Origin of the sequence: Xanthomonas maliensis (assembly GCF_009192945.1) — a bacterium.
In the GTDB taxonomy this organism is placed as follows: Bacteria; Pseudomonadota; Gammaproteobacteria; order Xanthomonadales; family Xanthomonadaceae; genus Xanthomonas; species Xanthomonas maliensis.
In genome coordinates this window covers 1-57,248 of record NZ_NSET01000036.1, presented here as the reverse complement: position 1 = coordinate 57,248, position 57,248 = coordinate 1, and the positions used below count along the sequence as shown (strand labels likewise).

The 57,248-nt window shown below is 66.3% G+C and carries 47 protein-coding genes and 1 pseudogene; 31 read left to right on the top strand and 17 right to left on the bottom strand.

What is annotated here, in order from left to right:
* Positions 1-149 precede the first annotated feature (149 nt).
* The 8 genes from CKY51_RS11915 (at position 150) to hemC (ending at position 10,497) form a co-directional block, all read left to right on the top strand.
* Positions 150-1,634: a SulP family inorganic anion transporter gene (locus CKY51_RS11915; RefSeq protein WP_022972573.1), complete on the top strand. Its 1,485-nt coding sequence runs from the start codon at positions 150-152 to the stop codon at positions 1,632-1,634.
* 200 nt (positions 1,635-1,834) lie between these two features.
* Positions 1,835-2,809, top strand: a complete 975-nt coding sequence (locus CKY51_RS11910) for a GGDEF domain-containing protein (protein WP_031339866.1) — start codon at positions 1,835-1,837, stop codon at positions 2,807-2,809.
* Between the two features lie 105 nt (positions 2,810-2,914).
* Positions 2,915-4,564, top strand: coding sequence for a M28 family metallopeptidase (locus tag CKY51_RS11905; protein WP_022972571.1), 1,650 nt, complete (start codon positions 2,915-2,917; stop codon positions 4,562-4,564).
* 442 nt (positions 4,565-5,006) lie between these two features.
* Entirely contained in the window at positions 5,007-6,944 is a 1,938-nt protein-coding gene (gene mdoH, locus CKY51_RS11900; protein WP_022972569.1) for a glucans biosynthesis glucosyltransferase MdoH, read from the top strand.
* 93 nt (positions 6,945-7,037) lie between these two features.
* A complete protein-coding gene (locus CKY51_RS11895; RefSeq protein ID WP_031339865.1) occupies positions 7,038-7,703 on the top strand; it encodes an alpha/beta hydrolase in 666 nt (221 codons plus the stop codon).
* 3 nt (positions 7,704-7,706) lie between these two features.
* Positions 7,707-8,765: a sensor histidine kinase gene (locus CKY51_RS11890; protein WP_022972567.1), complete on the top strand. Its 1,059-nt coding sequence runs from the start codon at positions 7,707-7,709 to the stop codon at positions 8,763-8,765.
* 31 nt (positions 8,766-8,796) lie between these two features.
* Positions 8,797-9,552, top strand: a complete 756-nt coding sequence (locus CKY51_RS11885) for a LytR/AlgR family response regulator transcription factor (RefSeq protein WP_022972566.1) — start codon at positions 8,797-8,799, stop codon at positions 9,550-9,552.
* Between the two features lie 30 nt (positions 9,553-9,582).
* Positions 9,583-10,497 carry a hydroxymethylbilane synthase gene (hemC, locus tag CKY51_RS11880; protein ID WP_022972565.1) on the top strand — a complete coding sequence of 305 codons (915 nt, stop codon included), beginning with the start codon at positions 9,583-9,585 and terminating at the stop codon, positions 10,495-10,497.
* Positions 10,498-10,710: 213 nt separating this feature from the next.
* Here hemC and CKY51_RS11875 read toward each other — a convergent pair whose 3' ends face one another.
* Positions 10,711-11,523 (bottom strand): DUF481 domain-containing protein, encoded by an 813-nt coding sequence (locus CKY51_RS11875; protein ID WP_022972564.1) that lies wholly within the window; start codon positions 11,521-11,523, stop codon positions 10,711-10,713.
* A gap of 274 nt (positions 11,524-11,797) precedes the next feature.
* Between CKY51_RS11875 and CKY51_RS11870 the strand changes: the two genes are divergently transcribed.
* Positions 11,798-12,763, top strand: a complete 966-nt coding sequence (locus CKY51_RS11870) for a helix-turn-helix transcriptional regulator (RefSeq protein WP_022972563.1) — start codon at positions 11,798-11,800, stop codon at positions 12,761-12,763.
* 31 nt (positions 12,764-12,794) lie between these two features.
* Here the strand turns inward: CKY51_RS11870 and CKY51_RS11865 are convergent, their stop codons facing one another.
* Positions 12,795-13,364: a lipocalin family protein gene (locus CKY51_RS11865; RefSeq protein WP_022972562.1), complete on the bottom strand. Its 570-nt coding sequence runs from the start codon at positions 13,362-13,364 to the stop codon at positions 12,795-12,797.
* A gap of 284 nt (positions 13,365-13,648) precedes the next feature.
* On the opposite strand from CKY51_RS11865, the gene CKY51_RS11860 reads away from it, so the two are divergent.
* The 3 genes from CKY51_RS11860 to CKY51_RS22705 all read left to right on the top strand — a co-directional run bounded on the left by CKY51_RS11860 (position 13,649) and on the right by CKY51_RS22705 (position 17,033).
* A complete protein-coding gene (locus tag CKY51_RS11860) occupies positions 13,649-13,963 on the top strand; it encodes a hypothetical protein (RefSeq protein WP_022972561.1) in 315 nt (104 codons plus the stop codon).
* 67 nt (positions 13,964-14,030) lie between these two features.
* The gene (locus tag CKY51_RS11855) at positions 14,031-16,124 is read left to right on the top strand and encodes a prolyl oligopeptidase family serine peptidase (protein ID WP_152249275.1); all 2,094 of its coding nucleotides are present in this window, start codon (positions 14,031-14,033) and stop codon (positions 16,122-16,124) included.
* Between the two features lie 87 nt (positions 16,125-16,211).
* Entirely contained in the window at positions 16,212-17,033 is an 822-nt protein-coding gene (locus CKY51_RS22705) for a hypothetical protein (RefSeq protein WP_022972559.1), read from the top strand.
* Positions 17,034-17,173: 140 nt separating this feature from the next.
* On the opposite strand, the gene CKY51_RS11845 is transcribed toward CKY51_RS22705, so the two are convergent.
* Positions 17,174-18,364 (bottom strand): pyridoxal phosphate-dependent aminotransferase, encoded by a 1,191-nt coding sequence (locus CKY51_RS11845; protein ID WP_022972558.1) that lies wholly within the window; start codon positions 18,362-18,364, stop codon positions 17,174-17,176.
* A 109-nt stretch (positions 18,365-18,473) separates the two neighbouring features.
* Between CKY51_RS11845 and CKY51_RS11840 the strand changes: the two genes are divergently transcribed.
* The 8 genes from CKY51_RS11840 (at position 18,474) to hslU (ending at position 26,175) form a co-directional block, all read left to right on the top strand.
* On the top strand, positions 18,474-20,588 hold the full coding sequence (locus CKY51_RS11840; protein WP_152249274.1) for a S9 family peptidase: 2,115 nt from the start codon (positions 18,474-18,476) through the stop codon (positions 20,586-20,588).
* A 246-nt stretch (positions 20,589-20,834) separates the two neighbouring features.
* Positions 20,835-21,233, top strand: coding sequence for a YbaN family protein (locus CKY51_RS11835; RefSeq protein WP_038221144.1), 399 nt, complete (start codon positions 20,835-20,837; stop codon positions 21,231-21,233).
* Positions 21,234-21,272: 39 nt separating this feature from the next.
* Complete coding sequence (gene lptM / locus CKY51_RS11830) at positions 21,273-21,551, top strand: LPS translocon maturation chaperone LptM (protein ID WP_031339859.1); 279 nt, start codon at positions 21,273-21,275, stop codon at positions 21,549-21,551.
* Positions 21,541-22,395, top strand: coding sequence for a diaminopimelate epimerase (gene dapF / locus CKY51_RS11825; RefSeq protein WP_022972553.1), 855 nt, complete (start codon positions 21,541-21,543; stop codon positions 22,393-22,395). Before lptM ends, dapF begins: the two co-directional genes overlap by 11 nt.
* The gene (locus CKY51_RS11820; protein WP_022972552.1) at positions 22,392-23,063 is read left to right on the top strand and encodes a DUF484 family protein; all 672 of its coding nucleotides are present in this window, start codon (positions 22,392-22,394) and stop codon (positions 23,061-23,063) included. Before dapF ends, CKY51_RS11820 begins: the two co-directional genes overlap by 4 nt.
* Positions 23,064-23,111: 48 nt before the next feature.
* Complete coding sequence (gene xerC / locus CKY51_RS11815; RefSeq protein ID WP_022972551.1) at positions 23,112-23,999, top strand: tyrosine recombinase XerC; 888 nt, start codon at positions 23,112-23,114, stop codon at positions 23,997-23,999.
* A gap of 160 nt (positions 24,000-24,159) precedes the next feature.
* A complete protein-coding gene (hslV, locus tag CKY51_RS11810; protein WP_022972550.1) occupies positions 24,160-24,711 on the top strand; it encodes an ATP-dependent protease subunit HslV in 552 nt (183 codons plus the stop codon).
* Between the two features lie 96 nt (positions 24,712-24,807).
* Positions 24,808-26,175: an ATP-dependent protease ATPase subunit HslU gene (gene hslU / locus CKY51_RS11805; protein ID WP_022972549.1), complete on the top strand. Its 1,368-nt coding sequence runs from the start codon at positions 24,808-24,810 to the stop codon at positions 26,173-26,175.
* Between the two features lie 83 nt (positions 26,176-26,258).
* Here the strand turns inward: hslU and CKY51_RS11800 are convergent, their stop codons facing one another.
* From CKY51_RS11800 to CKY51_RS11780, 5 genes are all read right to left on the bottom strand, one after another.
* A complete protein-coding gene (locus CKY51_RS11800; protein ID WP_152249272.1) occupies positions 26,259-26,552 on the bottom strand; it encodes a hypothetical protein in 294 nt (97 codons plus the stop codon).
* 74 nt (positions 26,553-26,626) lie between these two features.
* Positions 26,627-27,082, bottom strand: coding sequence for a nucleoside deaminase (locus CKY51_RS11795; RefSeq protein ID WP_022972547.1), 456 nt, complete (start codon positions 27,080-27,082; stop codon positions 26,627-26,629).
* Positions 27,079-27,579, bottom strand: coding sequence for a GNAT family N-acetyltransferase (locus tag CKY51_RS11790; RefSeq protein WP_022972546.1), 501 nt, complete (start codon positions 27,577-27,579; stop codon positions 27,079-27,081). Before CKY51_RS11790 ends, CKY51_RS11795 begins: the two co-directional genes overlap by 4 nt.
* Before the next feature lie 25 nt (positions 27,580-27,604).
* Positions 27,605-28,687: an HlyD family secretion protein gene (locus CKY51_RS11785; protein ID WP_022972545.1), complete on the bottom strand. Its 1,083-nt coding sequence runs from the start codon at positions 28,685-28,687 to the stop codon at positions 27,605-27,607.
* Positions 28,684-30,330, bottom strand: a complete 1,647-nt coding sequence (locus CKY51_RS11780) for an MFS transporter (protein WP_022972544.1) — start codon at positions 30,328-30,330, stop codon at positions 28,684-28,686. The genes CKY51_RS11785 and CKY51_RS11780 overlap by 4 nt, the downstream gene beginning before the upstream one ends.
* Before the next feature lie 87 nt (positions 30,331-30,417).
* On the opposite strand from CKY51_RS11780, the gene ubiE reads away from it, so the two are divergent.
* The 11 genes and pseudogenes from ubiE to CKY51_RS11720 all read left to right on the top strand — a co-directional run bounded on the left by ubiE (position 30,418) and on the right by CKY51_RS11720 (position 45,468).
* On the top strand, positions 30,418-31,179 hold the full coding sequence (ubiE, locus tag CKY51_RS11775; RefSeq protein ID WP_031339858.1) for a bifunctional demethylmenaquinone methyltransferase/2-methoxy-6-polyprenyl-1,4-benzoquinol methylase UbiE: 762 nt from the start codon (positions 30,418-30,420) through the stop codon (positions 31,177-31,179).
* 133 nt (positions 31,180-31,312) lie between these two features.
* Complete coding sequence (locus CKY51_RS11770) at positions 31,313-32,203, top strand: GGDEF domain-containing protein (RefSeq protein WP_022972543.1); 891 nt, start codon at positions 31,313-31,315, stop codon at positions 32,201-32,203.
* A 192-nt stretch (positions 32,204-32,395) separates the two neighbouring features.
* A complete protein-coding gene (locus tag CKY51_RS11760) occupies positions 32,396-34,366 on the top strand; it encodes a M1 family metallopeptidase (RefSeq protein ID WP_152249269.1) in 1,971 nt (656 codons plus the stop codon).
* A gap of 284 nt (positions 34,367-34,650) precedes the next feature.
* The gene (locus CKY51_RS11755; RefSeq protein WP_022972538.1) at positions 34,651-35,370 is read left to right on the top strand and encodes a hypothetical protein; all 720 of its coding nucleotides are present in this window, start codon (positions 34,651-34,653) and stop codon (positions 35,368-35,370) included.
* A gap of 4 nt (positions 35,371-35,374) precedes the next feature.
* Positions 35,375-36,016 carry an HAD family hydrolase gene (locus CKY51_RS11750; protein WP_031339856.1) on the top strand — a complete coding sequence of 214 codons (642 nt, stop codon included), beginning with the start codon at positions 35,375-35,377 and terminating at the stop codon, positions 36,014-36,016.
* Positions 36,017-36,465: 449 nt separating this feature from the next.
* Positions 36,466-38,499 (top strand): methanol/ethanol family PQQ-dependent dehydrogenase, encoded by a 2,034-nt coding sequence (locus CKY51_RS11745; RefSeq protein WP_022972536.1) that lies wholly within the window; start codon positions 36,466-36,468, stop codon positions 38,497-38,499.
* A complete protein-coding gene (locus CKY51_RS11740) occupies positions 38,496-40,238 on the top strand; it encodes a quinoprotein dehydrogenase-associated putative ABC transporter substrate-binding protein (RefSeq protein WP_081641391.1) in 1,743 nt (580 codons plus the stop codon). Before CKY51_RS11745 ends, CKY51_RS11740 begins: the two co-directional genes overlap by 4 nt.
* Before the next feature lie 24 nt (positions 40,239-40,262).
* Positions 40,263-40,912, top strand: a pseudogene (locus CKY51_RS22875) (c-type cytochrome).
* On the top strand, positions 40,909-41,931 hold the full coding sequence (locus tag CKY51_RS11730) for a beta-propeller fold lactonase family protein (RefSeq protein ID WP_022972533.1): 1,023 nt from the start codon (positions 40,909-40,911) through the stop codon (positions 41,929-41,931). Before CKY51_RS22875 ends, CKY51_RS11730 begins: the two are co-directional and overlap by 4 nt.
* 35 nt (positions 41,932-41,966) lie before the next feature.
* Positions 41,967-43,073: an S-(hydroxymethyl)glutathione dehydrogenase/class III alcohol dehydrogenase gene (locus tag CKY51_RS11725; protein WP_038221137.1), complete on the top strand. Its 1,107-nt coding sequence runs from the start codon at positions 41,967-41,969 to the stop codon at positions 43,071-43,073.
* A gap of 10 nt (positions 43,074-43,083) precedes the next feature.
* Positions 43,084-45,468, top strand: a complete 2,385-nt coding sequence (locus tag CKY51_RS11720; RefSeq protein ID WP_022972531.1) for a TonB-dependent receptor — start codon at positions 43,084-43,086, stop codon at positions 45,466-45,468.
* Positions 45,469-45,548: 80 nt separating this feature from the next.
* On the opposite strand, the gene CKY51_RS11715 is transcribed toward CKY51_RS11720, so the two are convergent.
* The 9 genes from CKY51_RS11715 to aepX form a co-directional block, all read right to left on the bottom strand.
* Positions 45,549-46,235 (bottom strand): class I SAM-dependent methyltransferase, encoded by a 687-nt coding sequence (locus tag CKY51_RS11715; RefSeq protein WP_152249268.1) that lies wholly within the window; start codon positions 46,233-46,235, stop codon positions 45,549-45,551.
* 211 nt (positions 46,236-46,446) lie between these two features.
* The gene (locus tag CKY51_RS22695) at positions 46,447-47,769 is read right to left on the bottom strand and encodes a hypothetical protein (protein ID WP_244952537.1); all 1,323 of its coding nucleotides are present in this window, start codon (positions 47,767-47,769) and stop codon (positions 46,447-46,449) included.
* A gap of 98 nt (positions 47,770-47,867) precedes the next feature.
* Positions 47,868-48,707, bottom strand: a complete 840-nt coding sequence (locus CKY51_RS11700) for a sulfite exporter TauE/SafE family protein (protein ID WP_022972528.1) — start codon at positions 48,705-48,707, stop codon at positions 47,868-47,870.
* Entirely contained in the window at positions 48,707-50,152 is a 1,446-nt protein-coding gene (phnY, locus tag CKY51_RS11695; protein ID WP_031339850.1) for a phosphonoacetaldehyde dehydrogenase, read from the bottom strand. The genes CKY51_RS11700 and phnY overlap by 1 nt, the downstream gene beginning before the upstream one ends.
* Before the next feature lie 28 nt (positions 50,153-50,180).
* The gene (gene asnB / locus CKY51_RS11690; RefSeq protein ID WP_152249267.1) at positions 50,181-52,199 is read right to left on the bottom strand and encodes an asparagine synthase (glutamine-hydrolyzing); all 2,019 of its coding nucleotides are present in this window, start codon (positions 52,197-52,199) and stop codon (positions 50,181-50,183) included.
* A gap of 11 nt (positions 52,200-52,210) precedes the next feature.
* Positions 52,211-52,936: a phosphocholine cytidylyltransferase family protein gene (locus tag CKY51_RS11685; protein WP_152249266.1), complete on the bottom strand. Its 726-nt coding sequence runs from the start codon at positions 52,934-52,936 to the stop codon at positions 52,211-52,213.
* Positions 52,933-53,886 carry a diiron oxygenase gene (locus CKY51_RS11680; RefSeq protein ID WP_152249265.1) on the bottom strand — a complete coding sequence of 318 codons (954 nt, stop codon included), beginning with the start codon at positions 53,884-53,886 and terminating at the stop codon, positions 52,933-52,935. The genes CKY51_RS11685 and CKY51_RS11680 overlap by 4 nt, the downstream gene beginning before the upstream one ends.
* Positions 53,883-55,100 (bottom strand): phosphonopyruvate decarboxylase, encoded by a 1,218-nt coding sequence (gene aepY / locus CKY51_RS11675; protein WP_022972523.1) that lies wholly within the window; start codon positions 55,098-55,100, stop codon positions 53,883-53,885. Before aepY ends, CKY51_RS11680 begins: the two co-directional genes overlap by 4 nt.
* On the bottom strand, positions 55,097-56,014 hold the full coding sequence (aepX, locus tag CKY51_RS11670; protein WP_425509514.1) for a phosphoenolpyruvate mutase: 918 nt from the start codon (positions 56,012-56,014) through the stop codon (positions 55,097-55,099). Before aepX ends, aepY begins: the two co-directional genes overlap by 4 nt.
* Positions 56,015-57,248 lie beyond the last annotated feature (1,234 nt).

The window sequence follows — 57,248 nt, the reverse complement described above, 5'->3', positions numbered from 1 at the left end:
GCACAATAGCGACTGCCAGGCGACGCTCGCCTGTGTCAGCCAAGCCGGCGCAACGCCGCCGTCGTTCCGCATTCGCTGACGATCCATCCATCCCTTCAAAGCGCCGCTGCGCGGTCGGCAGCGCGGGTTCTACTGCTGGAGTGTTGCCGATGTCCGTGTTACGTGCCGAATTGCTGCAATGGCGTGCCGCGCCTGCGCGCGAGCTGATGGCAGGCGCCGTCGCCACCTTCGCCTTGATCCCGGAAGTGATCGCCTTCGCCTTCGTGGCCGGCGTCGATCCGCAGGTCGGCCTGTTCGCCTCGTTCGTGATCGGGATCGTGATCGCCTTCTGCGGGGGGCGGCCGGCGATGATCTCCGCGGCGGCTGGCTCGGTCGCCTTGGTGGCTGCGCCGCTGGTGGCCGCGCATGGGCTGCCCTATCTGCTGGCCGCCGGCCTGCTCGCCGGACTGGTGCAGATCGTGTTCGGCCTGCTGCGCCTGGGCGTGCTGATGCGCTTTGTCAGCAGTTCGGTGCGCACCGGCTTCGTCAATGCACTGGCGGTATTGATCTTCGCCGCGCAGCTGCCCCACCTGCTGGGCGCCAATGCCATCAGCTGGATGTTGCTGGCGGCCGGGTTGGCGGTGATCTATGGGCTGCCGCGGCTCCGCTTGCCTGGATTGGCGGCCATCCCTTCGCCGTTGCTGTGCATCCTGCTGTTGACGGTGGCGGCATCGGCGCTGCACTTGCCGGTCAAGACCGTGGCCGACCTCGGCAAGCTGCCCACCGCCTTGCCGAGCTTGCAGTGGCCGGGCGTGCCGCTGACCTGGGAGACCTTGCGCATCATTGCGCTACCGGCGCTGGCCATTGCGATGGTCGGCTTGCTGGAGTCGATGATGACTGCACGGGTGGTCGATGAACTGACCGACACGCCCAGCGACAAGAATCGCGAGTGCACCGGCCTGGGGCTGGCCAATGCCGCGGCCAGTCTGTTCGGCGGCATCGCCGGCTGCGGCATGATCGGGCAGACCGTGGGCAACGTGAAGTACGGCGGGCGTGGCCGGCTGTCGACGCTGTTCGCCGGGGTGTTCCTGCTTGTGCTGATGGTGCTGCTCAAGCCGTGGGTGTCGCAGGTGCCGGTGGTGGCGCTGGTGGCGATCATGGTGATGGTGTCGGTGGAGACCTTCGACTGGCGCTCGTTGCGGACCGTGATCAGCCACCCGCGCACCTCCAGCGTGGTCATGTTGGCGACGGTGGCAGTGACCTTGGCCACCCACAACCTGGCCGCCGGTGTCGGCGTCGGGGTGCTGTTGAGCGGGGTCTTCTTCACCTTCAAGGTGGCGCGGCTGTTGCAGATCGAGCACGTCGACGGCGCGGACGGGGTGCGCACGTATACGGTGCGCGGACAGGTCTTCTTCGCCTCGGCCGATGTGTTCATCGATGCCTTCGACGCGCGCGAGGTACCGGGGCGGGCGGTGATCATCGATGCCAGCCGGGCGCATTTCTGGGACATCACGGCGGTGGCGGCGCTGGGCAAGGTGGTGCAGCGCCTGCGTCATCACCACTTGGACGTGCGGGTGCAGGGCCTGAATGCCGCCAGCCGGCGCCTGCAGGCGCAGGCCGGCAGCGAGGATGCGCTGGAATCCGCGTTGCCTTGAGGCGGGCCGTCATGGCCGCTTGCGGCGCCGCGGCGTGGTGGGTGCCGGCAGACTCAAGTTCGTCGTCGCAACGCCGATGACCCGGCATCAGGGGCGTCGGGGGGCGCGGCAGTGGAGTCAGTGGGGTGCAGACCTGGAGATGCGATCGTCGGTGACGGCCGTCGCGGAGTGCGCGTGGCCGACGCCGGGGGCGTGCCGCAATGAGTTCGCTCCCGATGCTGGAACGGATGGTGGACATGAGTGCCATCCGCGACGCCGATCTGCTGGATCTGAGCTTGTTGCGGACCATGCAGGCGGTCTGCGCCGCGCCGGAGCTGGCCTTGCTGCGCATCGCGGCCGATGGGCGCACGGTGGCCCAAACCTCCTTGCAGGACGATGGGCAATTGGCGACCCGGGTGGCCGATGTCGGCGCTGCGCACGCGCATGTCCTGGCCGAGCTGCATGTGCCAGGCGAAGCGGTGCGGCTGCAGCAGGACGGCAGGGAGCTGTTGGTCTATCCGATGATGGAGTCGCGTGGCGTGCGCACCTGCCTGCAGGTGAGTGGCACGCAAGCCCCTGCAGGCGCCGAGCGACTGCTGTTGCAGGGGTTTGCGCGGTTCTTCCACAACTACCGCAGCCTGCTCGACGATGCCCAGCGCGATCCGCTGACGGGCTTGCGCAACCGCAAGACCTTCGACGACATCGTGCTGCGTCTGGTCGCCGGCGGTGCCGGCACGGCCGATCAGGAGGTCTGGCTCGGAATCGTCGATATCGACCACTTCAAGCGGGTCAACGACACCTTCGGTCATTTGTACGGAGACGAGGTGTTGTTGCTGGTGGCGCAGCTGATGCAGCGAGCCTTCCGTCGCGATGATCTGCTGTTCCGGTTCGGCGGCGAGGAATTCGTCATCGTGTTGCGTGGCGTGGATCGCGAGACGGCGGTCGGTCTGTTCGAGCGATTTCGCCAGCTGGTGGCCGGTCATGTGTTTCCACAGGTCGGCACGGTGACCTTGAGCGGGGGCATGGTGGCCCTGTGTCCAGGACGGTTGATCAGTCAGCTGCTGGACGAGGCCGACAAGGCGCTGTACTGGGCCAAGCAGCATGGCCGCAACCAGATCGCGGTCTACGCCGAACTGGTCGCCAGCGGGCGCATGAGCCAGGTCACGCAGCAGACCGGTAGCGTGGATCTGTTCTGAGCTGCGGCGTGGTCACCGCAGTCGCGGCTCGGGCCCGTCGCGCTGCAAGGCAATGGAGTGGTGGCCTACACTCGCAGACTGTCTGAACAGTAGCGGGGGAATGCAATGAAGCGACACGTCGTGGCGACGTTGGTAATGGCGGTCTCGAGCGCAGCGATGGCGGCAACGCCCACCTTCGATGGCAAACGGCTGTCGCAGGACGTCAGAATCCTGGCGTCGGACGCCTACGAAGGCCGCGGCCCGGCCACCGCCGGCGAGCAGAAGACGGTCGCCTACCTCAGCGCGCAATTCGCCGCGGCAGGCTTGCAGCCGGGAGGCGATCTGCAGGAGGGCAAGCGACTGTGGACGCAGGCCGTGCCGTTGCGCCGCGCCACTATCGTCGGCGCGCCGTCCATTGCGGTGCACGCCGGTGCCAAGCAGCAGGCGCTGACGCAGGGAAAGGAGATCGCCGTGCGTGCGGCGCTGGATGGCTCGCAGCAGGTCGATATCGAAAACGCCCCGCTGGTCTTCGTCGGTTACGGCGTCAAGGCGCCGGAGCGCCAGTGGGACGACTTCAAGGGCGTGGATCTGAAGGGCAAGATCGCCGTCGTGCTGATCAATGACCCCGATTTCGACACCGGCAAGGGCGCGTTCGATGGCAAGGGCATGACGTATTACGGTCGCTGGACCTACAAGTACGAAGAGGGTGCGCGCCAGGGCGCGCTCGGTGTGCTGGTGGTGCACGAGACTGCCCCGGCATCCTATGGCTGGGACACGGTGGCCAGTTCCAATACCAACACCATGTTCGACGTGGTCCGCGACGATCCGCGTGCGGCCCATCCGACCCTGGAAGGCTGGATCCAGCGCGATCTCGCCGTGCGCCTGTTCACCCAGGCCGGGCTGGATTTCGACGCACTGAAGCGACAGGCGCAGACGCCGGCATTCCGCCCTGTCGAATTGCAGGGCCAGCGTTTGAGCGCCCGCTACAAGGTCGCGTCCGACGTCATCACCTCGCACAACGTGGTCGCGCGGCTGCCGGGCAGCACGCATCCGGAGGAGACGCTGATCTACAGCGCGCATTGGGACCATCTCGGCGTCGGCAAGCCGGATGCGCGTGGCGACACCATCTTCAATGGCGCGCTCGACAACGCCAGCGGCACCGCCGCGCTGCTGGAACTGGCGCGCGGCTTTGCCAAGGGCCCGCGTCCGCAGCGCTCGGTGGTGTTCCTGGCAGTCACCGCCGAGGAGAAGGGGCTGCTCGGGTCGGAGTTCTATGCGTCCAAGCCGCTGTACCCGCTGGAGAAGACCGTGGCGGTGATCAACATGGACGGCATGAGCCCGTTCGTGCCGTCGCGCGACTTCGGCATCTATGGCACCGCCAAGCTGGAGTTGCTCGACCAGCTCAAGACCGTCGCCGCGCAATGGACGCTGCGCTACACCCCCGACCCCAAGCCGGAGGCCGGGTATTTCTTCCGCTCGGACCACTTCTCCTTCGCCAAGCGCGGCGTGCCGGCGTTGTCGTATGCGGCCGGCCAGGACTGGGAAGTGGGCGGGGTGGCGGCCGGCAAGGCAGCCGCCGACGACTACACCGCCAAGCGCTATCACCAGCAAGGCGACGAGTGGCAGCCGGACTGGACGTTCGCCGGTGCAGCGCGCGACCTGGCGGTGTTGTACGCACTCGGCCAGCAGCTGGCCGATTCGCGGCAGTGGCCGAACTGGAGTCGCGACTCGGAATTCCGCGCCGCACGCGACGCCAGCGCGGCGACGCGCGACTAGTCCGGCGCAGCAGGAGCCGGGCGAAGGGCAGCATTGGGCACACATCCTGCATGTGGGACTGTGCGGGGCAGCGCCGGCAGCCGGGTGGGATGGGGGGCGTGCAGGGCGCTCCCCGCAAGCGGGCGCAGTGGCGTGACAGCCTGCATCGCAGCAGGCAGGCTGTTGGGGTTGCGTTCGGTTGCTGCGGCGTAGTCTGCCGCGCGGTCCTCGTCGGGAGGGACGAGGACTGCAGCGGCGGTCTTCGCTTCTTTAACGAACGATTCTTTACGATGAGCCGCGACGCGATGTCGCAGCCAGGAGAGCTTGTGCACCGGAGTGGTTCTACTGCGATATGGTCGTACACCGACGGGATGCTGCGTGCAGGGTCCCGGCCGCGCGGTCTGGCACCCACCAGTCCGTTCCCGCCCGTGCTGTCGTCGTCGTCGAACGGCGGGCAGCCCTGATGGACGGCACCGTGACCCTTTCTCCCGTAACGACCGATTCCGCCTCGCGTTCCCTGCTCGATGCCGGCCAGGCCACGTTGCCGCCCGAAGCGCCCTTGCCGATGCCCGAGCAGTCGCTGCGCGACGGCAGCCTGCAGGTTCCCAGGCAACGCACCGCGCCGCCCGGCATCGGCCTGCGCCGTTTCTATCTGCTCGGGGGCACCCTGGCCACCACCGCGGTGGCGGTGTGGGTCATGCTCAGCGTGCTGTGGCCGGATGGCATCAGTGTGCTGGAAGGCTGCTTGCTGGGCTTGTTCGTGCTGCTGTTCGCCTGGATTGCGATGTCCTTCGCCAGTGCGGTCGCCGGCTTCATCACCGTGGTGGCGCGCGCCGGACGCAAGCTGGGCATCGACCCGGATGCGCCGCTGCCGACGCTGCGCACGCGCACCGCGCTGCTGATGCCCACCTACAACGAAGATCCGCGCCGGCTGCTGGCGGGGCTGCAGGCGATCTACGAATCGGTGGCCGAGACCGGGCAGCTGGAGCATTTCGATTTCTTCGTGCTCAGCGATACCACGCGCGAGCACATCGGCCGCGCCGAAGAGCTGGTCTACAACCAGTTATGCGATCGCGTCGGCGGGCACGGCCGCATCTTCTACCGTCGGCGCGCCAGCAATGCCGCGCGCAAGGCCGGCAACATCGCCGACTGGGTGCGTCGCTTCGGCGGCAATTATCCGCAGATGCTGATACTGGACGCGGACAGCGTGATGACCGGCGACACCATCGTGCGGCTGGTCGCCGGCATGGAAAACAATCCGGACGTCGGGCTGATCCAGACCTTGCCGGCGGTGGTCAACGGGCAGACGCTGTTCGCCCGCATGCAGCAATTCGGCGGACGCGTCTACGGACCGATCATCGCCTATGGCGTGGCCTGGTGGCATGGCGCCGAAAGCAATTACTGGGGTCACAACGCGATCATCCGCACCCAGGCCTTCGCCGACCATGCCGGTCTGCCGTCGCTGCGTGGGCGCAAGCCGTTTGGCGGCCACGTGCTCAGTCATGATTTCGTCGAGGCGGCGCTGATGCGGCGCGGCGGCTGGGCGATGCACATGGTGCCTTACCTGCAGGGCAGCTACGAAGAAGGCCCGCCGACGCTGACCGACCTGCTGATCCGCGATCGCCGCTGGTGCCAGGGCAACCTGCAGCACGCCAAGATCGTCGGTGCCAAGGGGCTGCACTGGGTCAGCCGCCTGCATATGTTGATCGGCATCGGTCACTATTTCACCGCGCCGATGTGGGGCCTGCTGATGTTGGTCGGCATCGGGATTCCGCTGGCGGGCGATGGCATCAACCTTGCCGAAGGCCTGCCGTTCTCGCCGGCGCGCTATTGGCACGGCAGCAGCCAGGGCAATGCGATCTGGATCTTCGTCTGCACCATGTTCGTGCTGTTGGCGCCCAAGCTGCTCGGCTACATCGCCCTGCTGTTCGACCCGCGCGAACGCCGCGCCTGCGGCGGTGCCCTCCGCGCAGCGGTCAGCATTTTGCTGGAAACCATCCTGGCGGCGCTGATGGCACCGGTGGTGATGTACTTGCAGTCGCGTGGCGTGTTCGAAGTGCTCGCCGGCAAGGATTCGGGCTGGGATGCGCAGGTGCGCGACGATGGCAAGCTGTCGTGGCCGGCGCTGTTGCGCAGCTATGGTGGCTTGACGGTATTCGGCGTGTTCATGGGGGCCGTGGCCTATGCGGTCTCGCCGTCGCTGGCGGCATGGATGGCGCCGGTGGTGATCGGCATGGCGTTGTCGATCCCGGTGGTGGCGGTGACCTCGTTGCGCCGGACTGGCCTGGCATTGCGCCGGCTGGGGATCTTCTGCATTCCCGAAGAGCTGGCGCCGCCCAAGGTGCTGGTGCGTGCCGCCGAGCTGCGCCGCGCCGCCGCGCAGGAGCCGGCGCTGATCTGACGCGTCGCGCTCGCCTGCCCCGCGCACCTTGCCTCGATCGGCAGCGGCGCCGGGAGCGCAGGCATAATGGCCTGCCATCAGGCGGAGCAGGACATGCTGGAAACGATCGAACGCGATACCGGAGCGGATCCGCAGTGGACGGTGATCTGGCTGCACGGCCTGGGTGCCGACGGCAGCGACTTCGCGCCGCTGGTGCCGGAAGTGGTGCGGCCGCACTGGCCGGCGTTGCGCTTCGTGTTCCCGCATGCGCCGATCCGCCCGATCACGATCAACAACGGCGTGCGCATGCGCGGCTGGTACGACATCGTCGGCATGGACTTCGCCCAGCGCGCCGACAAGGCGGGCATCGCCGAGTCGGTGGCCCAGGTCGAGGCATTGATCGAGCGCGAGCAGGCGCGCGGCATCGCCCCCGAGCGCATCCTGCTGGCCGGGTTCTCGCAAGGCGGCGCGGTCACGCTGGCGGTAGGCCTGCAGCGGCGCGTGCCGCTGGCCGGGTTGATCGCGCTGTCCACCTATTTGCCCGATCCGGGCGCTGCCGCCGCGCAGGTGCAGGCCGAGGCGATGCGGCAACCGGTGTTCATGGCGCATGGCAGCGCCGATCCGGTGGTGCCTTACCAGGCCGGCAAGCAGAGCGCCGAGCTGCTGCGCGGGCTGGGCTTCGGGTTGGAGTGGCACGACTACCCGATGGGCCACCAGGTCTGCATCGAAGAGATCGAGGCGCTGCGGAACTGGATGCAGGCGCGCCTGGGCGCGGCCTGATCGATGGGCCAGGGGACGCCGCAGATCGCCTGGATGCCGGACCTGTGCCGGCTGCCGCGGCTCGGCGCGATGCTGGGCCTGGCCGAATTGGTCGTGCTGGTGGTGACCCTGGTCCCGGATACCGATGCCGGCCGCGGCCTCACGGTGTCGCGTTTCCTGTCGGCCAGCGGCCTGGCGCTGTGGCTGGCGCTGGCAGTGACCGTGCTGCTGTGCGCGCTGCGGCCCGGACTGTCGCGTCTGCCACCGCGGCTGGGCGCCTTGGCCGCGTTGTCGATCGCGGCCCTGGTCGCAGTGGCCGGTGCGGGTGTGGTGCACGGCCTGTACGCGGTCATTGGCCAGTCGCCGTTGGGGCCGCTGGTCGGCTTCTGGCGTTTTACCCTCGGCAGTGCCGCCACCGTGGTGCTGATCACCGCCCTGGCGCTGCGCTATTTCTATGTCAGCGACCGTTGGGAGGCGCAGGTGCAGGCCAATGCCCGCGCCGAGGCCGACGCCCTGCAGGCGCGCATCCGCCCGCATTTCCTCTTCAACAGCATGAACCTGATCGCCAGCCTGTTGCGGCGCGATCCGGTGGTGGCCGAGCAGGCGGTCCTGGATCTGTCGGACCTGTTCCGCGCCGCGTTGGGTGCTGGCGAGGGCGTGTCCACCTTGCGTGCCGAATGCGAACTGGCCGAGCGCTATCTGGCGATCGAATCGCTGCGCCTGGGCGAGCGCCTGCAGGTGCGCTGGCATCGCGAGGAGCCCTTGCCCTGGGACCTGCCGATGCCACGGCTGGTGCTGCAGCCGCTGGTCGAGAACGCGGTGTTGCACGGGGTCTCGCGCATGCCCGAAGGCGGCACGCTGTATTTGTCGTTACGCCAGCGCGGCGGGCAGTTGCACATCCGCATCGTCAATCCTGCCCCTGCGCCGGGGGCACCGTCGCTGCCGCTGCTGGCGGCCGGTGCCGGCCATGCCCAGGCCAGCATCTCGCACCGGCTGGCGTTTCAGTTCGGTGCCGGCGCGCGGATGGCGGCCGGCTGGGCCGAGGGCTACTATGCGTGTGAGATCACGGTGCCGCTGAAGTGAGCGGGCAATCGCAGTAGCGCGGGGGGATGCCATGACGGCCACGCAAGTGCGAGTACTGATCGCCGACGACGAACCGCTGGCGCGCGAGCGCCTGCGGCTGCTGCTGGAGGAGCATCCGGAAGTCGACGTGGTCGGCGAGGCGGAGAATGGCCAGCAAGTGCTGCAGCTCTGCGAGCAGCAGCACCCGGACCTGGTGCTGCTGGACATCGCCATGCCGGGCGTCGATGGGCTGGAAACCGCGCGCCTGCTGCGACAGTGCCAGCCGCAGCCGGCGGTGGTGTTCTGCACCGCCTACGATCAGCACGCGCTGTCGGCCTTCGACGCCGCCGCGCTCGACTACCTGATGAAGCCGGTGCGCCCGGAGCGTCTGGCCGCCGCGTTGGCGCGGGTGGCGACCTTCCTGGCCGGGCGCGCGCCCGTTGCCGCGCCGGTCGCGCCGCCGCAAGCGCAACCGCAGCGCAGTCACCTGTGCGCGCGCTTGCGCGGCAGCCTGCGGTTGATCGCCGTGCAGGACATCCACTACCTGCAGGCCGAGGAAAAGTACGTCATCGTCCATCATGCGCGCGGCGAAGACCTGATCGAGGAATCGCTGAAATCGCTGGAAGACGAGTTCGCCGATCGCCTGGTCCGCATCCATCGCAATTGTTTGGTGGCGCGTTCGGAGCTGGTCGAACTGCGCCGCAGCGGCGATGGCCAGGTGCATGCGGTGCTGCGCAACGTCCCGCGCACGCTGGAAGTGAGCCGGCGCTGCGTGGCCAGTCTGCGCGAGCAATTGCGCCAGGTATGAGTTGGAGGCCGGCTCCGCGATAATGGGGCCATGACCACCCTGCGCATCGCCACCCGTAAGAGCCCGCTCGCCCTCTGGCAGAGCGAACATGTCGCCGCCGCCTTGCGCCAGCACCATCCCGGCCTGGAGGTGGTGCTGATTCCGATGAGCACGCGCGGTGACGAGGTCCTGGACCGGTCGTTGGCGGCGATCGGCGGCAAGGGCTTGTTCCTGAAGGAACTGGAGCTGGCGATGCTGCGCGGCGAGGCCGATTGCGCGGTGCACTCGCTCAAAGACGTGCCGATGGAGTTGGACGCGCCGTTTGTGTTGCCGGCCATCCTCGAACGCGGCGATCCCGCCGATGCCCTGGTCTCCAATCTGTATGCCACCCTGCAGGCGCTGCCGCTGGGCGCGCGCGTCGGGACCTCGTCGTTGCGCCGGCAGGCGCAGCTGCGGGCCGCGCGTCCGGACCTGCAATTGATCGACCTGCGCGGCAACGTCAACACCCGCCTGGCCAAGCTCGACAACGGCGGTTACGACGCCATCGTGCTGGCCTGTGCCGGCTTGCAGCGGCTTGGCCTGGAGCAGCGCATCACCGCACGGCTGGATGCGCCCGACTGGCTGCCGGCACCGGCGCAAGGCGCCGTGGCGGTGGAATGTCGTGGCGACGATGCCCGCGTCCACGCGCTGCTGGCAGTGCTGGATGCCGACAGCACGCGCGCCTGCGTCGCTGCCGAGCGTGCAATGAACCGCGCGCTGCACGGCAGCTGCCATGTGCCGGTGGGCGCGTTCGCGCGCTGGGACGGCGACGGCCTGCTGCTGCAAGGCATGGTCGGCAGCGCCAGCGATGGCCGGCTGATCCATGCGCAGGCACGCGGCACGGCCGACGACAGCGAGGCCCTGGGCGCTCGCGTGGCCCAGGGACTGTTCGACAAGGGCGCCGGCCAGCTGCTGTCCGAACTGTAGCGACGTGCGTCGCCGTGCCTGGCAGGCGCCGGTCGCGCGATGCGCAGGACGCGCGGCGGTCGCAGCGCAAGATCGAGCATGCGATGCCGCTGCGCGTGGTTCACCGCGACCCCTGGCGGCAGGTCGCCGCCAGCGACGACATGCCCTGCATGGGCGTTGCGTGTGGGCGCACTGGTGCTGATGCCAGCGTCGCGCCCGCCGCCCAACAGCGAATCACTTGAACGTATAGACCAGGTTGACCGTGGTCAGCGTATCGGTCTTCTTGTCGTTGTCGCTGACATCGCTGTTGTGGCGCATCTGCCAGGCCGCCTTCAACGCGAAGTGCGAATTCATGCTGACCTGCACGCCAAAGTCGTTCTGCGCATAGGTGTTGTATTCGCCCGATTCCACCAGCAAGGTGTTGATGATGTCGGTGTTGTCGGTGACGGTGTACTTCAGGTCGAACAGCCCGCGTCCGATCAGGCCGGTCTCGTTGCGGTCGTCTTCGCTGTTGTGCGCGCGCCGGATACCCGGGCCGACCTGGGCATCGAGATAGAAACGATTGGCATCGATCAGCCGCGTGCCGTAGCCGATACCGATGGTGGCCAGGCGGTCGTAGGTGGCGAAATCGTCGTGTTCGTAGCGGCCGGTCGCGGTCAGCTGGCGATGCTCGCCCAGCTGCAGCGCGCTCCCGACGCTGCCGGTGTAGCGCTCGGCGGTGGTCTGGCGCTCGCGCGTGGTGGTGCCGTCGTCATTGGTATTGGTGTATTCCGAACTGGAGCGCAGGGCGGTGGCGTCCAGGCTGTGGATCCAGTCGCCATCGGTATAGCGCAGGCGGACGCGGCCGTTGAGGCTGTCGGTGGTGCTGTTGCCGTGCGCCGAGGCATACCCCAGCTCGCCGCTGCTGCCGCTCCAGGGCGAGGGCACCACGGCGGCGGCTGGATCGATCGGCGCCATGGTCGGTGCCGGTGCCATCACCTGGGCCTGGACAGCAAGCGGGACCAACAGCAGTGGCAGCAGGACGGACAACGGGGCACGGCGCGACATGGCGGACTCTCGGATGGGGGGTGGAAGCGATTTCATGATACCGGACCCAGCGGTTCCGTTAGCCCAAAGTGAAGCGTTCGCTTTAGTGGAGGTTCGGTCGCTCGTGGCGCGGCGGCATTCCAGGGCTGGGGATGGGGACGTGGACCATCGGGCCAGGGCCGCTGGCGCCTTGCAGCGAGATTGGCTTGCGTCGACCGGCAGTTTTGTGTCGTCCTGCGGTGGCGCCACCCCGCCGCACTCACCGCCGGTGCAAAGACTCGGACATAATCTGCGGATGGACCGCTACGAACGCATCAACGCCCTGCATCGCTTGCTCAAGTCGGCCCGCTACCCGGTCACGGTGGCGCGGCTGCAGGACGAGCTTGGTTGTTCCCGTGCCACTGTCTATCGCGACCTGGCGTTTCTGCGCGACGCGCTGATGGCGCCGGTGGAGGGCGATGGCGAAGCCGGCTTCCGCTACCTGTCCGGCGAAAGCGATCGCTTCGAACTGCCCGGGCTGTGGCTGAGTTCGGAAGAACTACACGCCTTGCTGGCCTCCCAGCAGCTGCTGTCGCGTACCGGTGGTGGCGTGTTGTCGTCGATGCTGGCGCCATTGCAGCAGCGGATCGAGGGGCTGCTGGCCGCCCAGGCCGGGGTGTCGCAGTGGCCGGTTGATCGGGTGCGGGTGATTCCGCACCGGGGCCGCAAGCTGGACGAAGCCAGCTTCCGCACCGTGGCCTCGGCGGTGCTGGAGCGCAAGCAGCTGAGCTTCGACTATCGCGCCCGTTCCACCGACGAATCGACCAAGCGCACGGTGTCGCCGCAGCGCATCACCCATTACCGCGACAATTGGTATCTGGACGCCTGGGACCATACCCGCGAAGGCGTCCGCAGCTTCGCCGTTGACCGCATCAACCATGCGCGCATCGTCGACACCGCCCCGCGCGACGTGCCCGACAGCGAGCTGGACGAACAGTTGGCTGCCAGCTACGGCATCTTTTCCGGTGCGCCCAAGGGCTGGGCGACGATCGTGTTCAGTGCCAAGGCGGCACGCTGGGTGGCCGACGAACACTGGCACTCCAAGCAGCAGGGGCGCTTCCTGGCCGATGGGCGTTACGAGCTGAAGGTGCCCTACAGCGTCTCGCGCGAGCTGCTGATGGACGTGCTGCACTACGGGTCGGATGCGGAGATCGTTGAGCCGACCGCATTGCGCGAGCAGGCCAAGGCGCTGCTGTCGCTGGCGCTGAGCAACTACGAGTGATCCGCGCCGCCCGCTAGCGCCAGCGCGACGCTCAGCGCTTTTCGGGCACTTCGAAGCCGAGCTTGTCCACCTGTTGAGGCAGCTGCGGCACGCGCAGCAGCTTGTCGGTGTAGATGTCGTAGTCGTCGCGCATCTTGTTCACCAGCTGGCGATACAGATCGCGGCTCATGTCCGGGGTGCGCGAGAAGATCCAGGCCAGGTCGCGGCCGGGATAGGAGAGCAGCATCCATGAGCCGTCCGGGGCCACTTCCAGGATGCGCTGCTTGGCCGGGATCACCCTGTAGAACCAGACCCGCCAGTCGCGGTTGCCGCTCTCGGCATCCACCGACGCGCGTGCGCGCACTTCTTTTTCGGGCTCGTGAAAGCCCTCGCGGTAGAGATAGCGCACGGCGACCTTGCCGTCCTCCACCAAGGTGTATTCGTCGCGGCTGGTGACGTGACCGCGCTCGACTGGATTGGGCATGCGGGCGATGACGTACCAGGTGCCCATCAACTTGGGCAGGTCGAGCGCTGGCTCGGGCGTTGGTGTGTTGTTGGCAAGCGCCGCCGGCGTGCCCAGGACGAGCAGGAAGGCGAGGGCAATCGAAACGGTCAGGCGCATCACGACGTCACACGTGGGAACGGTTGGTGATCAACACTACCGCATGCAGGGGGCAAGTTCGTGTCAACGGTCGGGTCCGGCGCAGTCCGCTACGTTTCTGGCGGCATGGCGCCGTGGCGAAGCCGGCCAGAGGGGGGCGTCTGGCGCCAGCCACGGCGGCTGGACCGGCGCGCGGGCAGCAGCACCTAGCTGCCCGTGGGGCGGGGCGCTCCTCAGGTCGCAGCCGATGAGATGGGGCGGCGGCATTCTGCTGGCCTGTCCTTCCTGCCCCGTGGAGTGCCGTCATGCTGCATCGCCCGTCTCGCCGTACCGAACGCCCTGATCCGCGCGTGCTGCGCCCGTTGCGACAGGTGGCCCTGGCCGGCCTGGCTCTGGTACTGGTCTGGCCGGCGGCGCGCGGCGTCAATGCCTGGATCGGCTGGCTGCCGCTATGGTTGGTGGGCATGCCGATGGTGGCGTGGTGGAGCCTGTACCGATTCGCCCTGCCGCAGTGGCGCTGGTCGCGGCAGCGCGGCCGTGGCGCGGCGCGGCGACGCGGGCCGCAAGCCCGTCGTCGGCACCCGACCGGGCGGCTGGCCGGGCAGGCCAAGGTGGCCTGACCTTCGGCAGGGGAGACCCGGCGAGCGCCGTGCTACGGTCAGCTGCTTGTCCGTGTCCGGAAACCCCATGTCCAAGTTCGCCTCGATCTGCCTGGTTGCCGGCTTGATCGCCGCTGGCGCCGTCTCTGCAGAGGAACCTCCTGTGTCCAACGATCCTTACGCCTGGCTGGAAGATGTCACCGGCAGCAAGCCGCTGGAGTGGGTCAAGGCGCAGAACGCCAAGACCGAGGAGCGCCTGGCCTCCACCCCGGCCTTCAAGCAGATGGAGGCGAGCATCCGCGAAGTGCTGGATTCGGATGCGAAGATCCCTGGCGTACAGAAGATCGGTGCGTACTACTACAACTTCTGGAAGGACAAACAGCACGTGCGCGGGCTCTGGCGGCGCACCACGCTGGAGGAATATCGCAAGCCAGCACCGCAGTGGGAGACGGTGCTGGACCTGGATGCGCTCAACAAGGCCGAAGGCGAGAACTGGGTCTGGCACGGCGCCGACTGCCTGCGCCCGGACTACCGCCGTTGCCTGATCGCGCTGTCGCGCGGCGGTGCCGACGCCGATGTCACGCGCGAGTTCGACTTGGTCGACAAGCACTTCGTCGCCGATGGCTTCTTCCGGCCCGAATCCAAGGGTGGCCTGGGCTGGGTCGATGCCGACACCGTCTATGTGTTCACCGATTTCGGTGCCGGCGCGATGACCAGTTCCGGCTATCCGCGCATTGCCAAGCAATGGAAGCGAGGCACTCCGCTCAGCGCGGCCACGGTGGTCTACGAAGGCAAGCCAACCGACATGTACATCGCCGCGATGCATGACGATACGCCGGGCTTCGCCCGCGATTTCGTCAGCCGCACGCTGGCCTTCTACAACGACGAGCTGTATCTGCGTCAGACCGATGGCAAGCTGGTCAAGGTCGACGTCCCCAATTCCGCCAGCAAGAGCGTCAAGCGCGAATGGTTGACGCTGGAGTTGCGCGACCCCTGGACCGTTGGCGGCAAGACCTACCCGGCCGGTGCGCTGCTGGCCACGCGCTTCGATGACTTCATGGCCGGTAAGCGCCAGTTCGACGTGCTGTTCGAGCCGACCGACCGCACCTCGCTGGCCGGCGTCGTGTGGACCCGCTCGCATCTGGTGTTGAACGTGCTGGAGGACGTCAAGAACCGTCTGAGCGTGATCACTCCGACGGCACAGGGCTGGAAGAAGAGCGCTTTCGTCGGCGCGCCGGCGTTCGGTACGGTGGATGTCAGCGCGGTGGACAGCGACGACAGCGATGCCTTGTGGCTCACCGTCACCGACTACCTGACACCCACCACGCTGTCCTGGGTGGACGTGGGCAGTGCGCCGCAGCCGTTGAAGACCATGCCGGCGTTCTTCGATGCCGGCAAGGACACCATCGAACAGCATTTCGCCACCAGCAAGGACGGCACCCGCGTGCCGTATTTCCTGGTTCGCCCCAAGAACCTGAAGCTCGATGGCAACACCCCGACCCTGCTCTACGGCTATGGCGGTTTCGAGATCTCGATGACCCCGAACTATTCCGGTGGCCTGGGACGTGCCTGGCTGGAGAAGGGCGGCGTCTACGCGGTGGCCAATATCCGTGGCGGTGGCGAGTACGGCCCGCGCTGGCATCAGGCCGCGCTCAAGCAGAACCGCCACAAGGCGTACGAGGACATGGCTGCCGTCGCGCAGGACCTGGTGACGCGCAAGATCACCACCGCCAGGCACCTGGGCGTGCAGGGCGGCAGCAATGGCGGGCTGATGACCGGCAACATGCTCACCCAGTATCCGCAGCTGTTTGGCGCGGTGGTGGTGCAGGTGCCGTTGCTGGACATGAAGCGCTATAGCCACCTGCTGGCCGGTGCCTCATGGATGGCCGAATACGGCAACCCGGACACCGACGACTGGAAGTACATCCAGACCTTCTCGCCGTACCACCTGTTCGATCCGAAGAAGACCTACCCGCCGGTGATTTTCCTGACCTCCACCCGCGACGACCGCGTGCACCCCGGGCACGCCCGCAAGATGGCGGCGAAGATGATCGATGCGGGCAAGGACGTCACCTACTACGAAAACATCGAAGGTGGGCACGGCGGCTCGGCCAACAATGCCCAGGCCGCGCACATGGCGGCGCTGGCCTACAGCTTCCTGTGGGAGCGGCTGGCCGAGTGAGTGAAAGATCCGCGTGTCGGGCAAGGATGTCCGACACGATGACGGCGCTTCCCGAAGTTCCTGTCCTTTCCTTCTCAGGTCATCGTCATGTCGCAGCTGGCCCAAGTCGCTGTTCTCGAACGCGAACGCGATGTTCGTCGTTGGTGGTCGTATTGGCTGTTCGCACTGTCCATGGCGATACTTGCGCTGGCCGCGCACGCCGCGGCCTATCTGACCCACGAATATGCGCATAGCGTGACCGCGTGGTGCCTGGGGTGGATGGCGCGTCCGTTTGGCATCGACTATGGAGCGGCCACCCTGGGCAATGTGTTGCTGCTCGGGGACGTATCGGACAATGTCGACTACGCGCCGATCTTTGCGAGCGGGCAGGGCTGGGCCGCTGCGGCCATTGCCCTGGCTGGGCCGTTCCTGGGCAATGGCGCGATGTATGGCGTGGCTGCCTGGGCGGCGCGCTGGCGGGTCGTGCGGCGATCGAGAGCGTTGCTCGGTTTCTGTCTCGCCTATGCGCTGATGTGCGCAGGGAATGTGTGGAGCTATGTGCCGTTGCGGGCGATCGCCACCCATGCCGACATCGCCTTGGCGGCGCGCGGGCTCGGGCTGTCCGTCTGGGTGCTGCTGCCTTTCCTGCTGGTTCCCTCGTTGTGGCTGATGTGGCATTTCTTTCGTCGGCTGTTTCCGGCCGCACGCGCGCCATTGACGGGCGGGTCGCAGCTGCGTGCAGCGATGCTCGCCGCGTATGTGGCGTACTGGTATTTCTGCTTTTTCAGCGGCGATGGCATCGGCGGCGATTATGGTCTCGTATCGCAGGTGCTGTGCCTGGTGTCGAGATACCTGTTGTTTCCGCTGGCGGTGATGGAACTCCTGCGCAGCGATGTCGTTGCCGCAGCGGGCGATCTGGTTGGCGGCTGAGCGTCATGCTGGGGCGCAGAAGCGGCTTGGATTGCCTGCAGCTGTGCTGTTGCAGGCGTGCTTGCCGTCAAGTTGAGGGTCTGGTCCGCACTGCAATGGCGCAGGCAAGTCGCCGCGATGCAGCGCCGTGCTAGCCCTGCTCAGGTGGGCCAACGCTCCAGCCCGCGCGCGATCCGTGTCACCGCCTCCTGTAGCCTGGGCAGGCTTTGCGTGTAGGCAATGCGCACATGGTGGTTGGCGCGGTGGTGGCCAAAGTCGATGCCCGGGGTAAACGCCACGTGTTCGGTTTCCAGGAAGTGTGCGCAGAACGCCTGCGCGTCATCGGTGAAGCCCGATACGTCGGCATAGAGATAGAACGCGCCTTGCGGCTCGACGGCGATGCGGAAACCGAGCGCGCGCAGTGCCGGCAGCAGATAGTCGCGGCGCTGCTGGAATTCGCCACGCCGCGCTTCGAAGATCGCCATGCTTTCGGCACTGAAGCAGGCCAGCGCGGCATGCTGGGCGATCGAGGAGGCGCTGATATAGAGGTTCTGCGCCAACTTCTCCAGCTCCGGCACGGCGGCCGGCGGCGCCACCAGCCAGCCCAGGCGCCAGCCGGTCATGCCGAAGTACTTGGAAAAACTATTCAGCACGAACGCGCTGTCGTCGACCTCCAGCACGCTGGTGGCCTGCGTCCCATAGGTCAGCCCGTGGTAGATCTCGTCCACCACCAGATGCCCGCCACGCGCGTGCAGGGCGGTCGCCAGCGCTGCCAGTTGGTCGCGCGTGAGCACACTGCCGGTCGGGTTGGCCGGCGAGGCCGCCAGCGCGCCCACGCTGGCGGCGTTCCAGTGCTGCTGCACCAAGGCGGGCGTGAGTTGATAGTCGCTGTCGGGGCCCACCGGCACCAACTGCGCAGCGCCTTCCACCAGGCGCAGGAAGTGGCGATTGCACGGATAGCCGGGGTCGGCCAGCAGCCAGTGCTTGTCGGGGTCGACCAGCAGGCTGCTGGCCAACAGCAGCGCGCCCGAGCCGCCCGGGGTGATCAGGATGCGCTCCGGATCGATGCTGCAGCCATGACGCTGCGCATAGAAATCGGCAATCGCCTCCCGCAGAGCGGGCAGGCCGCGCGCGGCGGTGTAGCGAGTGTGGCCAGCGGCCAGCGCGGCTTGGCCAGCGGCGACGATGGGGGCGGCGGTGGTGAAGTCCGGCTCGCCGATCTCCAGATGGATCACATCGTGGCCGGCCTGTTCCAGCGCATTGGCACGTGCCAGCAGCGCCATGACGTGAAACGGGGCAATGTCCCGACTGCGGCGGCTGTAGCCGCCCAACGGCAAAAGTGAAGCATCCATCGCAGAGATGATAGACCAGCATGACCTGGGGCACATGACGTCGTCTGGCAGCCTCTTCCAGACTCGACTGTTCCGATGGCATTGCGTTCATCCAACCGGCCCCAATCTGATGAAGCCTGTCCTGACTCTCCTGATCGCCAGCCTGATGACTGCCTCCGTTTCCCCCGCCATCGCCGCCCCGCCCACACCGCCGGACGTGGCCAAGCGCCCGCACACGGTGCAGACGCCGTTCGGTGCCACCCGCAACGACGACTACTACTGGCTGCGTGACGACACCCGCAAGGACAAGGCGATGCTGGCCTACCTCAAGGCCGAGAATGCCTACGCCGACCAGGTGCTGGCACCGCTGAAGCCGCTGGAGGACACGCTGTATCAGGAGATCGTCGGGCGCATCAAGCAGGACGATGCCAGCGTGCCGTATCGCCAGCGCGGTTACTGGTATTACACCCGCTTCGAAACCGGCAAGGATTACCCGATCCAGGCGCGTCGCAAGGGCAGCATGGAGGCGCCGGAAGAGATCCTGCTGGACGTCAACCAGATGGCCGAAGGCAAGGGCTATTTCAGCGTGGGCGAAGCGGAGGTCAGTCAAGACAACAAGATCCTGGCCTGGGCCGAGGATGCGGTCGGTCGTCGGCAATACACCATTCGCTTCAAGAACCTGGAGACCGGGCAGGTCTATGCCGACAGCATCCAGGGCGTGTCGCCCAACCTGGTGTGGGCCGACGACAACAAGACCCTGTGCTACGTCGAAAACGATCCGGAAACCCTGCTCACCGTGCGAGTGAAGAAGCACGTGCTCGGCACGCCGGCCAAGGACGATGTGCTGGTCTACGAGGAGAAGGACGACAGCTTCTATATGGGCATCGGCCGTACCCGCGACGACAAGTACATCACCATTTCCGTGGAAAGCACGGTGTCTTCGGAAACGCGCTACGCGCCGGCCGCCCAGCCCGATCGCTTCACCGTGCTGGCCCCGCGCGAGCGCGATGTGGAGTACCACCCGGACCACTTCGAAGGCCGCTGGGTGATCCGTACCAATGCCGATGGCGCCAAGAACTTCAAGCTGGTCACCGCCGCCACCGACGCGACCACGCGCGCGCAATGGCGCGACTGGGTGGCGCATGAGGACGGTGTCTACATCGAGGATTTCGCCTTGTTCGACGGCTTCACCGCGATCGAGGAGCGCTCCGGTGGTCTGCAGCGGGTGCGCCTGCTCAAGCGCGACGGCACGCAGGAGGACGTCAAGGCGGACGAGCCGGCGTATGCGATGGGACTGTCGGTCAACTCGGAGCCTGACACGCCGTGGCTGCGCTACAGCTATACCTCGTTGACCACGCCTGCGACTACCTATGAGCTCAATACGCAGACCGGCGAGCGCAAGCTGCTCAAGCGCCAGCCGGTGATCGGTTACGACCCGGCCAAGTACGTCACCGAGCGCGTTTGGGTCACTGCGCGCGATGGCGTCAAGGTGCCGGTGTCGCTGGTGTACAGGCAGGGCTTCAAGAAGGACGGCACCGCGCCGTTGTTCCAGTACGCCTACGGCAGCTATGGCATGTCGATGGATCCGGCCTTCAACCTGCCGGCAGTCAGTCTGCTGGATCGCGGCGTGGTCTATGCCATCGCGCACATCCGCGGTGGCCAGGAAATGGGCCGTGCCTGGTACGACGACGGCAAGCTGCTGCACAAGAAGAACACCTTCACCGACTTCATCGATGTCACCCGTGGCTTGGTCGCGCAAGGCTATGCGGCCAAGGATCGCGTCGCTGCGTCCGGCGGCAGCGCTGGTGGGCTGCTGATGGGCGCGGTGGCCAACATGGCGCCGGGGGACTACCGGGTGATGGTCGCGCAGGTGCCGTTCGTCGATGTAGTGACCACCATGCTCGATGCCAGCATTCCGCTGACCACCAACGAATACGACGAGTGGGGCAATCCGGAGAACGAGGAATACTACCGCTACATGCTGTCGTATTCGCCGTACGACAACGTGCGCAAGCAGGCGTATCCGGCGCTGTTCGTCGGCACCGGCCTGTGGGATTCGCAGGTGCAGTACTGGGAGCCGGCCAAGTGGGTGGCCAAGCTGCGCGACGACAACACCGGCACCCAGCCGATCCTGTTCCGGATCAATATGGAAGCCGGGCATGGTGGCAAGTCCGGGCGCTTCCGTCGCTACCGCGAACTGGCCGAGTCGTATGCGTTCGTGCTAGACCAGTTGGGGGTGAAGTAGGGCGCCGGTACGGGCCTCGCTGCAGTCCCTGCACTGCTGCAGTACGCGCAGGGCCACGGCCTGGGGACGATCCTGCGTGCCTGCGCTGGCCGGTCAGCGGGCCAGCTTACTGCCAAGGCGGCAATCAGCCCTCCGGCCGGCAGACGCTGAAGCAGCCATTCCGCAGCAGCGCGCGCGAGACGATGCGCGCCCGTGGCGGGCGTCATGGTTGCGACCGCGGCGTGTCACTGGCCGTATCATCTGCCTATGACGCGACCGACTCGTTTCCGCTGGGCGTGGTGGCTGCTGGCCTATGCCAGCCTGGCGACCGGAATCGTCGGCATCTTCGTGCCGGGCCTGCCGACCACGGTGTTCGTGTTGATTTCCGCCTGGGCCGCGTCGCGTGGCTCCGAGCGTCTGCATCGCTGGCTGCTGGGGCATCCCCGTTTCGGGCCGGCGATCGTCGAGTGGCAGACCTACCGTGCGGTCAGTCGCAAGGCCAAGTGGATGGCCAGCCTGACCATGGCCGTGTGTGCGGGCATCATGCTGTGGTGCGTCCCGGTACTGTGGGTCAAATGCCTGTCGATCGGCAGCATGGCGGTGGTGGCGTTGTGGTTGTGGTTGCGTCCGGAGCCGCCGCCGCGCGCCGCCGCCCCGCTGCCCTGAACGCACGGCGGTCAGGGTGTTCTGGCTATACTCGGGTGCATGAGCATGATGTCCCGATCCGTTGTTCGCCTCGCACTGGTCAGTGCGATCCTCGTCCTGCTTGCCGCCTGCGGCAACAAGGGCCCGCTGGTGATGCCGCAGAAGCCGGTGCCGGTGGAAGCCCAGCCTGTCCTGCAGCCACCGGACGCGCCGCAGCCAGCGGTCGACGAGGCGCAGGTGCCGGCGGTGCAGGCGTCGCCGGTCGACGCCAGCGATCCGGCGCCCGTCAAAGATCAGCCTGCCAAGGATCAGCCCGCCAGCAGCAGCAATGAGCGCTGAGCGCGACGATCGGCGCCTGCGTTTCACCAAGATGCATGGCGCCGGCAACGATTTCGTGGTGCTGGACCTGCGCCACGGCATGGCACCGCCGGATGCCGCGTTGGCGGCGCGCCTGGCCGACCGCCACTTCGGCGTCGGCTGCGATCAGATCCTGACCATCGAGCCGCCGCGCAGCAGCGAGGCGGTGGCCGCCTACCGGATCTGGAATGCCGATGGCTCGCAGTCGCAGCAGTGCGGCAACGGTGCACGCTGCGTGGCGGCCTGGTTGGTCCGCGATGGTGGCGCGCAGGGCGATGACTTCGTCATCGATAGCCCGTTCACCGCCCATCGGGTGCAGCGCCTGGACGCACAGCACTATGCCGTGGCGATGGGCGTGCCGCAGTTCGAGCCGGCGCACATCCCGTTGGCGGGTTTCGCCCGCGCGCGCGAGGAATATGCCTTGCCCTTGCAAGGCGAGACGGTACGGTTTGGCGCGGTGTCGATGGGCAATCCGCACGCCGTGCTGGAAGTCGGCCGCGTGGATGCTGCGCCAGTGGAGCGCGTCGGCCTGTTGATGCAACAGCACGCCGCGTTTCCCGAGTCGGTCAATGTCGGTTTCGCCCAGGTGGTGGACCCCGGCCATGTGCAGTTGCGGGTCTACGAGCGCGGCGTCGGCGAGACCCTGGCTTGCGGCAGCGGTGCCTGCGCCGCAGCCGTGGTGCTGATGCACCGCCGCCGGGTCGAGCACGATGTGCAGGTGACCCTGCCGGGCGGCAGCCTGCGCATCCGTTGGGATGGCGAGGGCGAGCAGGTGGTGATGTCCGGCCCGGCGGTGTTCGTCTTCGATGGAGAGTGGAACCCATGAGCGAGAACCTGGACAAGCTGGGCGCACACGATGTGGCGGCCTGGTTGCGCCGCCATCCCACCTTTCTCAAGCAATTTCCTGATCTGGCACTGACCCTGCTGGTGCCGCGCGACGACGGCCCGACCGCGTCGCTGGCGACCTATCAACTGGAAGTGCTGCGCGACAAGAACCGCGAGCTGTCGCGGCGGTTGCAGGAACTGGCGGCCAATGCGCAGGTCAACGAGCGGCTGGCCGTGCGCACCCACCAATTGACCCTGGCGCTGATGCGCCAGCGCACGCCGGCCGACACCGTGCGTGCCATGGCCGCCTCGCTGGCAGAGGACTTCAATGGCGAGCTGGTGCGGCTGGTGCTGCTGCAGCCGGTTGACGGCGTACAGGCCGATTGGTTGCAGGTGATCGCCGCGGACGATGCGCGGCTGGCGCCGTTCCGCGACTGTCTAGCCGATGGCGAGCCGATCTGCGGCCGCCTGCATGCCGACAAGCATGCCTTGCTCTATGGCGAACGTGCCGGCGAGGTGCAGTCCACCGCGTTGTTGCCGCTGCCGGGACTGGGGCTGATCGCCGTCGGCAGCAGCGATCCAAACCGGTTCTATCCCGGCATGGGCACGTTGTTCCTGCGCATGATGGGCGAATCGCTGGCAGTGGCTCTGCGGCGCTTCGATGCGTAACCGGGGCATGGCAACGCTGAGGCTGGCGCGTTCCGTCGGCGCTCGCTGATGCCCACCATCGCCGCCTTCCTGTCGCATCTGCAGGTCGAGCGCCAGATGTCGGCGCACACGCTCGATGCGTATCAGCGCGACCTGGCGGCACTGCAGGCCTGGGTCGACGAGCAGGCTGGGCTGGGTGTGCTGACGCTGGACAGCGCCCACTTGCGCCAGTTCGTGGCGGCCGAACACCGCCGCGGGCTGTCGCCGAAGAGTCTGCAGCGGCGCCTGTCGGCGTGTCGCAGCTTCTACGCCTGGTTGCTCAGGAATGGCCACATCGCCAGCAGCCCGGCCGCGGCGCTGCGCGCGCCCAAGGCGCCGCGCAAGCTGCCACAGGTCCTCGATGCCGATGAAGCCGTGCGCCTGGTCGAGGTGCCGACCGATGCGCCGCTGGGCCTGCGCGATCGGGCCTTGCTGGAACTGTTCTATTCCTCCGGCCTGCGACTCAGCGAGCTGTGCGCGCTACGCTGGCGCGCGCTGGATCTGGACAGCGCGCTGGTGCTGGTCGATGGCAAGGGCGGCAAGCAGCGGCTGGTGCCGGTGGGCCGGCATGCGGTCGCGGCACTGCGCGCCTGGCGGCAGGAACGTTCCGCTGAGGCAGACGCCCATGTCTTCCCGGGGCGGGGCGGCGGTGCGTTGTCGCAGCGCGCGGTACAGCTGCGCATCAAGCAGCTGGCCCTGCGCCAGGGCATGTTCAAGCATGTGCATCCGCATATGCTGCGGCATAGTTTCGCCAGCCATATCCTCGAATCGTCCGGCGATCTGCGCGGCGTGCAGGAACTGCTCGGTCATGCCGACATCGCCACCACGCAGATCTATACCCACCTGGATTTCCAGCACCTGGCCAAGGTCTACGACGCGGCGCATCCACGCGCGCGCCGCAAGAAGGACGCGGGCTGAGCGTCGTGCCGGTGGCCACGTTGACGTGCGCCGGTGCCGCTGCAGCACGCCATCGAGCAGCGTGCTGAACCATCGCAAGGGCACGCACCTGCGGTCGGTGGTCGCACGCGCTTGAACCGCCCAGCCGCGTCCCCACCTCTTGGGAAACCCCGGAGGACCCATGGACCCCAGCCAGAACCCCAACGTCGTTCACGCCACCACCATCGTGTCGGTCCGTCGCGATGGACATGTCGCCGTGGCCGGCGATGGACAGGTCACCCTTGGCCATACGGTCATGAAGGGCAATGCGCGCAAAGTGCGTCGGCTAGGCCGCGAGGGCCAGGTGCTGGCCGGCTTTGCCGGTGCCGCCGCCGATGCCTTTACCTTGTTCGAGTTGTTCGAGGCCAAGCTGGACAAGCACGGCCAGCTCACCCGCGCGGCGGTGGAACTGGCCAAGGACTGGCGCACCGAGCGCCGCCTCGGCAAGCTCGAGGCCTTGCTGGCCGTCGCCGACAAGGAGACCTCGCTGATCATCAGCGGCACCGGCGATGTGATCGAGCCGGAAGACGGCATCATCGCCATCGGCTCGGGTGGCTCGTATGCACTGTCGGCCGCACGCGCGCTGCTGGCGCATACCGCCCTGGATGCCCGCACGATCGCCAGCGAGGCGATCGGCATCGCCGGCGATATCTGCATCTACACCAATCGCAACGTGGTGGTCGAAGAGCTGTGATGCGCGCATCGGGTGCGGGAATGCGTTGAGCGCCCCGCATCCGTCCGCCGGACAGGTATCGATCGTTCCCTTTCGCTTTCTCTCATTCTCACTCTCATGCCCACTCCCGACACTTCCACCATGACCCCGCGCGAGATCGTGCAGGAACTGGATCGCCATATCGTCGGTCAGCACGATGCCAAGCGCGCAGTCGCCATCGCGCTGCGCAATCGCTGGCGTCGCATGCAGCTGCCTGAAGAGTTGCGCAACGAAGTCATGCCCAAGAACATCCTGATGATCGGCCCGACCGGCGTCGGCAAGACCGAGATCGCCCGGCGTCTGGCCACGCTGGCCAATGCGCCGTTCGTCAAGGTCGAAGCGACCCGCTTCACCGAGGTGGGATACGTGGGCAAGGACGTCGAGCAGATCATTCGCGACCTGGCCGATACCGCCGTCAAGCTGCATCGCGAGCAGGCCAAGGTGCGCGTGCGCACCCAGGCCGAGGAGCGTGCCGAGGACCGCATTCTGGATGCCTTGCTGCCACGCCGCAGCGGCGGCATCGGTTTCGATCCGGAGGCCGCGCGCAACGAGCCATCCGCGCAGGACAACGACACCCGCATCAAGTTCCGCCGCATGCTGCGCAACGGCGAGCTGGACGAGCGCGAGATCGAGCTCGAAGTCTCGGTCAACACCAGCATGGACATCATGACCCCGCCGGGCATGGAGGAGATGGGCCAGCAGCTGCGGCAAATGTTCTCCAACCTGGGGGGCGGCAAGTCGCAAAAGCGCAAGCTCACCATCAAGGCGGCGCGCCCGCTGCTGATCGAAGAAGAGGCCGGCAAGCTGGTCAACGAGGACGATATCCGCACCGCGGCGATCGAAGCCTGCGAGCAGCACGGCATCGTCTTCATCGACGAAATCGACAAGGTCGCAAAGCGTGGCGAAGCCGGTGCGTCCGGCGGCGATGTCAGTCGCGAGGGCGTGCAGCGCGATCTGCTGCCGCTGGTGGAAGGCTCCAACGTGTCGACCAAGTACGGTACGGTCAAGACCGACCATATCCTGTTCATCGCATCCGGCGCGTTCCATCTGGCCAAGCCCAGCGACCTGATTCCGGAACTGCAGGGTCGCTTCCCGATCCGGGTGGAACTGACCGCGCTGAGCAAGGCCGATTTCGTGCGCATCCTCACCGAGCCGAAGGCGGCGCTGATCAAGCAATACGAGGCCTTGTTGCAGACCGAAGGCGTGAGCCTGCAGTTCGGCAGCGACGCGGTCGACCGGCTGGCGGAGATCGCCGCGCAGGTCAACGAGCGGCAGGAAAACATCGGTGCCCGTCGCCTGCATACGGTGCTGGAGCGTCTGCTCGATGCGCTCAGCTACGAGGCGCCGGATCGCGATGGCCAGAGCATCACGATCGATGCGGCGTATGTAGACGCCCAGCTGGGCGAGCTGGTGAAGGATCCGGATTTGAGCCGCTACATTCTCTGACGGCGCGACGCGTTCGCATCACCGCATCCGCACCACGGCAGGCCCCCACCCGGTGGGCCTGTTGCGTATCAAGGGTGCTTTGCTTAGCGCGTCGCCGAGCGCAGGCTGGCGCTATAGCGTTGCAGCAAGGTGGTGCGCAGTTGCGCGTAGGCGGCATCGGCCGCGTGTGCGGCAGGCGTCGTGGTCGGCAGGGCCGCACCCAGCAACGCGGCCGTGGGTGTCATGCTCGCCGCGTTGCTTGCTTCGCTCGGCAGCTGCGCGACTGCGTGCAGACCCGGCTCCACTGTCGCCGCGGCCGGCAGGGCGCTGTCGCTGCGCTCGACCACGATCGACTGCACTGCGACGCCGAACGCGCCGCTCCCCCCTGTTGCTGCCATCGACACCGCTCCTCGGGCAAAGCGCGAGCGTAGCGCCGGGCATGTCAACGCTTGTTGACAGTCGGGCCGGGGGTTCAGTCCTCGCCGATGTCCTCGTTCCAGATCGCGGGGTTGGCGGCGATATAGCCGCCCAACAGGTCGATGCATTCCTGGCTGTGTAGATCGATCACGGTGACACCGTGCGCGCGCAGCCACTCGATCCCGCCCTGGAAGGTAACCGACTCGCCGACCACCACCGTGCCGATATTGAACTGGCGAACCAGGCCACTGCAGTACCAGCACGGTGCCAGCGTGGTGACCATGATGGTGTCGCGGTAGCGGCGTTGCCGGCCGGCCTTGCGGAAGGCGTCGGTCTCGCCGTGCACCGACGGGTCGTTCTCCTGCACGCGGCGATTGTGTCCACAGCCGAGCAGCCGGCCATCGGTGTGGTACAGCGCCGCGCCGATCGGAATGCCGCCTTCGGCCAGACCCTGGCGAGCTTCGGCGATGGCGGTGTCGAGCAGGGCGCGATAGTCGGGGGTGGCGATCATGCAGCAGGTTCCTCGGGTGCACGGGCGGCGGCACGCCGCATCGTGATGTGGGGGATGCCATCCTCCAGGTGCGGCGCGGAGGACGATGCGAACCCATGGGCGGCGTAGAACGTCTGCAGATGGGCCTGGGCGTCGAGTTGGATGGCAGTGTCGGGCCAGCGCGCCTGCACCTGCCGCAGGCCTTCGCACATCAGCCGGTGGCCGAGCCCGCCGCCACGCTGGCGGTTCGCGATGACCACGCGGCCGATGGCCGGCTCCGGCGCGACCAGTCCCGGCGGCAGCACCCGCAGGTAGGCGATCAGACTGCCGTCGGCGGTCGATCCGAGCAGGTGCGCCACGCCTGGCAGCGGGTCCTTGCCGTCCAGCTCGGTGTAGGCGCAGCGCTGCTCGACCACGAACACCGCGCTACGCAGCTGCAGCAGCGCATAGAGCTGGGCGGTGCTCAGCTCGGCGAAGGTCAGGCACTGCCAGTGCAGGTCGGTGGGCGTGGCGCGCATGCCTGCATGATAGCGGTTGCTCGGCTCAGTCGACCGCGGTCTCGACCGCCACCACCACCGACATGCCAGGACGCAAGCGTGCCGCCAGCGACTGGCCCGGCTCGACGCTGATCCGCACCGGGATGCGTTGGGCGATCTTGACGAAGTTGCCGGTGGCATTGTCGGCCGGCAGCACGCTGAATTCCGAGCCGGCCGCCGGCGAGATGTCCTGCACCCGCCCTTGCAGGCGCGCACCATCCAGCGCATCGACGGTAAAACTGGCACGCTGGCCGACGCGCATGTCGGCCATCTGGGTTTCCTTGAAGTTGGCGACCACCCACAGCGTGTCGGGCACCAGCGCCATCAGTTGCGTGCCGTTGGTGACGTAGGCGCCTTCGCGCACACCGAGTTGGCCGAGCTGGCCAGCGCGCGGGGCCAGGATGCGGGTGTTGTCCAGATTGATCTGCGCCAGCTGCAGCGCTGCCTGCGCACTGGCGACCGCCGCTTCCAGCGCCGCGCGGTTGACGGTCACGCTGCGCGCATTTTCCTCGGCCGCCTGCACCGCTGCCTGCGCCTGCGCGACGCCCGCATCGGCCTGCGCACGCGCCGCGAATGCGGTGTCGCGATCCTGCGCCGACACCAGGCGTTGATCGGCCAGTTGCCGGGTGCGGGTATATGCCGCATGCGTACGGTCGCGCTGCGCCTGGTTGCTCTGCAAGCTGGCGCGTTGCTGGGCAACGCTGACCTCGGCGCTATGCCGCTGCTGTTCCCAGTTGGCCAGGTTGGCTTGCGCGGTCTGCACTTGCGCCTGCGCCTGCGCCACTTGCTGGGCATAGATGCGCTGGTCGATCTGCGCCAGCACCTGGCCACGTTTGACGTGGGCGAAGTCCTGCACCGGAACGGCGGTGACATAGCCGCTGACCTGCGGCGCGATCACCGTGACCTGGCCATGCACCAGGGCATTCTCGGTCCGCTGCACGCTGCTGGTGAAGGGCGGCAGTCGCCAGGCGTACAGCACCACCGCCACGCCCAGCAGTGCGACGCCACCAAAGCCGATGGCACCGGTCAGGCGGCGCTTGCGGCGGCGGGCGTGATCGACGGTGGGGGTGGACGGCGCAGGTGTATTCATGGGCGGGCAGTGACGGGCGGCGATGACGGGGGCGACGGGCGGCGATAGCGCCGCCACAGCAGCACGGAGAGGATCCACAGCGCGGTGGCGATCGCGATCCAGCCGATCAACAGGAAGACGTCGTTATAGGCGAGCACGTTGGCCTCGCGGGTGGCGACGCTGCCCAGCGTGCGCACGCCCTGGGCCTGCCGCAGCGCCGGATCGCCGATGACACCGGCGTAGGCACCGGCATAGGCCTGGACGCGCGCAGCCACTTGCGGATCGCTCAGCACCAGGTGCTCGACCAATTGGCTGGAATGGTATTTCTCGCGTACGACCTGCACACTGCCGAGCAACGCGCTGCCGAGCAGACCGCCAAGGTTCTGCGCCATGCCGAACAGCACGATGAAGCTGATCAGGTTGCGCGGCTGGGTGATGACCCGGCCAATGCCGGCGATCATCGCCGGGCCGACGAAGAACGTGCTGCCGAACGCCAGCAGAAACTGGCTGAGATACATCTGCTCGGGACGGGTCTGGCTGGTGGCATCGGCGTCCATGAAGCAACCGATGCAGATCGCGGTGACCGCAACGATCAGATGCTCGGTGACGCGCAGCGGGTTGATCAGCGCCGCGCTGGCGGCCACACCGCAGATCGCACCCAGCAACATCAGCGCGAACAGCGTCTGCAACTGCGTGTTCGCCAGCCCCAGGGTCTGGAAGAAGCCGATCGCGCCAGTGCTCTGCTCGGACAGCACCAGCCGGATCAGCAGGATCGCCAGGCCCAGCCGCAGCATGTCGCCGCTGGCCAGCCAGCGCGTGTTGATCATCGGGTTGCGGCGGTAATGCTCGATCCAGGCGGCGGCGCACAGCAGGGCGATGGACGTTGCCAGCACCACGCCCAGCCACGGGGTGCTGGTCCACCACAGCAGTCGCCCCAGCGACAGCACAGCGGCCAGTCCGGCGGTGCCGGCACTGAACAGCACGAAGGTGACGAAGTCCAGCTTCTCGAACACCCGGTAGCGATCGCCCGGCGGCAGCTTCAGCGCCAGCACGCAGGCCAGCGCAAACACCGCCAGGCCGAATTCGAACACATACAGGCCCTGCCACTGGCCGAATTCCAGCAGGTCGGTGGAAAACACCCGTGCCAGCGGCAATGCCAGCTGGCTCAACCCCAGCCCGGCGACCACCGCCTTGAGCCGATATTTGCCCGGAAACGCCTGGATCACGTAGTACAGCCCCAGCGAGGTGAGCGCTGCGCCGACCAGGCCGTGCGCGGCGCGCACGGCGATCGCCGAGCTCAGGTTGTGCACGAACAGATGGGCGAAGGCGATCAGCGCGTACAGGGCCAGGAAGATCTCGGTGAACAGCCGCAGGCCGAACTGCTGGCGGAACTTCACCAGCAACAGATTGGCCGACACGTTGGTCATCACGTATGCGGCCGGCAGCCAGGCCATTTCGGTGGCGTAGGCCCCCAGCGCGCCCTGCAGATAAGGCAGGTTGGCGGTGACCAGCGCATTGCTCAAGCCGCCGGTCAGCGCCACCACCGCCCCGACCAGGCCGTACTGGATGCGCCGGCGGGTCGGGTGCAACGGTGTGGATGCCGAGCCCGGCAGGGTCGGCTTTTCGTGGGGTTGCCACTCACGCTGGACGTACTTGTCGCCCACCCAAAGCTCGCCGGACCGGTTGCAGAAGAGGTCGCGATTGTGGTCCGGTTGCGGTCACGGTGGCGTCAGCAGTGCGATAATCCGGCCATGAGCGAATCCCCCTATACCTCCGGCACCACCCATTTCGGCTTCCGCGACGTCGCTGCCAAGGACAAGCAGAAGCTGGTCGGCCAAGTGTTCACCTCGGTCGCGCGCAACTACGACCTGATGAACGACCTGATGAGTCTGGGCATCCACCGGGCCTGGAAGCGCTACTTCGTTGCCACCGCGCAGGTGAAGCCGGGCGATCGGGTGCTGGATCTGGCCGGCGGGACCGGCGACATCGCCGCGCTGCTGAAGGAGCGGGTGGGCAACGAAGGGGGCGTGGTGTTGGGCGATATCAATGCCGGCATGTTGTCGGTCGGCCGCGATCGCCTGACCAATCGCGGCCTGGTCGCCGGTTTCGACTACGTGCAGTGCAATGCCGAGGCGTTGCCGTTCCCGGACCAGAGTTTCGATCTGGTGACCATTTCCTTCGGTCTGCGCAACGTCACCGACAAGGACGCCGCGCTGCGCGAGATGTATCGCGTGCTCAAGGTCGGCGGGCAGGCGCGGGTGCTGGAATTTTCCGAAGTCACCGCCGACTGGTTCAAGCCGCTCTACGACTTCCATTCGTTCAAGGTGCTGCCGCGGCTGGGTCAGTTGTTCGCCCGCGACGCCGACAGCTACCAATATCTGGCCGAAAGCATCCGCAAGCATCCGCCGCAGGAGCCGCTGAAGCAGATGATGGGCGAGGCCGGGTTCGCGCGCTGCCATTACAAGAATCTGACCGGCGGCATCGTCGCCATCCATTCCGGATACAAGGTCTGAGCAACGGCGGCGCGGGCGGCGCTGTCGGCGCTGCCCGCGCCGCGCCGGCGTTCAGCCAGGTTCTGAGACCTCCATCGCGTCCGCTCCACGACGCCTCGGCGACACTACGCGCTGTTTCGTGTCGGAGACATGGATGCGTTTGTACGCTGGGCTCTCGCGCGTTTTTCCCCGCTCCTTCAGCGCCAAGCTGTTGGCGGTTACCTTCGTCGGCATCCACCTGCCTCTGCTGTTGCTGATCGCCTGGCTGGCGGCGCATCGCGAGCTGGGTGGCCGGCCCATGTGGTCGGTGGTGATCGTTGCGCTGGCGGCCACGTTGGCCGGCACGGTACTGACCTTGTCGGCGCTGTACCGTTTGCTGTCGCCGTTGCGGGTGGCAGCCGATGCGCTCGATGCCTACTACGCCGACCAGCGCCTGCCCAGCCTGCCGGAGCCCGGCGACGACGAGCTGGGGCGCCTGCTGCGCGGGATCAACCGCAGCTTGCGCGGCATCGACGCCGGCATGCGCGACCTGCGCAAGCACGCCTTGCTGGATCCGCTAACCGAAGCGCTCAACCGGCGCGGTTGCGAGCAGGCCATGCGCGACTCGGTGGCCTCGGCGCAGCGGGAGGGCTGGCCGTTCGTGTTGTTCGTGCTCGATCTGGACAACCTCAAGCCGATCAACGATCGCTTCGGTCATCTGGCCGGCGATCGCGTGCTGGTGCGGCTGGTCGAATCGGCGTTTGCGTGGCTGGGCGCACAGGACTGGATCGGTCGCTGGGGCGGGGACGAATTCCTGATCGGCGTGCATGCCAGCGAAGAAGACGCCACGCTCAAGCTCAACCAGTGGCTGTCCCTGCTCGAGTGCGAGGACGGGGTCGAGGCGCCGCTGCACGTCAGCGCCGGTTGCGCCGTGTATACGGACGGGCTGGAGGCGACCGAGCTGTATCGGCGTGCCGACGCGGCGATGTATCGAGCCAAGTTCTCCGGTGGCCGCCGGCTGGTGCGCGATGGCCACGAGAACGCGCGCGGCCATCCACTGCACTAGAGCGTGTTATGCACGTGGAGATGAGAGGCGTTGGCCGTCAGCGGTGCGGCGCACGCTCCGTGCTGCTGGCGGCCAACCCTCCTGGAAGCGCCCTGTGGTGCGCCGCGGCGACAGCGGAACCGATGCCGTCGAGCGGGCAGGGCGACGGCAAGGAGGCTAAACTGCGGCGTTTCCACGCTGCGGTGTCCCCCGATGCGCTTTTCGCTCCTGTCGCTGTCCCTGGCGGTGTCCCTGGCACTCGCCGCCTGCTCCAATGAGTCCACGCCCGCCGCCGGCACCGCCGCGCCGGCCGCCACCGCCAAGGCCCCCGTGAAAGCAGACGCCCGCAACCACGACGAAAGCTCCTACGCCCAGCCGCAGCTGGTGGTCATCAAGGACCTGGCGCTGGACCTGAAGCTGGACTTCGACAGCAAGCAGATCGGCGGCACCGCCACCTACACGCTGGACTGGAAGGACAAGGCGGCCAAGCGGCTGGTGCTGGACACCCGTGAGCTGAGCATCGCCCAGGTGCAGGCCGACGATGGCAAGGGCGGCCTGTCGCCGCTGCAATTCGCGCTGGCGCCGGCCGACAAGACCTTCGGCAGCAAGCTGACCATCGAGGCGCCGACGCAGCCGAGCAAGATCGTCATCACCTACCATACCGCGCCCACCGCCTCGGGCCTGCAGTGGCTGGACCCGGCGATGACCGAAGGCAAGCAGCTGCCTTTCATGTTCAGTCAGTCGCAGGCCATCCACGCGCGCAGCTGGGTGCCGTTGCAGGACACTCCGAGCGTGCGCTTCACCTACAGCGCGCATGTGACCTCGCGTCCGGACGTGATGGTGCTGATGAGCGCCGACAACGATCCACAGGCCGCGCGCGATGGCGACTACAGCTTCAAGATGCCCGAGCCGATCCCGTCCTACCTGCTGGCCATCGCTGCCGGCGACCTGGTGTTCAAGCCGATCTCGGCGCGCTCGGGCGTGTGGGCCGAGCCGGCGATGGCCGACAAGGCCGCCAAGGAATTCGAGGACACCGAGAAGATGATCGGAACGGCCGAGGCGTTGTACGGCCCGTACCGCTGGGGCCGTTACGACATGCTCGTGCTGCCGCCGTCGTTCCCGTTCGGTGGCATGGAGAACCCGCGCCTGACCTTCGCCACCCCGACCGTGATCGTCGGCGACAAGTCGCTGGTGTCGCTGGTCGCGCACGAGCTGGCGCATAGCTGGTCCGGCAATTTGGTGACCAATGCGAGCTGGAAGGACATCTGGCTCAACGAAGGCTTTACCACTTACGTGCAGGGCCGCATCACCGAAGCGCTGTACGGCGCCGAGATGGCCGAGATGGAGCGCGAGATCGACCAGGGCGACCTGCTGGCCGAGCTCAAGGACATGGCGCCGACCGATCAAGAGCTGGAATTGCCGCCACTGGGCGAGCGCGATCCGGATGAGGCCTTGAGCCAGGTCGCCTACGTCAAGGGCGCCTGGTTCCTGCAGTTCCTGGAGCAGCGCTTCGGCCGCGACGTGTTCGACCCGTTCCTGCGCGGCTGGTTCGACGATCACGCCTTCCAGAGCGCGACCACCGATCAGTTCGTCGCTTACCTCAAGAGCCACCTGCTGGCGAAGAATCCCAGCCTGGTCAGCGAGGCAGAGGTCGATGCCTGGTTGAGGCAGCCCGGTATCCCGGCGTTCGCCAGCAAGGCGCGGTCGCGCAATTTCGCCATCGTCGATACCGCGCGCATCGCCTGGAGCGGCAGCGGCAGCCTGCCGAACAAGCAGGTGACCGATGCCTGGGGCACCCAGGAGTGGGTGCATTTCCTCAGCGGCATGGGCGCCACCCTCACGCCGGAACAGCTCAAGCAACTGGACGCCGCCTACCACTTCACCGGTACGCCCAATGGCGAGATCGCCATGCGCTGGTATCCGTTGGCGCTGCGTAGCGGATATACCGATGCGCGTCCTGCCGCCGGTGCTTTTATCGAGCGCGTCGGCCGCCGCAAGCTGATCCTGCCGATCTACGCCGAACTGCTGAAGACGCCCGACGGCATCGCCTTCGCCGAGCAGGCGTTCGAGAAAGCCAAGCCCAGCTACCATCCGATCACCACCGCCTCGGTGGCCGAGATGCTGGCCAAGGCCAAGGCAGCAACGCCGGCACCGGCAGCGACGCCAGCCCCTCCGCAGCGGTAAGCCGCGCGCGGTACGCACCGGGCGGGCAACATGCCTGGTGTTCCGGTGCTTGCCGCTGCCATGCCTGCAGCGGCGGTTGCTGCGCAGGCGCGCAGGCCGTGCTGGCCGCCTGGCGATCTCCGGCTCGTCGGTCGTGGTGACGGCGTGCCGTGCAAGCGGTGCGGGCGCCACCCCCGGCGGTATGCGCCACTGGCAGGACGGCAAAACGGGCGCACGCGCCGTGCATGTGCCGGCCATCGGCCGGCTGCTATGGTGACCGGCCCGTCCCCTCCCGGAGTCGAACGATGAAGATGCTGTTGTGTGCGGTGCTGAGTGTGGCCGTCCTGACTGCCTGCGGTGATCGCCAGGCGCAGCAGCAGGCCCAGCAGGCCGCGCAAACGCAAGCCAGGGAGCACGCAGCCGACGCCCTGGCCAAGCAATACGACAGCGCCGTGCAGGCCGGCAACTGGGACATGGCGCGCGCGCATGGCGCCGCCTTGCTGGAAGGCTATGCCGGCACGGCGGCCGCACAGCGGGTGGAGCCGGGCTATGCCGAGATCAAGGCCAAGGGCGACCAAGCGCGCGACCTGCGCCGCATGCAGGCACTGTGGCAATACTCGCAGGTACCGGCCAAGGGCGGCACGCAACGCTCGGCGATGATCGATGCCAGCCAGCGGGTGGACGTGGATGGCAGCGGCCCCAAGCCGGTCAGCCTGGTGTTCCGCGACCATCCACAATGGAAGCGACACAGCTATCTGGTGTTGAAGGCCGGCGATTTCGACTGCTATCGCGGCTGCAAGGTGCAGGTCGCCGCCGACGGCGGCAAGCCGCGCGCGATGGCTGCGCATCGGCCCGATACCGACGAAGCGATCGCCATGTTCATCGACGACGACAAGGCGCTATGGGGCAGCGTGCGCCATGCCAAGCGCATCAGCATCACCTTCCCGGTCAAAGCCGGCGGGACCCGCACCGCCGAGTTCGAGGTCGGTGGACTGGATACCACGCAGATGCCGGGCTGGAAATAGCGCGATGGACGGGACCTCCGCTATCGCTGGGCTGTCGCCGTTGGCTGACTGCCGCCACTGGGTGTTCGACATGGACGGCACACTGACCGAACCGGCGCACGATTTCGCGTTGATCCGTCGCGCGCTGGACATCCCGCCGGACGCGGATATCCTGCATCACCTGGCGGCCTTGCCAGCGGCGCAGGCGCGTGGCAAGCACGCCTGGCTGCTCGCCCACGAACGCACGCTGGCCGAGACCGCGCGGCCGGCGGTGGGCGCGGTCGCGCTCGTGCGGGCGTTGCAGGCCAGCGGTTGCCGGCTCGGCCTGCTGACCCGCAACGCGCGCGAGCTGGCGACGCTGACGCTGCGTGCGATCGGCCTGGACGACGCTTTCGCCTGGGAGGGCATCGTCGGCCGCGACGAAGCGGCGCCCAAGCCGGCGGCGGCCGGCCTGCAGTATTTCCAGCGGCGTTGGCAGAGCACGCCGGCGGCGATGCTGATGGTGGGCGACCATTACAACGATCTGGCCTGTGGCCGCGCCGCCGGCGTGCGCACGGTGCTGGTCAACACACCAGGCGACCCCTGGCCGGGCATGGCCGACTGGCGTCTGCGCGACTGCGGCCACTTGCTGGACTGTCTGCAACGGCAGCCGATCACCGCAGGCTGAACCTGCGCGCGGGGCGCACGCGCCGCCGCGTCATCAGGCCTTTCATCTGACGAGCATTACGCGCGGTGCGCGTGTGGCAGACCTTGCGTGCGCGCCGCCGACGCGCCCTGCGAACCGACGCCGCCAAGCTGCGGCCATCTCCCGGGGCTGCGTACGCAAGCCTTTGCAACGGCGCGCGTGCGGCGTGCATCGATCCGCCGCCGTCGACGACTGTGCCGCGGTGTCACAGCGCGTGCGGCGCAAAGTGTGCCAAATCCGAGACAGCGCGCGCAGGCCCGCCGTTGCTGCAAAGCCGAACCGCCAATGACTGCGAGGTGCTGCAGCGCAGCGTCCAGTTGGCATGGTGCCTGCTCTTCCCCTGCCGAGGTTCGTGCCCGCTGCGCTCCCCGCGGCACGCGAGCCGGCGCTTCCATCGTTTGGATCCTCCATACCGAGAGGGGTAGACGCATATGCAACGTGCTTCCTGTCGCAGCGCTTCGGCCGGCGTCGTGCTGGTCTTGGCGCTGAGCGCGGTCTTGTCCAGCTGCAAGCAGGACACTCCTGCCGCATCCACGCCGCCGGCCACCACTGCCGCACCCGCGCCGACGCCACCGCCGGCCACCGCGGTCGACACCGACGCCGAGTTCGCGACGACGGCGGCTAACCCCGACAACTGGGGCGGCGTCGGTCGCGACCTGGCGCTCACTCGTCACAGCCCGCTGGCCGAGATCAATCGCGACAACGTCAAGAATCTGAAGATGTCGTGGGAGATGAAGACCGATGCCACGCGTGGCCACGAGGGTCAGCCGCTGGTGATCGGCAACGTCATGTACATGGTCAGCGCGTATCCGAACAACGTCTTTGCGATCGATCTGGCAGCGCAGGACGACGGTGGCAAGGTGCTGTGGAAATACACCCCGCAGCAGGACGAACGTGCGGTGGCCGTCGCCTGCTGCGACACCGTCAACCGCGGCGCGTCCTATGCCGACGGCAAGCTGGTGTTCGGCAGCCTGAGCGGCGATGTGATCGCCCTCGATGCCAAGACCGGCAAGGAAGTGTGGAAGCAGAAGCTCGCCCATCCGGACCAGGGCGAAACGATCACGATGGCGCCGATCATCGCCAACGGCAAGGTGATCGCCGGCATCAGCGGCAACGAGTTCGGCGTGCGTGGCCGCGTGGCTGCCTACGCGCTGGCCGACGGCAAGCAGGTGTGGTCGTGCGAGGCCACCGGCACCGACAAGGACATCTGCCTGGGTGCGGATTTCAACAAGGCCAATCCGCAACATGGCCAACTCGGCGATCTCGGCGTGAAGACCTTCCCGGAGGACGGTTGGAAACGCGGTGGCGGCGCGGCCTGGGGTTGGTACAGCTACGATCCCAAGCTCAAGCTGCTCTACTACGGCACTGGTAACCCGGGGCTGTGGAGCCCGTCCTACCGCTGCGGCAAGACCACGCAGGAGGAGTGCAACAACGGCGACTACGACAACAAGTGGTCGATGACACTGTTCGCGCGCAAGATCGACACCGGCGAGGCGGTGTGGGGCTATCAGAAGACGCCGTTCGACCAATGGGACTACGACGGCATCAACGAGCCGATCCTGGTGGACCTGACCATCGACGGCAAGCAGGTGCCTTCGGTGGTGCAGTTCGACCGCAATGGTTTTGCGTATGTACTGGATCGGCGCGATGGCACCTTGTTGCGCGCCAACAAGTTCGTCCCGGCCAACTGGGCCGAGCGCATCGACATGAAGACCGGTCGTCCGGTCAAGGTGGCTGCGCATTCGCCGCTGGAGCGCGGCAAGAAAGTGGAAGCCTTCCCCTCGGCGATGGGCGGCAAGGACCAGCAACCCTGCTCGGTGGATCCGGCCAACAGCGCGGTGTTCTTCTGCGGCACCAACAACTGGCACATGGAGCTGGAGCCGCAGGAGCGTGGCAACACGATGATGGGGCTGCCCTACGTGTTCGCCAACGTGATGATGAAGCCCAATGAGCCGGGCGCGCTGGGCATCGTCAAGGCCTTCGATGTCGTCGAAGGCAAGACCAAGTGGGAAATCAAGGAGAAGTTCCCGGTGTGGAGCGGGACGCTGGTCACCGATGGCGGACTGGTGTTCTACGGCACGCTCGATGGTTGGTTCCGCGCGGTCGACAAGGACACCGGCAAGAAGCTGTGGGAGACCAAGCTGCCGTCGGGGATCATCGGTAATCCGATCGCCTACAAGGCCAATGGTCACCAATACATCGCCGTGTTCTCCGGCATCGGCGGCTGGATCGGTCTGCCGGTTGCCGGCGGGCTCGACCCCGGCGATCCCTACGGTGCGCTCGGTGCGGCCGGCCTGGCCTTCAGCAACGGCTTCGAGAAGATCCCGCTGGGTGGCATGGTGCATACCTTCCGCCTCGATGGTGCCGGCAAGACCGTCACCGCCAGCGCGACGCCTGCGACCACTGCCGCTGCCGCCGCTGCTGCAGGTGGCGCCGGCAACGCTGCGGCGAAGAGCGCACGATGAGCGTTGCGGTCGGCACCGATCGCGTCCGCCGGCCATGGGCCGGTGGGCGCGGCATGACACGGCACCTGCGCAGGGTGCTGATGGTTTGCAGCCTCGGACTCGTCGCCGCCGGCTGCACTCGCGAGCCGCCCTCCGCGGCGGCTCGCACTTCTTCCGCCGCACCGGCAGCGCCGCGCGCCGCTGCGCCAACAGCGATGGCGACGACAACGTCCGCTCTGCCGCCGCTGCGCGTCTGTGCCGATCCCGGCAATATGCCGCTGTCCAATAAAGCTGGCGAAGGATTCCAGAACAAGATCGCGCAGGTCGTCGCTGCGACGATGGGGCGGCCGCTGGTCTACGAATGGCGCACCTATTACCAGCGCGGGTTGGCACGTAGCACGATCAACGCCGGCCGCTGCGATGTATTGATGGATCTCACCAGCGATGCCGACATGGGCCTGACCACACGGCCGCTGTATCGCTCGACCTACGTGCTGGTCACCCGCAAGGGGCTGCAGCTGGCGCCGCGCACGCTGGACGATCCGGCGTTGAAATCGCTGAAGCTGGGGGTGTTCCAGAGCTCGCCGGCGCGCGAGGCGTTGTACGAGCACGGTATCTCTGGCGAAGTGCAGTACCTGTTCTACGATTCGGCCGCCGCGCCACAGGAACACCCCGGCAAACTGGTCGAACGGGTGGCGGCCGGCGAGCTGGATGCGGCCGAATCGTGGGGCCCGGTGGCCGGTTACTACGCCGCACGCAACGGTCTGGGGATGGTGGCGCTCAACACCATCGACGATACGGTGCTGGAGTATTCGATGGCGTGGGTGGTGTCGCGTAAGAACGCGGACCTGCGCGACGATCTCAACGCGGCGCTGGCACGTAGCGCGCCGCAGATCGATGCGATCCTGCGCGACTATCACGTTCCACTGGTGCGTTGTGCCGACTGCGTGGTGACGGGCAACCTGCTCGCGCATGGTCCCTATACGCCCCCCACGCCAGTGGCGCACACAGCGTCGGTCGGCGCGTCGTCGCAGGAGTTGGCGCAACTGCAGCTGCGCATTGCCGCGGGCGCCGATGCACAACACGAGCTGGCGCATGCGCTCGATGCCGGCGACGCGGTGCGGGTGGCCTGGCTGCTGCGACACGGTGCCGATGCCAATCGTCCCAACCTGCTGGGTGAGCCGCCGTTGCACCAGGCGATCCGCAACCAGGAGCCGGAGCTGCTGAGCCTGTTGCTGGAGGCCGGTGCCCATCCGGATGCGCGCGATAGCAAAGGGTTCACCGCGCTGATGCGGGCTGCCTGGACCAACCAGCGCGACAGCGTCCAGCGGTTGCTGCAACGGCATGCGCCGGTGGATACCGTGTCGTCCGATGGTTGGAGCGCGCTGGAGCTGGCCGTGGCCTATGCCGACCTCGATGTCGTGCAGACGCTGCTGGCGGCCGGCGCCAACGCCCGGCGCGCCAATGCGGCCGGTTTCACCCCGGTGATGTTCGCGGTGGCACGCGACGACCCGGCGATCCTCGACGCAGTACTGGCGCACGGCGCCGACGTCGGCCATGCCAACCATGCTGGGGTCACGCCGCTGATGTTGGCTGCCGCGTCAGGCCGCGATGCAGTCGCCAAGCGTCTGCTGGCGGCAGGTGCCGACCCGACTGCGCGCAATCGTCACGGCAAGACCGCCGCAGTGCTGGCGCAGGAACAAGGCGATACCACGTTGGCCACCTTGTTGACGGAGTCCAGACGCTCCGCCCGCCAATGACGTCCGTCCCGCGCGCCGCGCGGGATTCCCTCCGATCAGAAGGTTTGTCCATGGCTCGGTTTCTCGTTACGTGTTTGGATCGTCCCCTTCGCGCCGTGTCATGCGGCGTCGTAGTGAGCCTGCTGTTGGCCGCGTGCAGCCAAGAGCCGCCGCCTCCGCCGCCGGCTTCCGATGCGGCGCCAGCATCCCCGCCCGCAGCTGCAACCGCCAGCCCTGCGCCGGCGCCGGCCGCGACGCCGGTCGCCCCGCCAGATGCGACGCGGCAGTTCAGCGCCGGCCCGGCGCCCGATCCAGCCTCCCCGCCGCCGCCGCCGGCCACCATCGTGCCGATTGCCAAAGGGCCCAAGGTCGAGGTGACGCCGGAGTCCATCGCCGACGGCAAGAAGATCTTTCTGTCCGCCGGCTGCACCGCCTGCCATGGCGGCACCGGCGGCGGTGGCATGTGCCCACCGTTGACCAACGACATCTGGGTCTACGGCAGCGACGACGACACCTTGCGCACGCTGATCACCGAGGGCACCGCAGGCATGGTCGCCCATGGCAAGCCGCGGGTCGGTCACGAAAAGGTGGTCGGGCAGATGCCACCGTTCGGGCCGGTGCTCAAGCCTGGCGATACCGAAAAACTGCTCGCCTTCATCCACTCGATCAACAAGACGGCAGGCAAGCCGCAATGAGTCGCGCATCGCGCACGTGCTGGTGGGCGGTACTGGTCGGCGTGCTGGGTGCGGTGCTGATGCTGGGCGGCTGCGAGCGCGATGCGATGGTGGCGCCAGCCGAAGCCGCGCCCAAAGCCGTGCCAGCGACACTGGCCTACGTGCCGAACCAACGCAGCGGCACGGTGTCGGTGATCGATACCGGCACCGATACCGTGGTACGCACGCTCACAGGCCAGGGCCAGCTCGGCAAACGGCTGCAGCAAGTGGTGCCCGCAGCGCGTGGACGGCTGTATCTGATCGATGCCGATCATCATCGCCTGGTCGAGTTGGATACGGTGCAGGATCGGGTCGTGCGCAACGTGGAGATCGGCGAGAACGCCGAAGGCATCGCCTTGTCGCCCGACGGCAAGCAAGTGGCCGTGTGCGTGGAAGGCCAGAACCAGGTGCTGCTGATCGATGCCGCGCAGTTCCGCGTACAGCGCACGATCGCCATCCACGGGCAGGCACCGGAGCACTGCCTCTACACACCGGACGGACGCTGGCTGCTGACCAGCAACGAGGGCTCCAACGACCTGGACGTCATCGATGTGGCCGCTGGCCAGTCGCGCGGGGTCATCGCCACCAGCGGTCATCCGCGCGGCATGGTGTTTGCGCCAGGGGGGCGCCAGGTCTACGTGGCGCAGGAAACCGCCAATGTGGTCGATGTCGTCGATCTGCAGACGCGGCAGCGTCGCACCAGCCTGCCGGCAGGCTTGCGCACCGCCGGAGTCGCGCTGTCGGCCGATGGCAGTCGCCTGTATGCCTCCAACGGCGGCGGCAACAGCGTCAGCGTCATCGATCCCCGCAGTGGACGGTCGCTTGCCGACATCGCGGTCGGTCAGCGGCCGTGGAATCCTGCGCTCACGCCCGCCGGCGACAAGCTCTACGTCGCCAACGGGCGCTCCAATACGGTCAGCGTCATCGACACCGCGAGCTTGCGGCAACTCCAACAGATCCCCGTCGGCGAGTCGCCATGGGGCGTGGTGATCGCGCGCTGAGCGGCGCCGCCGCCGACGCGCGCCGGAGGCCGCGGATGAAGACACGTGCTGCAGTGGCCTGGGGACCGCATCGGCCGTTGACCATCGAGCAGGTGGACCTGCAACCGCCACGCCCGGGCGAGGTGTTGGTGCGTCTGGTCGCCACCGGCGTCTGCCATGGCGATGCGCAGGTGCTCAGCCAGCAAGCGGACGCGCACTTTCCGGTCATCCTTGGGCAGGAAGGCAGTGGCATCGTCGAGGAGATCGGTATCGGCGTCACCAGCGTGCGTCCCGGCGATCACGTCATTCCGCTGTACATGCCCGAGTGCGGCGTCTGCAAGTTCTGTCGCTCCGGCCGCACCAACCTGTGCCAGGCCATTCGCAACAGTCAGGAGCGCGGCCTGATGCCCGACGGCAGCAGCCGCTTCTCGTTGGCCGGTCGGCCGCTGCTGCATCACATGGGCACGAGCACGTTCTCCGAGCACACCGTGCTGCCGGAGATCGCTGTGGTGCGCATCCCACCGGAGGCGCCGCTGGAGCAGGCCTGCCTGCTCGGCTGCACGGTCACCACCGGCGTCGGCGCGGTGCTCAACAGCGCACAGGTACGGCCGGGCGAGAGCGTGGCGGTGTTCGGGCTGGGCGGCATCGGCTTGTCGGTGGTGCAGGGGGCGGTGCTGGCGCGCGCCGGCCGCATCCTGGCGGTGGATATCGATCCGGGCAAGTTCGCGTTGGCCCGGCAGCTGGGCGCCAGCGACTGCCTGAACCCACACGACTACGACGTGCCGATCCAGCAGGTGATCGTCGATCTCACCGATGGCGGGGTGGACCATAGTTTCCCCTGCGTCGGCGATGTGCGGGCGATGCGCGCCGCGCTGGAGTGCTGTCACAAGGGGTGGGGCCAGAGCACCATCCTGGGCGTGGTCGAGGGCCTGCAGGAAATCAGTACGCGGCCGTTCCAACTGGTCACCGGGCGGGTGTGGCGTGGTAGCGCGTTCGGCGGCGTCAAGGGACGCAGCGAGTTGCCCGGCTATGTCGAACGCTGCCTGCGCGGCGAGCTGCAGCTGGCGCCGCTGATTACCCGCACGCTGCAGCTGGACGACATCAACCAGGCGCTGGCGGACTTGCGGGCGGCGCGTGGCATCAAGTCGATCGTGCTTTATTGAGGGGGCCGACATGACAGCAGGGAAGTGCGGTAAGCAGTCGATCCAGCGCCATGCCCTGGCCGGCGCTTATGGCTTGGCGGTGTTGACCGCCGCAGTGGTGGCCCGTGCGGAGGAGCCGGCGCAAGTCACGTGGCTGGATCGGGTGCAGGTCACCGCCACTCCGATTCCCGGTACCACCATCGACGCTGCGCAGTTGCCCTACATGGTGCAGTCGGCCGGCAGCGGCGAGCTGACGCGCGGCCGCAGCGATACGCTTGGCGATCTGCTGCAGCGGCGCTTCGTCGGTATCGATGGTAACGACGTGCAGGGCAGCGTGTTTCAGAACGACATCACCTTCCACGGCTTTCGCGCCTCTGCGCTGCCCGGCGCGTCGCAAGGGGTGTCGGTGTACCTGGATGGCGTGCGCATCAACGAACCATTCGCCGACATCGTCAGTTGGGACATGCTGCCGGAAGCCGCGATCGCCTCGGTGACCCTGATGCCCGGCTCCAATCCGCTGTTCGGGCCCAACACGTTGGGCGGAGCGGTGGTGCTTTCCACGCTGTCCGGACGCAGCGCCCCGGGCGCGCGCGGCGAGCTGAGCATCGGCTCGGGCGCGCGCAAGCGCCTGGACGCCAGCTACGGCCTGGCCGGCGCCGATGGCTGGGACGGCTTGATCGCGCTCACCGGATTCGACGAGCACGGCTGGCGCGATGCCTCGCCCGGCCGGCTGGGAACGGTGTTCGGCAAACTGGGCCGGCAAGGCGAGCAGACCGACTGGAGCCTGTCGTTGCTGCACGGTCGCAGCCGCCTGATCGGCAATGGCCTGCTGCCCGATGCGCGTTACACCGACGATGGTCCGGAGCCGGGCCTGTACCGTGCCGATCGTCGCGCGGTGTACACCTCGCCGGATCTCACCCGCAACCGCACCACGTTGCTGACCGCACAGCTGGATCACCGCTTCGATGCCGACACGGCGTTGCATGCCATGGCCTATGCGCGTACCGGGCGGCGCGATACCGTCAATGGCGATATTGGCGATGACTACGAAGAATACGTCGAGGACTGCGCCGCGGGCTTTGCCGACGATGGCACTGCGCTGGACGCCGATTGCGCAGTGTCGCGCAGCCAGGCCGATGCCTTGCATAACGGTGTTCTCAACACCACCTCGATGCGTCAGCAAGCGCAGGGGCTGGCGGTCAATCTCAGCAAGCAGTGGGGCGCACACGCACTGACCGCGGGCGTCACCTTCGATCGGGGGCATGTGCGCTACCGCCAGTTCGTTCGCGATGGCTGGGTGCAGCCGGACCGTTCGGTGCTGGCCGATCCGGAGGCGGAGCGTGCGTTCCTATCCGGCGTGCGGGGCGGCAGTCAGACCTTGGGCGCGTTCCTTGCCGATACCTGGGCCCTCACCGAGGCCACGCATGTCACGGCCGCGGTGCGCTGGAACCGCGTGGTGGTCGCGAACACCCTGTCCACCGCCGACGATGGCGATCGGCCGCGCGAGCGCTTCGTCTATGCCCGAGCCAATCCCTCGTTAGGGCTGACGCATCAGCTGTCGCCCGCGCTGACCGTGTACGGCTCGCTGGCGGAGAACAGCCGTGCACCGACCGCCATCGAACTGGGCTGCGCCGATCCGACCGAGCCCTGCCGCCTGCCAACCGGGCTGCAGGCCGACCCGCGGCTGGAGCAGATCGTCTCGCGCACCTATGAGCTCGGCGCGCGCTGGCGACCGTCGACCACGCGCAGTGCCGAGCTGTCCGTGTATCGCGCCGATAACCGTAACGACATCCTGTTCCTGCGCGCACCGCAGACCCAACTGGGCTATTTCGACAATGTCCCGCGCACGCGCTACCAGGGCGCGGATCTGGCGCTGCGCCAGCAGTTCGGTGCCTGGGAGTGGTCGCTTGGCTACAGCTATCTCGACGCGACCTACCGCAGCGACGGCGAGTTATTGTCTGGCGAGCGGGCGATCGCGTTGCGTCCGGGCCTGCGGATTGCCGCATTGCCGCGGCAGACCCTCAAGCTGGGCGTGGATTGGCGCGGGCAGGTCGCCAGCGTGGGCATGGGCGTGCGTGCGGTGTCCGGGCGCGTCGCCAGCGGCAACGAAGATGGCCAGGTCACCAATGCCGACGACGGCGAACCGGCGCCTGCGCGGATCGATATCGGCACTGTGGGTTATGCCCTGGTCGACCTGCATGCACGCTGGACATTCAGCGACCGGCTGTCGCTGTTCGCCCGCGTCGACAACATCTTCAACCGCCGGTATGCCACCTATGCGGCCGTGGCCGAGGATCTGTTCCCGGATGGCGAGCTCGCACGCCCGCAGGAGGCAGCAGTGGAAACCGGCCCGGCGCGTTTCCTCGCGCCGGGTGTGCCGCGGCAGTATCTGATCGGATTGCGTTGGAATCTCTAGCGTATGGCCGGGGTCCTGCACGGGCCCTCAGCCCCGGATCGATGCGCGGCGCCCACCCAGTGGGCATGCCACGCATGACATCAGCGACGTACTCCGACCCCGTATTGAAAGAACGTCGGTGTCTGGCCGATGGCCACCTCCAGTCCTGCAGCGCTGCAGGCGGCGTGCAGTTCGCTGGTCGTGTAGTAGTTCTTGACGATCGTGCTGACCTTGCCATTACGCAGGCGGCGCTGCATCAGCTGGCCTTCCACGCCCACGACGTGCGGCGAACGTGCTTCGGGCTTGGGAAGATTGTCGACGAAAAAGAACTTCCCCCCTACATGCAGCGCCCCTGCCACCTGGTGCAGGAACTGCGGCAACAACTCGCGTGGAACGTGCGAGATCCAGAACGCGAACACCACCGCGTCGTAGGTCTGCGTGGCCTGCCATTGGAAGAGATCTGCCTGCACGGTACGCACCCGCGGATCGCGGGTGGCTGGATTGAACTTCAGCATCTGTGCCGATCCGTCGACCAGGGTCAGTGTGCGTGCCTGTGGGAGCAATCGGACGCTCCAGATCCCAGTGCCGGCCGCCAGCTCCAGGATATCGCCCTCCAGTGCAGCGGCATTCAGTGTGTCTTGTACGTGTGCGGCTTCTTCGTGCCACCTGGCATTGGACGCATCTCCCTCGTCGAAGAGACCGCGACGGAACCACCAGTCGTCGTATTCTGCTGCACGGTCGTCGTAGTAGCGTTGTTGTTCGATCAATACCGATTGCCATTGCGTCATGATGTGCTCCTGGAGCGTGTACGTTGAGGTGAGCGCGAAGCGTCCTGTGACGCGGTCTCGCTGCGCCACAGCGCGCTTCCCGCGGGGTTGACGTCAGCGACCTAGGCCCCGCTCCGCAGCGCCGACGGCCAACACCTCTCATCTCAACGTGCATAGCGCGCTCTGGTCGTGAATAGGGCGATGACAGGGCGCAATGCATTGCTTGATGGCCTCAGGCGGCTTGTAGTGCCTGGAAGCACTGCTGGCCCCGGCGGATGGCTGCGATGATGTCGGCGGTCGCGCACATATCCAGTACCTTGGGATACTCCAGGATCGTTGGTGCTGCGCCCTGGTCGAGCAGGAGTTTGTTCAAGCACAGAAAGCCAATGGTGCGAATGTTGGCTTCGGTGAACAGATGGTGCTGGTTAAGCTGCTGACAGCATTGCGCGATGGTACGCAGCGCGGCGTCGTCCAGTTCGGCATGCATCGAGCAATTCGCAGGCGGCGGCGCCTGAGCGGCGTAATGCGAAAGGATGTCCTGCGCTTTGTCGAAGCATTGCGCAGGACTGCGCGCGTGTGCGAGCAGTCGCCCGGCTTTCCCCTGTGTTGGCGGTTCGACTTCGATCCAGCCGTCAGTAGCAGCTGCGGAGCGCCGAAATTCCGCCAGTCCCTGCGCTGAACAGTTGCGTCCCAGGCTCAATGCAAATTCGACTGGCTGGGCGCGGTAACCCAACCGGAACCTGTCACGCAGCGGGGGCGAGCTGCGTTTGTAGACGCCGGCCACTGCGAGGTCGTGCAGTTGGCAGAGCAGCTGCGCATCCATGGCCCGATCGCGCGCGCCCACCAGCGCATGCAAGGCGCGCAGGCAGCCGACCAGGTAGCCCAACTCGTTTTCGAAGTGGTATCTGCCCCATGGTGATGCGTGGCACTCGCCATCCATGAACAGATAGGGGATGGCCGCATCGTGATGCGCAAATTGCCAGGGCCGCGGTAACCCGTCCCGCGATGCCACGAGTTCCATCTGCATGCGGATGGCATTGCGAATGCTCAAGGCCCAAGGCGCAGTTCCCAGCGTCGCCTCCACCCAGGCGAGCAGGGCGGCGAGCGCGTCGGCTTCTGAGCTGTGCAGTGGGCGTGCCAGGCGTGCATCGAAGATCGCCGCATTTGCGACATTCAATACGCCTGCTGCCACGGCATCGGCCTCGCCGTTGCGCACGGTGAGCGCGGCGGGTGCGAGATGGCCGACCGCATTTCCGAGAGATTTCAGGCGCGTCTGGGCATCGCCGATCTGCGGGTCGCCGGCCATCAGTGCGGCGCGAGCCTGCGCATGCGCCTTTAGGAACTGCTGCATCATCGCGTCATCGGACTGCCGACGCTGGCCTGCACTGAACGGGTGACAATAGACGATGCCATCGGACAGCGCGTCGTAGCGCAGCTCCCCGGCAAGCGATTGCGACAATGTCTGCAGTTGCGCGACAGACGGCCAGTCCCGGCCCACCAATCCGATGACCCATGCGGTCCACCGTTGGGCCGCCGGCAGACTGGCGATATGCACCACCGCCGAGCGGGTGAACGCTGTCCGCTGTTGTTCGATCGTGTGGTCGGCATGGGCGAATCGTGCCAGCTGCAAGCGCAGGGGGCGTGTCGCGGGCATCAGTAGAACACCTTCCAGAGCGTCACCAATGAGGCGGACAACATGATCAAGCCGAACGCACGCTTGAGTTTGCGTGTAGGCCAGCGATGGGCAGCGGAAACGCCTGTGGGCGCCATCAGTGTGGCTGGCACCGCTACCGCAAGGGCGGCCGTCCAGCACACCAAGCCGACCAGTCCCCGGCTGTCGCCCAACGCAGGGGCCGGGCCAAGCACGAAGGTGAGGGCGCCGATCAGGGAGATGGCCAGCCCGACCGCGCTTCCCACTGCGACGGCGTTACGCATTTCCAGGCGGTCGTGCTGGACCAATACGTAAGGGACGGTCAGGCTGGCGCCGCCGACACCGGCTGTGGCGCTGAACAATCCGATCAGTCCACCGATCAAGCGCGCTGGCACGCGCGTCGCGAGCGTGGGTACCGGCGGGTCGGCAAGCGGGGGGGCTTGTACGCCTGCGCCGCGGATCATGCGCAGGCCGAAATAGGCGGCGTAGGCACTGAAGATCGCCGCAACCCAGGCGCCGTGGACACGGCCTGCAATGATCGCACCGATGGCGGCACCGGCACCGGCGGCCGGGGCCAGCCGCAAGACCCAATTGATCGGCAGCGCGCCGCGTCGATGCTGCGCGATCACGGCACTGGCCGTGGCCGGAATGGTGGCGGCCAATGCAGTGGCGACTGCCACCTGGGGCAGGATGGCGATGTCTATCGGGAACCGCAGCGGCAACAGCACGATGAAGACCGGTACCATCAGAAAGCCGCCTCCCACGCCTAGCAGGCCGGAGAGGAATCCAGACAGGATGCCGGTCAAGATCAAGAGCGGGTAGATCCAGCCCATGGCGTCCATCACGCGACCGTCCTTGCGCCCCAGGGCAGCGAATAGGTTTTGACGTTGGTGTAGGCCGACATGGCTTCCAGAACGCCTTCCTTATAGCCCAGTCCGGAGTTCTTGATGCCACCGAACGGCGTGGACTCGAGTCGATAGCCTGGCACTTCGCGTATGTTCACCGACCCTGTCTGCAGCTCGGCCACGCAACGCTGTATGTAGTCCCAGCGGTTGCTGCACAGTGCCGACGACAATCCAAAGTCGCTGTCGTTGGCGATCCGGATTGCATCGTCGATAGAATCGATGCGGATGATCGGCGCCACCGGCCCGAAGGTCTCCTGTTGCACCAGCTCCATGGTCGGCATGACGTGGTCAACGACGGTCGGGAGATACTGCGCGCCGTCGCGCCGATGGCCGCACAGGACCTCGGCGCCACTCGCGGCGGCGGCCGCGACGCGGCGTTCGACCTGCGCGGCGGCGGCCTCGTCGATCAAGGTGCCAAGGTCCATGCGTGGGTCGAACGGATCGCCCACCTTCAGTCGCTGCGTGGCCTGCACCAGGCGTTCCGCGAAGGCGTCTGCGACCTGTCGATGTACCAGCAGTCGCTTGATCGCGGTACAGCGTTGCCCACTGTTGCGATAGGCGCCGGCGACCGCCAGCGAAACCGCCTCGTCGAGATCGGCGTCTTCCATCACGATCATCGGATCGTTGCCGCCGAGCTCCAGCACCTGTCGTTTGTAGACACAGCGCGCAGCGATCTGCTTGCCCGCGGCGACGCTGCCGGTAAAGGTCACCAGATCCACCTGCTCGCTGGTCAGGAGCACGTTCCCGATGACCTCTGGCTTGCCGGTGATGACCGTCAGCATCGGTCCGGGAAGCCCCGCATCGGTCAGCAGATCGGCAAACAGCAAGGCAGTCAGCGGCGTTTTCTCGCTGGGCTTGAGGATCATCCTGTTGTTGGTCGCGATGGATGGCGCGACCTTGTGTGCCACCTGATTGAGTGGATGATTGAACGGTGTGATCGCCACGATGATGCCCAGCAGCGGGTCGCGCTGTGTGTAGACGCGCCGTTGCTGTCCGCGCTGCGTGATGTCGCATGCGTAGATGTCTCCATCGTCGATCAATGCTTGATGCGCCGCGACGCGTAGCACCTCCGCGGCGCGATCGACTTCGTAGCTGGCATCGCGCACGCAGAGCCCGCTCTCGGAAACGATCGACCGCACGAACGCTGCGGTACGCGCGATCAGCAGATCGCGCGCGGTCGACAAGATGGTATGCCGCTGATGGCGGGTGAGCGTTGGACGGTAGGCGTACGCCTGGGCGAGTGCGGCGCGCACGTCGTCGGCCTGCGCGAGCGGCACCGTTCCGACCAGCGCTCCGTTGTAAGGGAAGCGGACCTCCAGCCGGTCGTCAGCGCCATCCACCCGTGCCCCGGCGACGCGCCATTGCTCATGCCGCGGCTGCATCTTGCCCACGACGCCGGCCTCGTCTCGGTCAATGCACCTGTGCATGAGCGCTGTGCGCCTCCGTATCAGTATGGATCGGCACCGCATGTCGCGGCGAGGGAGTGCTCGCAGCCGGGATGCCGTCGACCACGCCGCGGAACCAGAGCTCGACGTTCATCAGCATCCATACCTTCTTGCCGTAGAAGTCGTAGTCCAGCGATTGCGGATGCGACAGGAAGTGCTCCAGCCGTCTGGCATCGAACAACCCACGCTCGCGCGAGCGGCGATCAAGCAGGATCGCTTTCGCGTCGTCGAGCATGCCGGCCTTGAGCCAGTCGTCCAGCGGCGTGGGGAACCCCATTTTCTTGCGCTGCGCAAGATGCGACGGCAATAGCCGTTGCGCGCAGGTGCGCAGCAAGTACTTGCTCTGGTCCAGAACCTCCGATGCATTGAAGGCCGACGTGCCAAGTGCGCGGATCAGCGCCAACGGGGAGCGCCACTTCATCTTCAGGCGATGCGGCATATGGATGAAGGTTTCCACCAGTTCATGGTCGACAAAAGGCACGCGTCCTTCCAGCGATGCCAGCATGCCGATGGTGTCCACCTTGTCCAATACGCATCCCAGGTGGATTTTCTGGAAGACGTGCAGCACCCTGTCATGTGGATCGCAATCGCGTGTCTGCGCGAAGGCTTCTTCGAACGGGGCAAGGGTTTTGTGGTCGCCGTTCAGACGGCTGCGCACGTCGGGCGAGAACAGCGCCATCTTTTCGTCGAGTGGCAGCCAGTGATAGACGTTGAAGAAGTGCTCGATGTGCCGCGCGCAGCCGAGGTTGCTGACCGGTCCGTAGGGGTCGTGGCCAAGTTTGCTCAACCATCGCGCCGCCGGGCCCAGCACGCGCCGTGTCGCTGCAATCTTCTTCCAGTCGAATGGCGAGCGCATGACCCGGCCGTAGCCGCCGAAGAGCTCGTCCGCGCCATCGCCGCTCAGGGCGACCTTGACGTGGCGACGCATTTCCTTCGAGAGCTTCAATCCGGCCACCATCTGCGGAATCATGAGCGGGGCATCGCATTGCATAATCAGTGGCGCCATGCCGTCGATGTATTCCTGACGATCGATCACCAGATGGGTATGTTCGGCGCCGACGGCGGCAGCGGCCTCGGCCGCATAGGCGCCTTCGTCGTAACCGTGCGTGCCGTAGCCGACCGAGAAGGTCTGCGGCGGGGAGGTCATATGGCGGGCCATGAGCGCCACCATGATGTTGGAATCCAATCCACCACTCAGGTAGGCGCCGAGTGGAACATCCGACACCAGGCAGCGCCGGACCGCCGCGTCGAGTTTTTCGGAGAGCGCTTCCAGCCAGTCCGCTTCACTTCTGCCTTGTTCGGGCATCGGCGTCGGTAGCGCCCAATAACGCTGCCGCTGTAGCTGTGCCGGCGTCGCTACCAGCATCTCGCCAGGAAGCAGCTTGTGCACGCCTTCGAAATAGGTGTTGTCCCACACCGGCTGACGGAAGCTCAGGTAGCTGGAAATGCCGTCCAGATCAGCCTTGCGTTCGAATCCGTGATGCGCGAAGAATGCTTTGACCTCCGAGGCAAACAGGAAATCGTTTCCGACCTGCGTCCAGTACAGTGGCTTGACGCCCAGGCGGTCGCGCGCAAGCGTCAGTGTGCCAGCGCGCGGATCCCAGGCTGCGAAAGCAAACATGCCCGACAGTCGCTCCACGCACTGCGCGCCCCAATGGATGAAGCTGCGCAGTAATACCTCGGTATCCGAACGCGTGCGGAACTGTGCGCCTAGCGCTTCGAGTTGTTGACGCAACTGCTTGTAGTTGTAGATCTCGCCATTGAACACCAGGGCCACGCCGGTGTGCCCATCGATCATGGGCTGATGGCCGCCCGGTACGTCGATGACGCTGAGCCGCCGGAAGCCCAGGCCGATTGGACCTGAGAGATGGATGCCAGCGTCGTCCGGGCCGCGGTGCACGATGGTCTGGTTCATCGCCTGCAGCATCTGCTGCTGCTCGAAACGTGCACCGTCACGGTGAAGGATGCCTACGAATCCACACATTGGAGTTTCCTCTAAGCGGTCACTGCAAGCGCAGGCGTGGGGGATGCGATGGGGAGCCTTTGGGCCCTGCGCAGGTCTTCCTCGCAATCGATCTCGATCCAGCGTCGCCCGCGCATCCACACGATCAGTGCAGGAAAGGCAGCAGTTAAGTCCGGGATGACGGCGGTGTAGTAAGCCTGCCGGCCCTCGCCCCGACGGACGCAGTCAACGATGCGGTCGCCCAGAGCGGACGCGGCGCGCGCACTGAAACGGGCAATGCCGATGAAATTTCCGTCGCCCAGCTCCATTGTGATGTGGCTGCCTATATCGAGGAGCCGTTCGCCTTGTGCCAGCAATCGCATCGTGCCTGCAAGGCAGGCGCGCCCATCGGCCAGCACGGCGATATCCGCCTCGGTGCGGACCAGGTCGCTCAGCGCATCGCTGTCCGCCCAGACATCGGCGAACAGAATCATGCACGGGCCGGAAAGCAAGGGGGCGAAGGCCGCCAGGGTCCACAGGTTATTGGTATCTGCAAAGCCTGGATATACGTACCTCTGGATGCCTGGCGGCAGGACCCGGCTGACGTCATCACTGCGGTAGCCCAGGATCACGTGGATGTCGTCGATGCCAAGCGCTAGGAGTGCATCGATCTGATGTTGGATCAGATGCTTGTCGCCTAGCGTAAGCAGGCATTTGGGCCGTTCGGTATGGGCTCTGAGCCGGCTGCCGGTTCCTGCGGCAAGAATGATCGCCCTCATGACAATGCCTTCTCAGGAACGGGGTCGAACAAGCCCAGGCGCTCGCACTCGTCCTGAACCTGCGCGCTTTCGAGGATGCCGACCTTCCGTAGCGTGGCCACGCATGATCTGGCGGCCCCTCGCCGCACCTGTGCAAGTTGCTGCGGGGAGTAACAGTCGTTGATCACCTCATCGGCTTGCGCTTCGTTCAGGCCGATATCGTGCAACTGCCCTCGCACGGCCACCAGATCGGTATCGGTGAAGATGGCGATGAACGATGGCAACAGCGGGCCGATGTAGCGTTGCAGTCGATCGCTCAACTGCGGCCAGGCCTCAGCAATGAAGCTCGTGAAGAAGCGGTGGTGTCTGCTTTCGTCCTCCGCATGGTCCTTCATGACTTGACGGACTGCGTCGATCACACGTGGATCGCGGGGAATCTCGACCAGGTTCCTGGTGATCAGTGTTTCGGAAATCGAGCAGAAGAACAGTGGCAGCAGCTCGCCTGCGGAGGGATGGGCGCGCGCGAATTCGCGTTGCAAGCGTCGATAGAACGCAGGAACCTTGGCTGTTGTTGGAGGAATTGCGGTATGCGCTTGTACCAGGCGTGCTAGGTCGGCGGTGAGTTTGCCGTGGTAGGACTCGTCGACCAGAATGTTCCAGGCGTCGCTGACCATGTCCGGCGGAAGTTCGAACCCGCTGTCGTCGCGTGCGATCCGGTAGACCGCGGTGTTGACGACCTGATGCTCCAGCACCTGGGTGAATTCGAGGTTGTTGTACAGCGCCTGCGCCAGCAGCCAGTGCAAGGCCTCTGGACCCTGTGCCTGCACCAGAGGATGGCGATGACACAACACCAGCTCGGGTGTGAATAGCAAGCCGTTTTCCCAGTCATTGGCGTCGGGTGCGTGGACCGGTAGTGGGCCGCGTACTTTCGCGCAGCGTGCCCATTCTCTGAATGGCATGGGGTAGTTCATAGCGCGGCAGACCTCTCGGCGGTATTGGCACGTGCAGCGGCACGACGACCGATCGCGTCGGAACTGTAGACCTCTCGCTGCTGCAGGTGCGCCGCAAATCGCATGCCCACTTCGCTTGGCGAAACAGTGGGACGAGGGAGCGGATGCATGGAGCCGGGCCGTATGCGGACGTGGATGAAGTGCGGTCCGGCACTGCGTAAGGAGATGTCCAGTGCCTGCCTCAGGGCGGCCTCCCCGTGGCAGGCGTAGGTCGCCCGATAGCCGCAGGCTGCAGCGATACTGGGGAAATCAATGTTTCCCGAGTTGGTCGGTTGGCCTCCTGTGCTGTCATGCACGCCGTTGTCCAGCAGCACATGGACGAAGCTGGTCGGTTGATAGCGGCCGATGGTGGAGAGGTTGCCAAGCTTCATTAGCGCAGCGCCATCGCCATCGAGTATCAGGACGGGACGATCGGCGTTGAGCGCTGCGCCCAGGCCTACCGCACTGGCGCATCCCATCGACCCGACCAGGTAGAGATTGCGTGCATCGTCGCCGATACAGAAGAGCTCTCGCCCGGTCTTGCCGGTGGTCGCGATAATGGCGGCGTGATGGGGCGCCATCGACGCTGTGATGCGCAGCGCGTCCTCCCTGCTTGGCAGGGGGGATTGGGGCCGTCCAAACTGGGACTGCGTCGCTGCTGGCATGCGGATCACGGCCTGGGCCAGCAGGTGCTCCTCTGCGAGTACGTTGGGTTCGACAATCAGTGCGTATGGCAAGCGTGTTTGCTGGATGCAGGCGTGCGCGGCCCGCAGCGTGTGCTCGATCTGATCGGGTTCGGACGGGAACGGTGCATGTGGAATACGCAACACATCGAGCAGGCTGTGGGTGATCTCGCCCATGACGGCGTGCTGCGGTTCGTCAGCGACGCCAGGTGAGCCGCGCCAGCTGCAGATCAGCAGGCAGGGTATCTTGAAGACGTGGTTGAGCGAGGTCAGTGGATTGACCGCGTTGCCCAAACCAGAATTCTGCAACATCACCACAGGTAGCCGTCCCGCGAGGTATGCACCTGCGGCAATGCCGATGGCCTCGCCCTCGCTGGCGGCGGTGACGTGATGCACCTTTGGGTCGCTCAGGACCCCATTGAGTAGCGGGGTCAGATAGGAGCAAGGCACGCTGGTGTAGAAGTCGAAGCCCACCCGCGATGCGGCTGCGACAAATGCTTTGCCGTTGATCATCGTGCGGCCTCTGCGTCGTGGCTGTTGCTCGCTAGAGCAGATCCCTGCTGCTTCTTGGGCAGATAGATGCTTTCGGCCTGTGTCAGTTCGTCCTGATCGACCAGATCGAATATCTCTTTTACCCGAGGCAGCTCTTTTTCGATGCCACTGAGGGACCGCTCGCGGTGGATGGCTGCACAGATCTTGCGCATGCTGGCGACGGACGCGCGCAGGTTGTGGTTTGCCCAGATGATGCTGGCGATTCTTGCGTCGATGAAGGCCTGAGTCGGTACTGCGTAGTACGTGGTCGGTACGATCACCAGCGGGCAGCGGTCTTGCCAATGCTCGGCAAACTTCAGGATTTCCACCCCGTCGCTTTTTTTGGAGTGGATCAGAATTGCATCGGCTCCAGCGGCGTGGTATCGCTCGGCTCTGCTTAACGCTTCGGTCAGTCCGCGGCCGACGATCAGTGCCTCCACCCGCGCAACGACGCAGAACGCGTCGTTGCTCTGGCTGTCTTTGGCGGCCTTGATCTTGCCCGCGAACTCGGAGGGGTCGGCCAGTTCCTGATCATCGCCGATGAAGGAGTTGGTCTTGGGGAACATCTTGTCTTCGAGGCAGACGCCGGCAACATTGCGTTGGCAGAGCTTCTGGACAAGCCTACGTACGCTGTTGAAGTTGCCGTAGCCGGTGTCTCCATCGAGCAGGATCGGAAGATCGGTGCTGTCGGTCATGAACTCGACCACTTCCAATGTCTGCGTCCAGGACGCTTCGTTGGCGTCGCGCACTCCCAAAGAGGCGGAGATCGATAGGCCCGAGGCCCATATTCCCTCGAAACCGGCCTCGGCGACGATGCGTGCAGACAAGCCGTTATGGGCTTCCATTAGGAACGAGGTGTTCGGGCCGGTGAGGAGGCTGCGCAGCTTCGAAGCCAAGTATGCGTCGCGATGACGCTCGTGATTGATTTGTGAGGAGGCGTTCAAGAAGGTAACTCCATTGCGAGTTGCTTGTTTTTATATGTGTGAATCGGGCGGACGGGCGCTCTGCACCTATTGGTAAATTGATATAGGGGGTGAAATGGCGTTCTACCGATTAGCAGTCGATCGGTTATTTTGCACGTATATTTAATTTTTATTGGACGAATTAAACTTCTATTCACATAAGCGGCGATGGCCGGAAAAAGTTAATGTTGAGATCCAGTGAAATTTTATAAAGCGTTATCGTTGAGAGTGGGCGAACGGCACCCGCGAGCTGTGTGGCTCTATTGGGCGCGGATGGTCGAGCGTACCTGCATGCCGGGTGCATTGAATGGCCATTGAGCTACCGTGGCCGAGCACTCCTGTCGACTGGATAGCATCCAGGGCAGTCGTCCTGGGATATCCAGCTCGTTCGCATGCTGCGCAATCGCTAGGTTGCGAATGAGGTGCGCTAAATGTTTCGAGGTCGCACGTGCAGCTTCGTTTGTGCAGCGCGAAGGGCTATTTGAGATATTTTCATTGGTCTCGACTCGATCGGACCTGGCTTCACGTGCCTCAGCGTTGCCGGCATCGGCGGGGCTGGTTGCACTTCAGGATTATTCGGGAGGCGGTCCATGCCGCTTCAACCGTCGCGTCCACATTCAGATTGTAGGTGTGTGCTGTAAGAACGTGCGTGCGGTGGGTGATTGATAATCCCGCTGTCACCCAACTGTCAACAAAAAAATAGTTAATCAGCTTGGGAATCTCGATACTGCGACTGGTCTCTAGATTTTTTTGGGTTAGTAACTCAACTGAATTCGACGATCGTTGTTATTTGTCATCGTGTGCCGGATTTTGCAGTCTTTGTGCAGCCAGTGTGGATGATGCTGTGCCATCGACGCAGCCGTAACGGCGTATGTCAAACCGAGTCGGCTCCGAATTGATTTCAGAGGTGGGGTGACGCTGGTGCGTGCGGGAAGGGTGTGCCAGATCGGTCGGCATGGGGCAAGCAATACAGGAGCATGCGTCCTGCGACATGTGTGATGGCAGCGTGTGTTCACTGCTGCGACTGCCAACGGCGTTCTGCCTGGTGCGGTGAAGAGGTCTTGCTGTGCTTAGATCGCTAACAAAACGACTGCGCAGCCGCCAGGCGGGCGCGGCCGGTGCTCGGAATCCTCATGGACCCCTCTCACACTGCGGTTCCTGCGCGCCG

What these genes read in the sequence shown, in the direction of transcription:
- CKY51_RS11915 (WP_022972573.1), top strand. Translation starts at nt 150, where the DNA reads ATGTCCGTGTTACGTGCCGAATTGCTGCAATGGCGTGCCGCGCCTGCG.
- CKY51_RS11910 (WP_031339866.1), top strand. Translation starts at nt 1,835, where the DNA reads ATGAGTTCGCTCCCGATGCTGGAACGGATGGTGGACATGAGTGCCATC.
- CKY51_RS11905 (WP_022972571.1), top strand. Translation starts at nt 2,915, where the DNA reads ATGAAGCGACACGTCGTGGCGACGTTGGTAATGGCGGTCTCGAGCGCA.
- mdoH (WP_022972569.1), top strand. Translation starts at nt 5,007, where the DNA reads ATGGACGGCACCGTGACCCTTTCTCCCGTAACGACCGATTCCGCCTCG.
- CKY51_RS11895 (WP_031339865.1), top strand. Translation starts at nt 7,038, where the DNA reads ATGCTGGAAACGATCGAACGCGATACCGGAGCGGATCCGCAGTGGACG.
- CKY51_RS11890 (WP_022972567.1), top strand. Translation starts at nt 7,707, where the DNA reads ATGGGCCAGGGGACGCCGCAGATCGCCTGGATGCCGGACCTGTGCCGG.
- CKY51_RS11885 (WP_022972566.1), top strand. Translation starts at nt 8,797, where the DNA reads ATGACGGCCACGCAAGTGCGAGTACTGATCGCCGACGACGAACCGCTG.
- hemC (WP_022972565.1), top strand. Translation starts at nt 9,583, where the DNA reads ATGACCACCCTGCGCATCGCCACCCGTAAGAGCCCGCTCGCCCTCTGG.
- CKY51_RS11875 (WP_022972564.1), bottom strand. Translation starts at nt 11,523, where the DNA reads ATGTCGCGCCGTGCCCCGTTGTCCGTCCTGCTGCCACTGCTGTTGGTC.
- CKY51_RS11870 (WP_022972563.1), top strand. Translation starts at nt 11,798, where the DNA reads ATGGACCGCTACGAACGCATCAACGCCCTGCATCGCTTGCTCAAGTCG.
- CKY51_RS11865 (WP_022972562.1), bottom strand. Translation starts at nt 13,364, where the DNA reads ATGCGCCTGACCGTTTCGATTGCCCTCGCCTTCCTGCTCGTCCTGGGC.
- CKY51_RS11860 (WP_022972561.1), top strand. Translation starts at nt 13,649, where the DNA reads ATGCTGCATCGCCCGTCTCGCCGTACCGAACGCCCTGATCCGCGCGTG.
- CKY51_RS11855 (WP_152249275.1), top strand. Translation starts at nt 14,031, where the DNA reads ATGTCCAAGTTCGCCTCGATCTGCCTGGTTGCCGGCTTGATCGCCGCT.
- CKY51_RS22705 (WP_022972559.1), top strand. Translation starts at nt 16,212, where the DNA reads ATGTCGCAGCTGGCCCAAGTCGCTGTTCTCGAACGCGAACGCGATGTT.
- CKY51_RS11845 (WP_022972558.1), bottom strand. Translation starts at nt 18,364, where the DNA reads ATGGATGCTTCACTTTTGCCGTTGGGCGGCTACAGCCGCCGCAGTCGG.
- CKY51_RS11840 (WP_152249274.1), top strand. Translation starts at nt 18,474, where the DNA reads ATGAAGCCTGTCCTGACTCTCCTGATCGCCAGCCTGATGACTGCCTCC.
- CKY51_RS11835 (WP_038221144.1), top strand. Translation starts at nt 20,835, where the DNA reads ATGACGCGACCGACTCGTTTCCGCTGGGCGTGGTGGCTGCTGGCCTAT.
- lptM (WP_031339859.1), top strand. Translation starts at nt 21,273, where the DNA reads ATGAGCATGATGTCCCGATCCGTTGTTCGCCTCGCACTGGTCAGTGCG.
- dapF (WP_022972553.1), top strand. Translation starts at nt 21,541, where the DNA reads ATGAGCGCTGAGCGCGACGATCGGCGCCTGCGTTTCACCAAGATGCAT.
- CKY51_RS11820 (WP_022972552.1), top strand. Translation starts at nt 22,392, where the DNA reads ATGAGCGAGAACCTGGACAAGCTGGGCGCACACGATGTGGCGGCCTGG.
- xerC (WP_022972551.1), top strand. Translation starts at nt 23,112, where the DNA reads ATGCCCACCATCGCCGCCTTCCTGTCGCATCTGCAGGTCGAGCGCCAG.
- hslV (WP_022972550.1), top strand. Translation starts at nt 24,160, where the DNA reads ATGGACCCCAGCCAGAACCCCAACGTCGTTCACGCCACCACCATCGTG.
- hslU (WP_022972549.1), top strand. Translation starts at nt 24,808, where the DNA reads ATGCCCACTCCCGACACTTCCACCATGACCCCGCGCGAGATCGTGCAG.
- CKY51_RS11800 (WP_152249272.1), bottom strand. Translation starts at nt 26,552, where the DNA reads ATGGCAGCAACAGGGGGGAGCGGCGCGTTCGGCGTCGCAGTGCAGTCG.
- CKY51_RS11795 (WP_022972547.1), bottom strand. Translation starts at nt 27,082, where the DNA reads ATGATCGCCACCCCCGACTATCGCGCCCTGCTCGACACCGCCATCGCC.
- CKY51_RS11790 (WP_022972546.1), bottom strand. Translation starts at nt 27,579, where the DNA reads ATGCGCGCCACGCCCACCGACCTGCACTGGCAGTGCCTGACCTTCGCC.
- CKY51_RS11785 (WP_022972545.1), bottom strand. Translation starts at nt 28,687, where the DNA reads ATGAATACACCTGCGCCGTCCACCCCCACCGTCGATCACGCCCGCCGC.
- ubiE (WP_031339858.1), top strand. Translation starts at nt 30,418, where the DNA reads ATGAGCGAATCCCCCTATACCTCCGGCACCACCCATTTCGGCTTCCGC.
- CKY51_RS11770 (WP_022972543.1), top strand. Translation starts at nt 31,313, where the DNA reads ATGCGTTTGTACGCTGGGCTCTCGCGCGTTTTTCCCCGCTCCTTCAGC.
- CKY51_RS11760 (WP_152249269.1), top strand. Translation starts at nt 32,396, where the DNA reads ATGCGCTTTTCGCTCCTGTCGCTGTCCCTGGCGGTGTCCCTGGCACTC.
- CKY51_RS11755 (WP_022972538.1), top strand. Translation starts at nt 34,651, where the DNA reads ATGAAGATGCTGTTGTGTGCGGTGCTGAGTGTGGCCGTCCTGACTGCC.
- CKY51_RS11750 (WP_031339856.1), top strand. Translation starts at nt 35,375, where the DNA reads ATGGACGGGACCTCCGCTATCGCTGGGCTGTCGCCGTTGGCTGACTGC.
- CKY51_RS11745 (WP_022972536.1), top strand. Translation starts at nt 36,466, where the DNA reads ATGCAACGTGCTTCCTGTCGCAGCGCTTCGGCCGGCGTCGTGCTGGTC.
- CKY51_RS11740 (WP_081641391.1), top strand. Translation starts at nt 38,496, where the DNA reads ATGAGCGTTGCGGTCGGCACCGATCGCGTCCGCCGGCCATGGGCCGGT.
- CKY51_RS11730 (WP_022972533.1), top strand. Translation starts at nt 40,909, where the DNA reads ATGAGTCGCGCATCGCGCACGTGCTGGTGGGCGGTACTGGTCGGCGTG.
- CKY51_RS11725 (WP_038221137.1), top strand. Translation starts at nt 41,967, where the DNA reads ATGAAGACACGTGCTGCAGTGGCCTGGGGACCGCATCGGCCGTTGACC.
- CKY51_RS11720 (WP_022972531.1), top strand. Translation starts at nt 43,084, where the DNA reads ATGACAGCAGGGAAGTGCGGTAAGCAGTCGATCCAGCGCCATGCCCTG.
- CKY51_RS11715 (WP_152249268.1), bottom strand. Translation starts at nt 46,235, where the DNA reads ATGACGCAATGGCAATCGGTATTGATCGAACAACAACGCTACTACGAC.
- CKY51_RS11700 (WP_022972528.1), bottom strand. Translation starts at nt 48,707, where the DNA reads ATGGACGCCATGGGCTGGATCTACCCGCTCTTGATCTTGACCGGCATC.
- phnY (WP_031339850.1), bottom strand. Translation starts at nt 50,152, where the DNA reads ATGCAGCCGCGGCATGAGCAATGGCGCGTCGCCGGGGCACGGGTGGAT.
- asnB (WP_152249267.1), bottom strand. Translation starts at nt 52,199, where the DNA reads ATGTGTGGATTCGTAGGCATCCTTCACCGTGACGGTGCACGTTTCGAG.
- CKY51_RS11685 (WP_152249266.1), bottom strand. Translation starts at nt 52,936, where the DNA reads ATGAGGGCGATCATTCTTGCCGCAGGAACCGGCAGCCGGCTCAGAGCC.
- CKY51_RS11680 (WP_152249265.1), bottom strand. Translation starts at nt 53,886, where the DNA reads ATGAACTACCCCATGCCATTCAGAGAATGGGCACGCTGCGCGAAAGTA.
- aepY (WP_022972523.1), bottom strand. Translation starts at nt 55,100, where the DNA reads ATGATCAACGGCAAAGCATTTGTCGCAGCCGCATCGCGGGTGGGCTTC.